The 50,877-nt window shown below is 38.8% G+C and carries 41 protein-coding genes and 1 pseudogene; 19 read left to right on the forward strand and 23 right to left on the reverse strand.

All coding sequences use genetic code 11. The features are described 5' to 3' along the window. The 3 genes from EWM59_RS21780 to EWM59_RS21790 form a co-directional block, all read right to left on the reverse strand. On the reverse strand, positions 1-919 hold a 919-nt coding region (locus EWM59_RS21780; RefSeq protein ID WP_130020228.1), incomplete at its 3' end, for an IS256 family transposase. Between the two features lie 175 nt (positions 920-1,094). Continuing rightward, complete coding sequence (locus EWM59_RS21785; protein ID WP_130023369.1) at positions 1,095-1,679, reverse strand: REP-associated tyrosine transposase; 585 nt, start codon at positions 1,677-1,679, stop codon at positions 1,095-1,097. 318 nt (positions 1,680-1,997) lie between these two features. Then, complete coding sequence (locus EWM59_RS21790) at positions 1,998-2,561, reverse strand: carboxylesterase family protein (protein ID WP_229239410.1); 564 nt, start codon at positions 2,559-2,561, stop codon at positions 1,998-2,000. 468 nt (positions 2,562-3,029) lie between these two features. Here EWM59_RS21790 and EWM59_RS21795 point away from each other — a divergent pair, with 468 nt between their 5' ends. Beyond that, positions 3,030-5,873 carry an outer membrane beta-barrel protein gene (locus EWM59_RS21795; protein ID WP_130023371.1) on the forward strand — a complete coding sequence of 948 codons (2,844 nt, stop codon included), beginning with the start codon at positions 3,030-3,032 and terminating at the stop codon, positions 5,871-5,873. Positions 5,874-6,158: 285 nt separating this feature from the next. Here EWM59_RS21795 and EWM59_RS21800 read toward each other — a convergent pair whose 3' ends face one another. Beyond that, on the reverse strand, positions 6,159-7,139 hold the full coding sequence (locus tag EWM59_RS21800) for a glycosyltransferase (RefSeq protein ID WP_130023372.1): 981 nt from the start codon (positions 7,137-7,139) through the stop codon (positions 6,159-6,161). A gap of 272 nt (positions 7,140-7,411) precedes the next feature. Here EWM59_RS21800 and EWM59_RS21805 point away from each other — a divergent pair, with 272 nt between their 5' ends. From EWM59_RS21805 to EWM59_RS21815, 3 genes are read left to right on the forward strand one after another with little or no spacing between them, the layout of a single operon-like run. Continuing rightward, positions 7,412-8,581: an SGNH/GDSL hydrolase family protein gene (locus EWM59_RS21805; RefSeq protein ID WP_165372262.1), complete on the forward strand. Its 1,170-nt coding sequence runs from the start codon at positions 7,412-7,414 to the stop codon at positions 8,579-8,581. Positions 8,582-8,596: 15 nt separating this feature from the next. Further along, positions 8,597-9,460 (forward strand): chromate resistance protein ChrB domain-containing protein, encoded by an 864-nt coding sequence (locus EWM59_RS21810; protein ID WP_130023374.1) that lies wholly within the window; start codon positions 8,597-8,599, stop codon positions 9,458-9,460. Positions 9,461-9,516: 56 nt separating this feature from the next. Next, positions 9,517-10,023, forward strand: a complete 507-nt coding sequence (locus tag EWM59_RS21815) for a hypothetical protein (protein ID WP_130023375.1) — start codon at positions 9,517-9,519, stop codon at positions 10,021-10,023. Positions 10,024-10,108: 85 nt separating this feature from the next. On the opposite strand, the gene EWM59_RS21820 is transcribed toward EWM59_RS21815, so the two are convergent. Next, a complete protein-coding gene (locus tag EWM59_RS21820; RefSeq protein WP_130023376.1) occupies positions 10,109-10,474 on the reverse strand; it encodes a hypothetical protein in 366 nt (121 codons plus the stop codon). Positions 10,475-11,179: 705 nt separating this feature from the next. Between EWM59_RS21820 and EWM59_RS21825 the strand changes: the two genes are divergently transcribed. From EWM59_RS21825 to EWM59_RS21835, 3 genes are all read left to right on the forward strand, one after another. After that, entirely contained in the window at positions 11,180-12,547 is a 1,368-nt protein-coding gene (locus EWM59_RS21825) for an FGGY-family carbohydrate kinase (RefSeq protein ID WP_130023377.1), read from the forward strand. A 79-nt stretch (positions 12,548-12,626) separates the two neighbouring features. Further along, complete coding sequence (locus tag EWM59_RS21830; protein ID WP_130023378.1) at positions 12,627-13,643, forward strand: zinc-binding alcohol dehydrogenase family protein; 1,017 nt, start codon at positions 12,627-12,629, stop codon at positions 13,641-13,643. A 257-nt stretch (positions 13,644-13,900) separates the two neighbouring features. Beyond that, positions 13,901-14,866, forward strand: coding sequence for a fatty acid desaturase family protein (locus EWM59_RS21835; protein WP_229239411.1), 966 nt, complete (start codon positions 13,901-13,903; stop codon positions 14,864-14,866). A 202-nt stretch (positions 14,867-15,068) separates the two neighbouring features. On the opposite strand, the gene EWM59_RS21840 is transcribed toward EWM59_RS21835, so the two are convergent. The 6 genes from EWM59_RS21840 to EWM59_RS21865 all read right to left on the reverse strand — a co-directional run bounded on the left by EWM59_RS21840 (position 15,069) and on the right by EWM59_RS21865 (position 21,061). After that, positions 15,069-15,743 (reverse strand): response regulator transcription factor, encoded by a 675-nt coding sequence (locus tag EWM59_RS21840; protein WP_130023380.1) that lies wholly within the window; start codon positions 15,741-15,743, stop codon positions 15,069-15,071. Positions 15,744-15,923: 180 nt separating this feature from the next. Further along, positions 15,924-16,727, reverse strand: coding sequence for a sensor histidine kinase (locus EWM59_RS21845; protein WP_130023381.1), 804 nt, complete (start codon positions 16,725-16,727; stop codon positions 15,924-15,926). Beyond that, positions 16,706-17,353, reverse strand: coding sequence for a hypothetical protein (locus EWM59_RS21850; RefSeq protein WP_130023382.1), 648 nt, complete (start codon positions 17,351-17,353; stop codon positions 16,706-16,708). The genes EWM59_RS21845 and EWM59_RS21850 overlap by 22 nt, the downstream gene beginning before the upstream one ends. Positions 17,354-17,711: 358 nt before the next feature. Next, positions 17,712-18,152, reverse strand: a complete 441-nt coding sequence (locus tag EWM59_RS21855) for a hypothetical protein (RefSeq protein ID WP_130023383.1) — start codon at positions 18,150-18,152, stop codon at positions 17,712-17,714. Between the two features lie 676 nt (positions 18,153-18,828). After that, entirely contained in the window at positions 18,829-19,458 is a 630-nt protein-coding gene (gene pyrE, locus EWM59_RS21860) for an orotate phosphoribosyltransferase (protein WP_130023384.1), read from the reverse strand. A gap of 316 nt (positions 19,459-19,774) precedes the next feature. Further along, positions 19,775-21,061, reverse strand: a complete 1,287-nt coding sequence (locus EWM59_RS21865) for a hemolysin family protein (protein WP_130023385.1) — start codon at positions 21,059-21,061, stop codon at positions 19,775-19,777. Between the two features lie 172 nt (positions 21,062-21,233). Between EWM59_RS21865 and EWM59_RS21870 the strand changes: the two genes are divergently transcribed. The 4 genes from EWM59_RS21870 to pxpB all read left to right on the forward strand — a co-directional run bounded on the left by EWM59_RS21870 (position 21,234) and on the right by pxpB (position 26,669). After that, entirely contained in the window at positions 21,234-21,920 is a 687-nt protein-coding gene (locus tag EWM59_RS21870; RefSeq protein WP_130023386.1) for an NUDIX hydrolase, read from the forward strand. Between the two features lie 29 nt (positions 21,921-21,949). Then, on the forward strand, positions 21,950-23,650 hold the full coding sequence (locus EWM59_RS21875) for a T9SS type A sorting domain-containing protein (protein ID WP_130023387.1): 1,701 nt from the start codon (positions 21,950-21,952) through the stop codon (positions 23,648-23,650). A gap of 222 nt (positions 23,651-23,872) precedes the next feature. After that, a complete protein-coding gene (locus EWM59_RS21880; protein ID WP_130023388.1) occupies positions 23,873-25,885 on the forward strand; it encodes a thioredoxin domain-containing protein in 2,013 nt (670 codons plus the stop codon). Between the two features lie 109 nt (positions 25,886-25,994). Next, positions 25,995-26,669, forward strand: a complete 675-nt coding sequence (gene pxpB, locus EWM59_RS21885) for a 5-oxoprolinase subunit PxpB (RefSeq protein ID WP_207220046.1) — start codon at positions 25,995-25,997, stop codon at positions 26,667-26,669. A gap of 31 nt (positions 26,670-26,700) precedes the next feature. Here pxpB and EWM59_RS21890 read toward each other — a convergent pair whose 3' ends face one another. The 3 genes from EWM59_RS21890 to EWM59_RS21900 all read right to left on the reverse strand — a co-directional run bounded on the left by EWM59_RS21890 (position 26,701) and on the right by EWM59_RS21900 (position 32,670). Continuing rightward, on the reverse strand, positions 26,701-28,344 hold the full coding sequence (locus EWM59_RS21890) for a tail fiber domain-containing protein (protein WP_165372263.1): 1,644 nt from the start codon (positions 28,342-28,344) through the stop codon (positions 26,701-26,703). A gap of 289 nt (positions 28,345-28,633) precedes the next feature. Next, on the reverse strand, positions 28,634-32,233 hold the full coding sequence (locus EWM59_RS21895; protein ID WP_130023390.1) for a DUF4132 domain-containing protein: 3,600 nt from the start codon (positions 32,231-32,233) through the stop codon (positions 28,634-28,636). Between the two features lie 2 nt (positions 32,234-32,235). Then, positions 32,236-32,670, reverse strand: a complete 435-nt coding sequence (locus EWM59_RS21900) for a hypothetical protein (RefSeq protein ID WP_130023391.1) — start codon at positions 32,668-32,670, stop codon at positions 32,236-32,238. Positions 32,671-32,779: 109 nt separating this feature from the next. Here EWM59_RS21900 and EWM59_RS21905 point away from each other — a divergent pair, with 109 nt between their 5' ends. From EWM59_RS21905 to EWM59_RS21925, 5 genes are all read left to right on the forward strand, one after another. Next, entirely contained in the window at positions 32,780-33,157 is a 378-nt protein-coding gene (locus tag EWM59_RS21905) for a hypothetical protein (protein WP_130023392.1), read from the forward strand. Between the two features lie 89 nt (positions 33,158-33,246). Beyond that, positions 33,247-34,353, forward strand: coding sequence for an alcohol dehydrogenase catalytic domain-containing protein (locus EWM59_RS21910; RefSeq protein WP_207220047.1), 1,107 nt, complete (start codon positions 33,247-33,249; stop codon positions 34,351-34,353). A 282-nt stretch (positions 34,354-34,635) separates the two neighbouring features. Then, on the forward strand, positions 34,636-35,433 hold the full coding sequence (locus EWM59_RS21915; RefSeq protein ID WP_130023393.1) for an alpha/beta hydrolase: 798 nt from the start codon (positions 34,636-34,638) through the stop codon (positions 35,431-35,433). 162 nt (positions 35,434-35,595) lie between these two features. Next, a complete protein-coding gene (locus EWM59_RS21920; protein ID WP_130023394.1) occupies positions 35,596-36,543 on the forward strand; it encodes a 5-oxoprolinase subunit C family protein in 948 nt (315 codons plus the stop codon). Positions 36,544-36,572: 29 nt separating this feature from the next. Next, positions 36,573-37,328, forward strand: coding sequence for a LamB/YcsF family protein (locus tag EWM59_RS21925; RefSeq protein WP_130023395.1), 756 nt, complete (start codon positions 36,573-36,575; stop codon positions 37,326-37,328). Between the two features lie 155 nt (positions 37,329-37,483). Here EWM59_RS21925 and EWM59_RS21930 read toward each other — a convergent pair whose 3' ends face one another. After that, a complete protein-coding gene (locus EWM59_RS21930) occupies positions 37,484-38,719 on the reverse strand; it encodes a M56 family metallopeptidase (RefSeq protein WP_130023396.1) in 1,236 nt (411 codons plus the stop codon). Beyond that, on the reverse strand, positions 38,716-39,078 hold the full coding sequence (locus EWM59_RS21935) for a BlaI/MecI/CopY family transcriptional regulator (RefSeq protein ID WP_130023397.1): 363 nt from the start codon (positions 39,076-39,078) through the stop codon (positions 38,716-38,718). The genes EWM59_RS21930 and EWM59_RS21935 overlap by 4 nt, the downstream gene beginning before the upstream one ends. A gap of 245 nt (positions 39,079-39,323) precedes the next feature. Between EWM59_RS21935 and EWM59_RS21940 the strand changes: the two genes are divergently transcribed. From EWM59_RS21940 to EWM59_RS21950, 3 genes are all read left to right on the forward strand, one after another. Beyond that, a complete protein-coding gene (locus EWM59_RS21940) occupies positions 39,324-40,640 on the forward strand; it encodes an MFS transporter (RefSeq protein WP_130023398.1) in 1,317 nt (438 codons plus the stop codon). A gap of 391 nt (positions 40,641-41,031) precedes the next feature. Further along, on the forward strand, positions 41,032-42,147 hold the full coding sequence (locus EWM59_RS21945; RefSeq protein ID WP_130023399.1) for a glycosyltransferase family 4 protein: 1,116 nt from the start codon (positions 41,032-41,034) through the stop codon (positions 42,145-42,147). A gap of 111 nt (positions 42,148-42,258) precedes the next feature. Continuing rightward, a complete protein-coding gene (locus tag EWM59_RS21950; RefSeq protein WP_130023400.1) occupies positions 42,259-43,446 on the forward strand; it encodes a glycosyltransferase in 1,188 nt (395 codons plus the stop codon). Between the two features lie 52 nt (positions 43,447-43,498). Here EWM59_RS21950 and EWM59_RS21955 read toward each other — a convergent pair whose 3' ends face one another. From EWM59_RS21955 to EWM59_RS21990, 7 genes and pseudogenes are all read right to left on the reverse strand, one after another. Continuing rightward, the gene (locus tag EWM59_RS21955) at positions 43,499-44,161 is read right to left on the reverse strand and encodes an endonuclease III domain-containing protein (RefSeq protein ID WP_130023401.1); all 663 of its coding nucleotides are present in this window, start codon (positions 44,159-44,161) and stop codon (positions 43,499-43,501) included. Positions 44,162-44,392: 231 nt separating this feature from the next. Continuing rightward, on the reverse strand, positions 44,393-44,767 hold the full coding sequence (locus tag EWM59_RS27780; RefSeq protein WP_165372264.1) for a DUF5618 family protein: 375 nt from the start codon (positions 44,765-44,767) through the stop codon (positions 44,393-44,395). A gap of 96 nt (positions 44,768-44,863) precedes the next feature. Next, positions 44,864-45,841: an NAD-dependent epimerase/dehydratase family protein gene (locus EWM59_RS21965; protein WP_130023402.1), complete on the reverse strand. Its 978-nt coding sequence runs from the start codon at positions 45,839-45,841 to the stop codon at positions 44,864-44,866. Between the two features lie 83 nt (positions 45,842-45,924). Beyond that, a complete protein-coding gene (locus tag EWM59_RS21970; protein ID WP_130023403.1) occupies positions 45,925-46,911 on the reverse strand; it encodes a hypothetical protein in 987 nt (328 codons plus the stop codon). A 306-nt stretch (positions 46,912-47,217) separates the two neighbouring features. Then, positions 47,218-48,627 (reverse strand): MBOAT family O-acyltransferase, encoded by a 1,410-nt coding sequence (locus EWM59_RS21975; RefSeq protein WP_130023404.1) that lies wholly within the window; start codon positions 48,625-48,627, stop codon positions 47,218-47,220. Between the two features lie 348 nt (positions 48,628-48,975). Continuing rightward, positions 48,976-49,465: pseudogene (locus EWM59_RS28825) on the reverse strand (transposase); the annotation flags it as partial. Positions 49,466-49,683: 218 nt separating this feature from the next. Beyond that, entirely contained in the window at positions 49,684-50,796 is a 1,113-nt protein-coding gene (locus tag EWM59_RS21990) for an IS4 family transposase (protein ID WP_130019099.1), read from the reverse strand. Positions 50,797-50,877: the final 81 nt, after the last annotated feature.

Below are 50,877 nucleotides of genomic sequence, written 5' to 3' on the forward strand. Positions count from 1 at the left end.
TACGCCATTTCTCTTCAAGAACAAGCAAGTTCTCTTCACCAATAATACTATTGGGAGCTTGATAGACTGACTTTAAATCAACAATAAATTCTTTAATGTATTTTTCTGGAATAAAGCGTAAAGAACCTCTAATTTGGTGAACAACACACAATTGTATTTGGGTCTTAGGAAACACATTTTCAATAGCTTCCGGAAAACCTTTTAGACCATCCACACAGGAAATAAAAATATCCTCTACACCTCTATTTTTGAAATCCTGAAGTACGCTTAACCAGAATTTTGCCCCTTCACTTTCTGTCAGATAAATACCTAATACTTCTTTCTGACCTCTTAAATTCAATCCAATAACGCTATAAAGCACACGAGTATTAACCTTACCATCGGTTCTTACTTTATAGTACATCGCATCCAACCAGGCAACTACATAGATGCGTGATAATGGACGTACCTGCCATTCTCTTAACATGGGTAATACCTTGTCAGTAATACTGGTAAGTTCACTGGCAGACAAGGAATAGCCATATATTTCCTGAAGATGTTTGCCTATTTCTGAATAACTCATACCACGGCTATACATCGAAATAATTTGACCCTCTAATTGCTCTGTTAAAACAACTTGCCGCTTGGATACTATACTTGGTTCAAAACTTACAGAACGGTCTCTTGGGGTTTGCAGTTCAAATTCCCCAACATTACTTTTTACCCTTTTACTTGAAGTACCGTTTCGCCTGTTTGACTTGCCTAATGATCGCTCTTCTAATAAATGAGCTTCCATCTCACCCTGTAAGGATTGCTCTAAAAAATGCTTGAGCATGGGAGCAAAAATGCTATTCTCACCTGTTAAGGGCTTGCCTGAATATAAACCCTTGATGGCTTCTTCTTGAAAAGCCTTAAAATCGAAGTCTTGATTGGTTGCCATAAAAAAACTTTGTCTATTGTAAAATTAGAAAAATTCTAAGTTTAGTTTTGACACAGTTTAAAAAATAGTCTCCTGACTGAATGTACATTCAGCCAAACCATTACTGTCTTTTTATAGAAAATGTTCACCTAAATCAGTATTTCACCTGTTGTAAAATTAGCATTTCAGAAAATAACTACCAATAAGTAGTTTTCCGACTACCATCTATAAACCTGGCATCAAAATATTCAATACCAATCAATCCACCTTTATCAACAAAATTACTGGCTGAAGAGTAAAGATAATCTTCCGGCTTTGCTACAATACCTGCTCTAACAGGATTTAAGTGAATATAATCTGCTTTCTGAAAGAAAAATTTATCGCTAAAAATTTCTATTGCATGATTTTCATGAGTCCAGAATTGTAAAGTTTTCATGTTAGACTTGCTACGTGCGGCAAACTCAAAGCGCTTTAATAGCCAGTCCCTTCGGCTCTCTGGCTCTGTTTCAATTGCTTTTAAGATTTTGGCTGCCGTAAACTTCTTAATGTCCCTCACTAAATCTGATAGTTTACCCTCTTTTGATGCAGCTATCAAATGAATATGATTCGACATAATCACATACGCATACAGCCATAAACCTTTCTCTTTCTGCGAATACCTGAAGCTATCTAAAACAATATCTCTATACACCTGTCTTGTAAATATATCCACCCAGTCAACTACCTGAAATGTCATGTAGTGTATAGCTGATTGATTAATAATTTGGTAGCCTTGACTCATATTTGTATCATGTTACTGTTTGAAAAAAAATGTTTGGCTGAGTGTATATTCAGCCAAGCTATTAATGCTTTTTTATTTAGAAAAAATTGTAGTGTTTGGCTAAATTTTAATCCGTAACGGAGTTATTAGTCAGTGTGGCAGCCGGGGGCGCCCAGCCGTTCTTAGAACGGCGTTTATGAAATATTGTATTCAGATAAAAGCATTTGGTTTTTGTTAAATATAATCATTTGTTTGATGAAATGTCGTTCTAAGAACGACTGACACACTGACTGAATATACATTCAGCCAAACTTAGGAATTTTTGCTTTAATAATAAATCTACTTCCGCTTCCACAACATCATCCACTCATAAATCTCATCTTTTTCATACAAATACTGTATGCCATGCCCTTCGTTTTCGAGGCGTGTAAATTTGATATTGCCCTCGCATGCGTCTAAAGCTTTTACAACCCTTTCTGTTTCGCTGATAGGAATAATGTTATCTGCCGTACCGTGGAAAGTCCAGATTGGTAGTTTTTTTAGGGTAGGGCATAAACGGTTCATATCATCGTCGTTGACACCTCCGCAAAGCGGAACGATAGCTGCTAATTTATCGGCATGTTCTATTCCTGCAATAAAAGTACCATAGCCGCCCAAGCTGATGCCTGTCAGGTACACACGGTCGGCATCTATTCTGTACTTAGTCGTAAGTTCGGCATAAAGCGAATCAAACCAGTTTTCGGTACTCCAGTATTTGCCACCAGGGCATTGTGGCGAAGCCACAATAAAATTAAACTCTTTGCCTTTATCAATCACATAAGGCAAGCCATATCCCTTTAGCTTGTTCAGGTCGTTGCCCCGGTGTGAACTTCCATGTAAGTATATAACCAGCGGGTATGGCATAGTTTTTTTGTCATAGTCCTTAGGTAAGGACAGCAAATAATTATATCGGGCCTTAGGTTTATCAGTAGTTTGTGCATAAGTACAGCTTAAGCAAAACAATGAAAAAAGCAGACAAACAGGCGTGTGTGGGTTGAAATACCGATTCAGAAAGTACATCCAGGTTTTTGATTTAAGTAGTTGATCATAAGTTGATTGCTATTTGAGTGTTGGGTTAAGTCAGCTATAACTTTTGTTTGAATAATTCAGAGGCAATTTAAGGCATATTCCCCTTGAGTTTTATCGGTAAGCAAAATATAATTTCAGGCTGTTAAAAAAATAATAGCCAACGAATGCAATAAAAATGTGTAGATAAACAACCAGTTTGATGTGTTTTATCTACACAACACGTATATTGGTCGTCTGATATTGAGGTATGGCTAAACTTTAATCCACTTTTATGTTCTAATAGATGTCAACTATTTACTAACAATGAAGAAGTATCTATTCAGCGTATCACTCACACTTTTAGTTTCTGCTAAAATTTTTGCTCAAGGAGTAGAAGTAACAGGAACGGTACAAGAGGCAAAAACCAAAATAGCAGTGGTTGGTGCCAGCGTATTACTCATTAATCAGCAAGACAGCACGCAACGTAAAGGTGTACAGGCCGATACCGTAGGGTTCTTTAAATTTGCGGCTGTACAACCCGGCAATTATCTCCTGCGTGTTACTTCTATTGGCTACGACGACCACGAAACTAAAGTAACCATTGGCACTACTGCCAAAAACCTCGGTACCATTATTATGGGCGAAAATGCCCGTCAACTCAGTGAGGTAGTAGTACGTGAAAAACAGATACGTGTAGAGCAAAAAGGCGACACGGTTCAGTACAATGCCAGTGCCTATAAAACAAACCCTGATGCTTCTGCCGAAGACCTTGTAAAGAAAATGCCCGGTGTAACCATTGAAAACGGTGTTGTGAAAGCACAGGGAGAAGATGTAAAAAAAGTAACTGTTGACGGCCAGGAGTTTTTTGGCGATGATGCCACATTAGCACTAAAAAACCTGCCTGCCGAAATTATAGACAAAGTACAGGTTTTTGACCGATTGAGCGAACAAGCCCAGTTTACAGGATTTGACGACGGCAACTCGGTCAAAACTATCAACATTACCACTGTGCAGGGTAAAAACAACGGACAGTTTGGGAAAGTATATGCAGGCTATGGCGAAAACGACCGCTATCAGTCGGGTGTAAGCATGAACTTCTTTAAAAAAGACCAACGCCTCACTGTAATTGGACTATCGAACAATATCAATCAGCAAAACTTCTCTAATCAGGATATTCTCGGGGTATTAGGGTCATCAGGTGGTGGTGGTGGATTTGGTGGTCCTGGCGGCGGCGGAGGTGGAGGTCGTCCCGGTGGTGGCGGTGGTAACTTTGGTGGCGGCGGTGGCCGTCCGGGTGGTGGCGGAGGTGGTAGCAGTGCCGGAGATTTTCTGGTAGGTCAGCAACCGGGTATCGCACATACCACCTCAATCGGTTTAAATTATAGCGATAACCTGGGCAAAAAAGTAAAATTGAATACCAGCTATTTTTTCAATTCGGCTAACAATGGAAATGTCAGTACATCGCATCGTGAGTATTTAGGAACTGTGCCACAGACGTATGATGCCGTAAGTACATCAGACAACGATAACATGAACCATCGGGTAAATATGCGTCTCGAATACAATATCAACAAAGATAACTCTATCATATTTACCCCTCGTATCAGCTGGCAGGACAACAATGCACTTTCAACCTTAGATGCTAAAACTATTCTGAATGGTGCTTTACAGAATACTACACAAACCTCTCGCAATTCAAATAATAAAGGATTCAATTTATCAGGCGAATTGCTTTACAGACATCGTTTTGCCAAAGAGGGTCGTACGTTCTCTATTAGTTTACAAGACAATCTGAGCGACCGTACTGGCTTAATCAATCAGTATTCAACTAACCGTTATTTTTCACCGAACGATACCACTCAGATTATCAATCAGCAGACCAGATCGCTGACAAATAGCAACAGAATGTCGGCCAATGTAACTTATACAGAGCCTCTAAGCAAAACATCACAGTTGCAGTTCGACCATAATATCTCTTATACTTTAAGTTCGTCTGATAGAAGAGTGAATGATTTTGACGAAAAAACAGATAGCTATTCATTGCTGAACCAGTCACTGAGCAGCGTGTTTGATAACGATTACCTGACTAACCGTACAGGTGTCAGCTATCGTCTTCGTAACCAACAATCATTCTTTACGGTTGGGGCTTCTTATCAGAATGCGCAATTAGCAAGCGCACAAACCTACCCGTTGGCTCAGGATGTAAAGTACTCGTTCAATAGTATTTTGCCAAATGCTATGTTCAATTATCGTTTCGAAAACAAAGCTAATTTACGGGTATTCTATCGTACCAATACCAATGCTCCCTCGGTTAATCAATTACAGGACGTAATTGACAACAGCAACCCTACACAACTTTCGACAGGTAATCCTGATTTGAAACAGGATTATACCCACAACGTCTCTATACGTTTCGGTTCAACCCAGTCTAAAACAGCGCAGAGCATCAATGTATTTGGTAATTTCAGTTATTCAAACAATGCCATTGTACAATCGACTTTCATAGCCGACCAGGATTATGAATTAGCTAATGGCATTATCTTGTTCAAAGGTTCACAATTGAACAAACCTGTGAATATGGATGGTATGCTGAGTCTGCGGTCTTTTGTAAGCTACGGTTTACCCGTAACAAAAATCAAATCAAATGTGAACTTTAATGCAGGGTTCTCTTATGCCAAAAACCCTAACCTTATTAATAATGCCAGAAGTTTTACCAATAATTATGGAATTAATGGTGGGGTAGTGGTGAGTAGCAGTGCCAGCGAGAAACTCGATTTTACACTTTCGTTTTCGCCAAGCTACAATATTGTACGTAATAGCTTACAAACCAATCTGAACAGCAATTTCTTCTCTCAGAACAGTAATTTTAAACTGAACTGGTTATTTGGTAAAGGTTTCGTGTTTCAGACAGAAGTGGTTAACCAGTCATACTCAGGTCTGGGAGCAGGTTATAACAGAAGCTTTACCCTTTGGAATGCAGGTTTAGGCTACAAATTCCTGAAAAAACAAGCGGGTGAATTACGTTTCAATGTATTTGATATCCTGAAACAAAACAACAGCATCAGTCGTAATGTGTCAACAGCCTACGTAGAAGACGTGAGAAACATGGTATTAGGCCGTTATTATATGCTGACCTTTACCTACAACCTGCGTAATTTCAGATTATAAGATTATTAAGATTGAGGATATATGGCAACGAGGTTGTCTCAAAAGTCTTTTGTGCCAAATATTATTTGGAAAAATCCTCACCCCAACCCCTTCGCGCGGCGTCCGCTCCTGGAAAAGGAGAGGGGCTTAAAGTCTCCCTCTCCTGCTGGAGAGGGAGATTTAGAGCGGACGTCGCACGGGGTGAGGAGAAAATTCCACCAAATAATATTTCGTACGATTTTCTTTTGAGACGTCCTCGTTTTTGTTGTCTATTATATCGGAATTAGCTCATCCCTATCTACTCCATTACTCATAAAGCGGCAAAAACTTGGGAGGTATTTCTTTTAGTGTAGGAGGATTTGCATTGATATTCTGCTTGTTGAGTATCATTTCATAGTATTTCAGATAGTCTCTGGTGGTTTGCTGAATCGTAAAATTATCCGCCACATATTCAGAACATTTCTTGTTGCTGAACTGCTCAATATCCTTTATCTGGGCTACCAGTTCAGACTTTCTGTCTGACAGGAAACCTACTTCTTTGGTAACCAGTTCGGGCAACGAACCATAGGGCGTACCAAAAACCGGACAGCCCATATACAGGCTTTCAATAATAGCAATACCAAAAGGCTCATGCCATAATACCGGAAATAACAGCCCTTTAGAAGCATTCAACAATTGATTTTTTTCTTCTCCTCCTGTCATTCCATAGAAACTGATACTCGGATAAAGGGTAAACCGGAATCCCATTTTAATATTAAGCCTGTTTCCACCCAATACAGCTAATTTATTATGGCTTCTTCTCGCTATTTCAATAGCTCCTTTTACATTCTTTACACGCCAGGCGGCTTTTGCCAGAAAATGCAGATGCGTTCGCTTCTGCGTAAAAGAGGGCTTGCCGTAGTCTTCTAACTTTAAACCATTATAGACATACGCCTCTGACTGATACCTTGCCGCATGGTCTTTTGAAACAAATACGGTATTTATATCAAAGGGTTCAAAATCGTTTCTGTTCCCCTGATTCATTACCAGATAAGGCTTTGATAAAGGCTCTTTGGGTTTCTCGTTCAGATGCAGAATGTCAATGTCTTCAGGAATCTGTTTTTCAATCGGAATATTGGGGTCGTAAGTAATTACCCGGGCAAAATCGCTTTTAGTGCCTTCAGGCGTAAGAAAAGTGATTTTATGACCCATTTTGGTCAGTTCCTCACCCAACCACCATAAAATACGTTCAATACCACCATATTTAGTCACAGGCAATGCAGTGTTACTCGAAATAAGAATGTTCATTCAATCAAAGTTTTGGATTTTCTGCAAAGGTAAGGTTTCTGTAACTAAGTATGCAAAAAAACAAATCAACTATGTGTGAATAATTGAAAAAGAGGTTCATATGTTTTTACCTTACAATAAAAAGTTTATTGAGATTGTGATACTTCATTTTCACAATTTGTTTTTTTTTGAGCATATTGCACTTTATTTTGACGGGCATATTTTTGTCCTTGTCTGACAAACAAATCATTTCCGGCAATTGCTGATTGAATCGTACAACGAAACTCATGTCTATGGCTTCACATTTCCTTAAAAAATTAAAGTTTGTTTTCATTCAGGTAATAGTATTGGTTATCATTCTGGAATTGTTCTCGTTTGTTGCTATCCGATGGTTTCATTTCGGATTACCGCCGAAGGTGTATTCTACGCAGTTTCTGCCTTTTTTTGTCGATAACGATAAAACATTCGGGGTTTGGCATTATGCCGATACCACTACCCGCCATATTGGTCCTTGCTGGAATGTGGAATACCAGTTTAATAGCTATGGCGCACGGGACGATGAGCGCCAAAAGGTTTCTGACAAAAAACGGATTGTGTTTTTAGGCGATTCATTTATTGAAGGCTATGGCATTGATAAAGAAAAAAGGGTATCTGACCTGATGGAGAAAAATATGAATATGGAGTGTCTGAACTTTGGAGTTTCGGGGTCATTTGGTACTACACAGATGCGCCTGTTGTATGAGTCAAAAGCCAAAGAGTTCTCGCACAATGCCGTGGTGCTTTCATTTTTCCCGTTCAACGATTTCCTTGATGATAATTATGAATTTGGTAAGTCTTTTTTTTATACGCAACGGCGTTACCGACCTTATTTAGTTAAAGACTCTACCAAAGACTACCAACTGGTTTATCATGTAGATGCGTTAGAAAAATCGCAGGCATATCCTGATAGTATTCCTAAACGAACAGCCAAAGATTTATTGAATGATATTTATTACAGCAATAGGGGGATAGTAGGTAAAACAGGTGCGTTAATCAATAATTTTACTTACACAGGGGCTATGGCTGAATTTATCGTTAATCGTATGAAATTCACGCAGTCAGGTACTGAGCAGACCTACAAAAGCGATGTGTTCAGCCAGAAAAATACCGATGCTATGGATTTGTTCTGTCATAATGTGAATAAAATTAAAGAGATGGCCGGAAATAAACCTGTCATTGTGCTGCTGATTCCGCATCCGCTTGATTTGATGGAATACAAGAAAACCGGAAAAAGTTTACTGCGTGATGATTTGAACAAATTTGGTAAGTCGGCCAATATTCATGTAGTTGATTTATTAGACGCCTTTGCCAAATTAGAAAATCCGGGCGAATATTTTCTGCCCTGCGACGGGCATTGGTCAGAGAAAGGCAACGAATTTGTAGCAGAGGTATTGCAAAAGAAAATACAGGAGCTAAATTTGTAGGAAAAAACTTGCTCCATGAAATGGATAACCCGGGAAAAACCTAAAATAGACCGATTGGCTTGCCCCTGGCTTATCCGCAAATTTGTTGATGCAAACGCAGAATTTATTTATGCACCCGCAAGTGAGGTTTTACAAAAAGCCATTGAACTGAACGCTACGCCGTTCGATATTCCGGGTGTAGAGTTTACGCACTACAACGACCAATGTACTTTTGATTATATCATAAAAAAATATCAGATTAAAGATGCTGCTGTGGCTATTATGGCAGATATTGTGAGAGGAGCAGATACCGACCGATATGATATGGCAGGCGAATCGGCAGGATTAATGGCTATTTCTGCCGGGTTATCTTACAATATACCCAACGACTATCAGCTATTAGCACAAGGCTTTATTATTTATGATGCCCTCTATAGCTGGGCCACTCACCTCTACAAGCAAAAGCATTTGCAGAACAGCCCGTTTGAACACCTGCTGCATGAGGTGTATCAGAAGTTTCTGAAAGAAGCCGGGAAGAAAAAAATACCAGTCTGGGTAAAAGAACTTAAGCATATGATTCAGGACCAGATTGATATGCAGTTTACGTTTGATTTAAAGAAAATCTCTGACGAACTGGCACTCAATCCTTCCTATTTATCAAGAGAGTTTCCTAAGTATTTTGATGATTTGAATTTTGGCGAATACATCAGGAAAAAACGCATTGAAAAAGCAATTAACCTGATGCAGGAGTCAGACTATTCGCTTACGGAAATAGCTTACCTCACCGGATTCTCTGACCAGAGCCATTTTACACGCACGTTTAAACTTATAACGGGCAAAAATCCACTCTCTTTCAAAAATTCTTTCCAAAAAAGTAAAGCAGATACAAAAAGTAAATAGTATCCTATTTAAACTCTTACTCCGACCGTAGTTTTGCGCCTCACAAAATCAAAACTATGTCATTGAGAAATTATTTATTGGCAGCTTTTATTTGCTTAAACACACTTGCCCATGCCCAGACTCCAGCCCCTGTAACTTATCCAAGAGTAACGGGCTATGTAGGTTTATTGCACCCAATCATCACATTCAGTAAGCAAAATACCGTCAATTTTAAAGATAGCTACGTGGTAGGCTTCCCGTTAGGAATTAACCTATGGAAAACCCCTAAAGTTGGTTTTTCTTTAGAAATAGTACCGCAGATACTTGCTGAAAAAGGCACAAGCCGCATGAGTAACCTTTTGATTCATCCGGGAGTAGTAGTGGCATTAGGCAAAGGTTACACGTTTGCAGGCAGAGCAGCCTTTGAAACCTCCGGTCGGTATGGTGTTACGCCTGTACTCAACAAAGTTGTAAAGAAAAACAAGCATAGCAATTATTACATAGCTGTTCCACTACCGCTTAGAGTAGGCAATAGCCGTCCTTTATCATTTACCATAGGTTTTCAGTTTGGATTAAGTTTTTAAATATATTAGCATAGGCCTTAACATAAATAAGAAAAGGTAGCCCGAGTGGACTACCTTTTTTATATTGAACTCAATCATTTCACTATTATTTCAAAACCAACTCCTCTTGTTCAATATCCTGTGCTCGCTTGGTGGCCTCTCTGTGACCGTTTGAAGTAAGCAGATTTTTTTGTTTATAATTTCTATGCCTGTTACCTAAAGCCACATCAAAAACGGTTGTGGTAGGCTGTGGGGCATTGACATGCGCCTTGTAATTGCGGTGATTCTCCAACGGATTGGTTGAGTAATCGTTTGAAATCGCAATCTGAGCTTGTTGCGTCGGCTGACTTTTTTTAGCTAAAAGTAAATTCTGCTGTTTGTAGTTAGCCGGAGGCGATTTTTTGCTTTGCGCAAATGAAGTGGTAGCTATCGCAAAAGCAGATAACGCCACTACTGTGGTTATAAGTTTCATTGTTTTTTCGAATAATTGTTGTTGTACTACCTATAAAACGCCTTTGTAAAGCGAAAAGTTTTATGGATTATAAATATTAATTTTTTTTTAAGGTTGTACTGCCAAATGCAGGGTTATAAGATATTATGCTCCCATTGTTAGGGAAACTAATACTGCCCTTGCACAAAATATACTTATAAACCTAAAAGTATATTTTGAGTACTTATAACTATGATTTATGAGATAAAATTAGGGCAAAAAAGAATATGAGTCAATAGTAATTGAGAATTTTTTAAAATCTACCAATAGCTACGGCGAGGCATTGGCACATATAGGTAAAAAGCAAGAAGCTATTGATATATACTGGAAATCAGTTGAATTGAATCCTGAAAATAAAGGCGGTAAACAGGCTTTGAAAGAGTTGTTGAAATAGAATTTGTTTAGCATTATGATAGGAACCTAATCTAAGAAAGGCGGATGCAAAGTCGAATCATTTTAGTGTTAAAGCGGACTTAAGTCCGCACATGCAAGCAAAAAACCTTTGTTAAATTAGACGGCGAATGTAATTCGCCGTCATTAGCAGCCGCCAAGTCAGAAACTTTAGGCACATTCATAGACAAAAAACAATATTTGTAAGCCCATAATTTCAGAAAAGAATTATGCTAACAGAAATACCATTAATTAAAACTGTTTACTAATTTTGAGCCGAAAACACAAGAACACTCAATGACTCAAAAGAAAACTTCTACGCCTGTTTGTGCAGTTTTTGATATTGGTAAAACAAATAAAAAATTATTGGTTTTTGACCAGAATTATCAGGTTTTAAAAGAGATACAAGAACAATTAGAAGAAAGATTAGACGATGACGGCTATCCTTCTGACGACCTGCTTCAACTCACAAACTGGATTAAGAATAGTTTTCAGACCCTTGCTGAGGAAACAGATTTTGAAATCAAAGGACTGAATTTTTCGGCCTATGGTGCAAGTCTGGTGCATTTGGGTGCTAATGGTAAACCTGTTGCAGCTTTGTATAATTACCTGAAAAATTTCCCTAAGCCACTTTACAAAGAATTTATTGAAAAATACGGCAAGGATATTTTCAGAGAAACTGCTTCGCCCGATTTAGGCATGCTCAATTCCGGTTTACAGTTGTATTGGCTCAAAAAAGAAAAGCCTGCTGTTTTTCATCAGATACGCCACTCCTTACATTTGCCCCAATACTGTAGTTTTCTGTTCAGCAATCAGCCCGTATCTGAAATCACAAGTGTCGGTTGTCATACTCTACTCTGGGATTTTGATAAAAACGATTACCACCATTGGGTAGAAGCAGAGCATCTGCATGCTATTCAGCAGAAACCTATGTTCAGCAACAGTGTGTTTACCGATACTGCCACAGCACGAGCCATAGGCATAGGTATACATGATAGTTCTTCGGCTTTGGTGCCTTATCTGAAATCGTTCGACGAAAAATTCATTCTGCTTTCAACCGGTACCTGGGCTATCAGCCTGAACCCATTCAGCGATGAGCCGCTTACCGCCAGCCAGTTGGCCAAAGATTGTTTGTGTTTTCTTAACTTTGAGGGAAAACCTGTAAAAGCCTCAAGAATATTTGCCGGAAATGAACATGAGCGACAAACCAAACACCTGGCCGATTATTTTAATGTAAAAGTAGATTACTTCAAGCAGGTAAAATTCGACCGTGACCTGATTATGTTTCTGCGCAACAAATACAAACAGGCAACCCCCGATACGGCAGATGTACTCTTAGACTGTCCGTTTGTAGAGCGCAATATTAACCTGTTTAAATCTTACGAAGAAGCCTATCACCAGTTTATGCTCGATTTGGTAGCACAACAGATTGCCTCACTGAAACTGGCTATCGGGCGTACGAATGTGAAGAAGATTTTTGTAGATGGCGGATTCTCAAAGAATGAAATTTTTATGCACCTGATGGCCGACGCCTTTTTTAACAAACAGGTTTTTGCTTCCGAAATCGCCCAGGCATCTGCTTTGGGTGCCGCATTAGTCATTCACGAGCACTGGAATAGCGAGCCAATTCCTGAGCAGATTATTAGCTTGAAAAGGTATTATTGATATAATTTTATTGAGTACCGCAGAGGTATGCTTTTATAATATACCCATACCCAACTCAAAAATAACTTTAGCCATTACAATGAAAGCACTTTCTCTACAGGAAACCGGAAAATTTGCCTATCACACTATTGCAGAACCAACCCCATTAGCAGCCGATGAAGCATTGGTAAAAATCCATCGGATTGGTATATGTGGTACTGATTACCATGCCTATCGGGGTCGTCAGCCGTTTTTTACTTATCCTCGTATTCTGGGGCATGAATTAGGTGTTGAGGTAGTAGCAATCGGAAATGAGGTAAACCACCTGAAAACAGGCGACAGATGCTCGGTAGAACCTTACCTGAATTGTGGAAAATGCCAACCCTGCCGCAATGGCAAAACCAATTGTTGCGAAACTTTGCAGGTTTTAGGCGTGCATACCGATGGCGGCATGACCGAATACATGAAATTACCCGCTGATAAACTATATCCTTCTGCGCTGCTAAACTATGAACAACTGGCTCTGGTAGAAACCCTGGGCATTGGTTGCCATGCGGTAAACAGGGCAGGCATTACGGCCGCCGATAAAGTGTTAGTAGTGGGGGCAGGACCAATTGGACTGGCGTGTTTGCAGTTTGCCAAAATAAAAGGCGCAAAGGTAGTGATGCTTGATATGAATGAGGCCCGTTTATCATTTGCGAAAAATACCATGCAAGCCGATGCCACCGTAACAGTCGGATTGAATAATGCTGAGGAAATCAGAGCGCATTTTGATGGCGATTTACCTACGGCTATCTTTGATGCCACGGGGAATCCGGGTTCGATGATGGCTACTTTTGAACTGGCAGCTTTTGGCGGAAAGATTATTTTTGTGGGCTTATTTCAGGGGGAAGTTACATTCTTCGACCCACTTTTTCATCGTCGGGAACTGACTATCCTTGCCAGCCGTAATGCCTTGCCTGAAGATTTCCGTGCCATCATAGCCTTGATGGAGGCAGGTAAAATAGATACCAATGCCTGGATAACCCACCGCATTGCTTTTGAAGAGGTGGCCGATAGTTTTGGAAGACTGCTTCAGTCAGGCAATCAATTATTGAAGGCTATAATCACGGTTTGAAACAATTTTTCGGAATAAAAAGTGCTGCTTTGATAATAAATTTTAAAGGTTATCGTATTAAAATTATATTTCTACAAGAAAAAATTGTAGATTGTAAAAAAATTAAGCCCTTTACCTATCGATACCCTTTAATGAAACCTTCAAAATATGCAAGAGTGAAATTCCTTAATAAGGACAAATCTCTCTTTTTTTCTGTCCTGCGCGATAATGTCGATTCTTATTTTCATGAGAATCAGATATCCAAAACCGGCGGTCGGATGATATTGGTCAAAGCACTTGCCTTACTCACCTTATATATCGGCTCTTATGTGCTGATTTTATCAGGACAGTTTTCGCAATGGCAGATGTTAGCCTTAACCGCTGTTATGGGAATAGGTGTGGCAGGCGTGGGTATGTCTGTGATGCACGACGCCATTCATGGCTCATTTTCTGAACATGGCTGGGTAAACAAACTGTTCGGAGCGTCGCTTTATTTATTAGGTGGCAACGTCTATAACTGGGAAATTCAGCATAACCGTTTGCACCATACCTATACCAATATACACGATGTTGATGAGGATATTACGGGTAAATTTCTGCTAAGACTCTCTTGCGGCGACAAGCGCAAGGCTTACCATCGTTTTCAGCATATATATGCCTTCTTTCTATACAGCCTCATGACTATCTCGTTTTTGTGGAAAGATTTCAAAGAAATTTCGCTCTATAACCAGATGTCAAAAACCGGATTGGTCAAATCATTCCCACGAAAAGAGATTATATGGCTCATTGTCGGAAAGATAGGTTATATACTGATTGCCATTGTTTTGCCCGTTTATATGCTTAATCTTAGTTTCGGGCAGTGGCTGATTGGTTTTCTGACCATGCACTGTGTGGCAGGTATTATTTTAAGTACTATATTTCAGTTGGCGCACATAGTAGAAGGTGCCTGCCAACCCTCGCCCGACGAAAAAGGCAATATAGAAAACGCCTGGGCTATACATCAGTTACATACTACGGCAAACTTTTCGAGCAGAAACTATGCCCTTTCGTGGTATATAGGCGGGCTTGACTACCAGATTGAACATCATCTTTTTCCGCATATTTCTCATATTCATTACAGGGCAATTTCTTCTATTGTCCGTAACACTGCGCAAGAATTCAATATTCCGTATAACGACAAAGCTTCTTTTACCAGAGGGCTTGATTCACATATCAGAATGTTGAAGCATCTGGGGACGAATTGAGAGAATTGTCGAGTTTCGAACGGGTCGCCGTTGCGATGCAGATTGTCGAATGAGGTGCGAGATGCCTTGTCGATGTTGAATATAGAGGAGAATTGTCGATTTTCGGATGGGTCGCTGTTGCGATGCAAATTGTCGAATTGAATCTCATTTTTTCAATTCGACAATCTGAAATTGAAAATCGACAATAAAATAATATTCGCCATTACAACAAAGCCGAAGGGTCAAGCAGGTTGTTTTTGATGGCAAATACGACCAGCCCTGCTGTATTTCTTACGCCTGTTTTTTCTAACAGGTTGTTGCGGTGGCCGTCAACAGTGCGTGTACTGATGAATAATTTCTCTGCAATTTCCTGTGCTGTGTATTGTCTGCAAATCAGGTCTAATACCTCTAACTCACGTTGGGTGAGGGTAGAAGGAATATTATCCTGAATCAATAACCGGGGTTTCTTGCCAAGCATTCGGTTTTTCATGGCTTTGAGAAATACTTCGTTAAAATAAAATCCTTTTTCAATCACGGCTAAAATAGCTTTTTCAACCTCAGAGGGTTCAACGTTTTTAAAGAGGTAGGCATTGATGCCCAGCTCCATCAGATGCGCCACAAAGCGCTCATCGCTGTGCACCGACAAAATAATAATCTTGATGTCGGGATAATCTGCATGCAGTATTTTAGTGGTTTCAACGCCGTTCAGTTCCGGCATTGACAGGTCTAACAACACAATGTCAGGTTTTGTCTCACTGGTTGCTATTGCTTCAAGGAGGGTTCTGCCGTTGTCAGCTTCAATGGTTATTTGTGTATCGGCAAGACCATTAATAATACCAATCATGCCTTTACGAAACAGAATCTGGTCGTCTGCAATAGCTACATTAATTTTTTTCATAACTAAGGTTAATCAACAGGGGTCATTGAAAATTTTAATGAGTATAATCAACAGCAGCGTCAGGTTAGTGTATGATGTTTGTGCAGATGTACGAAGACACGCCTCATCTACATTCAGGGTATAACAAAGAATAGACACTCATCTGATGAATGTTTATTATAAGTTTACAAGTGTTGGTAGTTAATGATTGAGCGGGATTTCAATCCTCACTTTTAATCCAGCATTAGGTTGCGTTTCAAATTGCGCCGAGCCATTCAGCACTTGCGTACGTATTTCGATATTTTTCAGTCCCAGGCTTTTCTTCTTGTATGCCTGTACTAAATCAAAACCCTTTCCATTGTCGGCATAATTAATTTTCAGTACCGACAGTTCTTTTCTGACTTCAATTTCAATAAGTGTCGCTTCTGAATGTTTCACGGCATTATTAAGTAATTCCTGTAACAACCGATAAACCGCTAAATTGATAATATTGCCAAAACTTGGCAGATTTCTATCAATTTTCAAGTCAATATTTATGTCTGATACACTTAAAACTTTCTCACATAATCCTTCCAAGGCAAAAGCCAGTCCTACTTCATCTAAACCCTGGGGCAGTAAATCGTTAGAAATGCGCCTTACGTTATCAATGGTACTATCAATCAGTTGTTTATATTGTGTACTGGCTGCTTCAATTTCTGGTACCTTGGTTGGCGGTATTTTCCCGGCCAGTAATCGCATCAATCCCAGCGATGCCCCCACTTCATCGTGCAAATCACGGGCAACCCTTATTCTTTCATCTTCAATGGCCTCTAAAGTACTGTAGAATAAATCCTGCTGATGCTTGGTTTCAGCGGCCTGTACAGTAATTCTATGCTCAAGCATGCGTCGCTGATACATGACCATAAAGATAATAATACCACTGGCCAATAAAAAAAGCATAATAGTGCCACCGATAATCATCATATACATATCAACAGAAGCACCTACTGACGAGGACTGTGCCATAAACCAATTCCGATAAAAATATACATTAAGCCTAAGATACAGGCATGAATTGCCCATGAAAGCATGCTTAATTGTATATCCTGAGTTAAGATTAAATTGCCGAGAACAAACAAAAAGAGACTGCCTGCAAAGTAAAACAGAAATCCGGCATTAATCCAAAACAAAGGTGATTTTTCTATCGAAATGATGTCCAGAGATTTAATGGTTTTGTAATACGCCACAATAGCATAAAATACGACAAATAAACATTCTAACCCACGGGGGTAAGCGTTTTGCTCATAAATAGATTGAATATAAAAGGCGTTGATGACAGCAAATACTGCAAACACACCAAAAAAAACGTAAATGATTATTTTATTGAAAAAATCGCCAAGGTATTCTTTATAAAACCATGATATCAGACCAAACTCAACCACCGTATAAATATGCAGAAAAGGCATATTGTTATTGGTAAAAAAGACGGAAAATGTAGCAACCAGTTGCGAAAAAAGAGCAAAGGCCAGGTAATAGCCGATAGGTTTCAGTTCTTTTTTCAGATACTTCCACCGATAAACAGCAATAGCCAGCGGAAAAAGTAAAACAAAAGATACATAGGTTACTAAAAAATTTCCAACCGTTTTAAGCATTTGGCATAGGGTATTAGGTATGGTATAGCTCCACAAATATAACAATTCGTAGAGCTAAATTAACAACATCCGCAGCAAAGGTCGTTTTGAGTTAACGGAGACAGCAGTAGGCATTCATCAGTACTGATAAAGTGTAATTACTATCAATGAAACCAAAAATGCGCTCACTACACATTTTGGGGCAATACCTCTTTTACCGGGGTTAAGATTAATTGAGGTATAGGCAATAAAAAAACTGTCCAAGTTAAATTTCATTAACTGAATGTGCAGCGTACCGAGTATCGCATACTGCCATTTTTAACGAAACAGAATTAACTTAAACAGTCTTAAATAGTAACACTTTATTGTTTAGCAATTGTCAACTGTTTAAATCACTATCAGGGTCACAGAACGGAGGGCAGACCTTAGAGAAATCATTTACATACTGGTCTTGTAAAGTATCAGGGTCATAGTTGATAAGGTCTTTGATTTTCAGACGCGTAATGGCGCTTACATTCTCAGGCCCTATGGCATTTACCATCAATAAATGCGGTTGGTAAACTCCCGTGTCCAATAATTCGAGTCCAATGTACATCCTTACCCAGTTTGCATCTTCAGAAAGACTCCAAAGGTCCTGTAAGTCTTGTCTTCTGATAGCAAAGGCTTTCATTTCGCTTGGTTGAATTTTTGCCTTTTGCAGGTCAAAATCAAGCCAGTTGTTTATCCACTCTTTAGCGGTCGATAATGGAATTTTGTAAGGATCTGGAGTAGGAGCCGGGCCACTTACGGGTGCATTTGAATTTTTTACATCTAAGTTCATTTTGTTTGATGGTTAAGCAAAATTAGGTGCTTTTATAACCGCCTATATGCGTAAAAATACCTGTTTTTGCGAAGGTGAAAAATTACTTAATTAACCATTCAAAAAGCAAGCCAAACAGAAATCCGGGTTATAGGTAAAAGTAAGTGTTGTAAAAAACAGGTATTTTTACGCATTTGCAGTTTTATTTTTATTCTCAACTTTGAGCATTGATTTTTAGCACGAAAAAGAGCTATAATTTTTATAAAGTTGATACACCTAACCACTTATCAATGTTATAAAAACGAATGTAGTGAAGCTATACTATTTATTATTATAATAACGTTTGCTTGACTATCAGATAAGAAAATTCACCCGACAAAAGATTTTAGTAAGAATAAAATAGGGTTTGGCCTAAACAACACCAGCAAATGCTTACTTATTTTAGTAACACATTTCTCTCTCTTTTTTCTTATTTACCTTAGTATTGATTCCCTTCATTCCATTTATAAAAATTCTCATCATCGGTTAGCCCGATTACCAATCTGAATACGTTTAACTGCCTGTTATCTAATGCTATCTCTTTTCCCGACAAAATAATAGCTGGTTACTTTTCTGAAACAGATGTTTACTACCACATAAAAGCAAAAGGTGGAGCCTGAGACAGATTCCACCTTTTACTTTTATAAATTATCCTGTATCAGACACCCCAGGTTTCTGGTTTTCTACGCCATTTTTTGAGCGATTCCAATGATTCGGCAGAGATATAATTCTGTTTGATGGCCTCATCAATCAAAGCATTATAATTACTGAGGGTTACTAAGGGTACATTTTTGTCAGCAAAGTTTTTATCGGCTATTTTAAAACCATAAGTAAAAATAGCAACCATTCCTACTACCTCTATACCCGCCTCTCTCAGCGCATCAACCGCTTTCAACGAACTGCCCCCTGTTGAAATCAAGTCTTCAATAACTACTACTTTCTGGCCTTTTTCTATACGTCCCTCAATCTGGTTGCCCATGCCATGCTCTTTTGGTTTCGGACGCACATAAGCAAAAGGCAAACCTAAGGCTTCGGCCACTAATGTACCTTGCGGAATACCCGCCGTAGCTACTCCGGCAATCAGTTCGGCATCAGGAAAATGTTTTTTGATAGCCTTTGCCAGCGATTTCTTGATAAATGTTCTTGCTTCAGGATATGACAGCGTTACCCGATTATCGCAGTAAATAGGGGAGTTCCAACCTGAGCTCCATTTAAAAGGTTGTTCAGGGCTCAGTTTTACAGCTTTCGTCGATAACAGATAAGAAGCAATTTTGTGGGAAGTATTCATTGAAAATAAAATATGTTACAAAGCAGAGGTTTTTTTTTGTCTGAACTGTGATTATTGTCTGAACTGTGATTTAATTAGTGATTTTGTCTGAACTTTGATTTAACTGATTTGAGTGATTTTGATGTTTTTGTCTGAACTGTGATTATTGTTTAAACTTTGATTTAACTGATTGCACTGATGTAATTCTCTGAATCCTTAATTAATCAAAGACGATTTAAGGATAGGTTTATTAAGTAATCATTTTAATCATTAAATCAGTTAAATCACAGTTCAGACAAAGTCACTAAATCACAGTTCAGACAAAGCCGCTAAACTATCATTCTTCCTTCGGGATTTTCATGACTAAAATCTTATCAATACGGTTTTTGTCCATATCCATAATCTCAAATTCATAATCTTCCCATTCGAATTTATCACCTGTATCAGGTATTTCTTTCAGAATATTCAGGGCAAAACCGCCAAGGGTATCAAAACCCGTGTATTCTTTCCGGTTATTGATGCTTATTTCAAAATGATTCAGGAAATCATCAAAAGGCAACGAGGCATCTACTAAAAAACTTCCGTCTTCGCGCTCATGAATATCATATTCAAATTCATCATCTACCGAAATATCACCTACCAGCGCATCAAGAATATCATTAAGGGTAATGATACCTAAAACACTACCGTATTCATCAACAATGATGCCCATGTGGATACGCTCCTCACGGAATTTCTCCAATGCCTGATAGGCATGGTTATTTTCAGGAATAAACAAGGGTTCTTTGAGCTTTGATTCCAGATGCTTGAATTCGGTATCTAAATCTTTTCCTAACAGGTCTTTGATATAGAGCAAACCTATGATATTGTCGATACCGTCTTTACAGACCGGATAAACCGAATGTTTGTATTCAATGACTTTCGTTCTGTTTTCTTCCGGCGAATCATCAATGTCAAGAATCGTGATTTCGTTGCGGCTGGTCATCAGGGTAGTTATTTTTCTATCTCCGAGATGAAAAACGTTCTGTACAATTTCCTGTTCAATTTCGTCAATAGCTCCGCCTGTGGCACCTTCCTGAATAATCGACTTGATTTCTTCTTCCGTTACAGAGTTTTCAGATTGCTGAATGCCTAAAATCTTGAAAATCAAATCGCTGCAAATCGTAAGAAGCCAGATAAACGGAGAGGTGATTTTTGAAAGGATATTCATCGGAGCGGCCATTACTTTGGCAATCGCTTCCGGGTTTGCCATTCCTATGCGTTTCGGCACGAGTTCGCCTAAGACTAATTGCACAAAACCAATGATTAACACCACAAGACCTACCGCTATTTCGTCGGCATATTTATCAGACAGACCCCATCCCATCAAGATACTTTTCAGGTTCTCGGTCAGGGTGTCGCCTGAAAAAATACCCGTTAAGATACTGATGAGTGTAATACCAATTTGAACAGTAGATAAGAAACGGTTGGGTGAATTTGCAAGGTCGAGCGCAGACTGCGCTCTTTTATCGCCATTTTTACTGAGTATTTCGAGTTTTGTTTTGCGGGAGGATACCAGGGCAATCTCCGACATGGAGAAGATACCGTTAAGTATCACTAAAAAAAGGATAATTAAAATTTCCATTTAAATGGTTTCGGCTTTACAGTTTGCAAGCCAGATGGTGATTAAAGTGCAAAATAATAGGTTTTACAGATATTGTAAACGAAATGCGTATTATAATTTTTTTATGACTTCTTTTACTTCCAAAAAAATTACGAACTTTGTTGCCTGAATCAAATCTGCCAAAACAAAACAAATGGTTATCTTCATTGACGACAAACCTGTAAAAATTATTAGTAAAAAGAAGTTTCATCACCTGCACGGCAGTGATTTTGATACCATTTTAGATGCTCGTCTGGAGCAATTGAGTGAAAAAAAACTGAAAGGACACGTAATTGTTCTGAATACCTCTGCCGCTACCATCGAAAAGTTTTTCCGGCTTTTAACAACCGCTAAGGGTTTTGATTATCAGTCGGTAGTGTTTGTGGTTGACGACAAAGATGCCATAGAAGAACAGATAAAAGGCTATTACCGGGTAGTGAAGGCGGCTGGAGGGGTAGTGTTTAATCAGGAAAATAAAATATTGATGATGCACCGTCTGGGCAAATGGGATTTACCCAAAGGCAAACGTGACGACGACGAGAAGTCGAAAGAGACGGCTGTGAGAGAAGTAGCAGAAGAATGTAATATAACCGTGGTGTTAGGCGAAAAGGTTTGTACAACCTGGCATACCTATGCCATGGGAGGCAGTAAAATACTGAAACGCACCAAATGGTACAGAATGAACTGTATTGATGATTCGGAAATGCGACCGCAGTTGGAAGAAGATATTGAAGAACTACAATGGATGGACGAAAAACAAATTCAGCAGGCATTACTCAATTCATACAGTTCTATCCGTTATGTTTTTGAGGAGTTGAAGAGACAGGAGCAGGCGTTTTGATTGAAGCGATTATACTTATTTATTTTTTGATGATTTTTAAGAAGAATAGTGATACTAAAACCCCACCCAACCCTCCCCAACAGTGGGGAGGGCTAAAAGGTCTCTCACCTCATCGGTGGGAAGCAAATTCCAATACTGTAGGATTCAGTACATGGGGTATTCTCGCCCTTTTTTTATTCTTTTCTCCTTACTACATTAAAGCCCAATCCTGCAATTCATCTACTTTCCAGCTAAACCCAACTACTCAAAACAGGGCTATTGACTGGCAGAAGTTTCCTGAATTTAGTCTGCCGTTTTCGGTGGTGTATGGTGGTCCACGGTTTGGCGATACGCAAAGGCTTCCGTTGAAACATGGTTTTAGTCATTTGGCTACTTTTGAAGGGGCAGACGATAATCTGCCTAAAAACCAGCGGGCAATTGTGTGGTATGGCGTCGGTTATACAGGCACCAACCAGCCCTGGGAATCTATCAAAAGCCCCTGGAATAATAACTTAGATGGGTATAGAGCCAAATGGCAGCATGAACTTGCCACTATGCCCGAAGTAGATTTGCTGGTACCCGATATTGAGCGGCAAATCAAATCTAACGATTCTATTCTGATACTCAAAAATCATCCTACTACCCCGGTTGCTTACAGAAGTTTAGCTAATAATTCTTTTATCACCCAATACAAAAAAGACTTACAAAACCTCTATGCCGAGGCATTTGGTTTTACCAAAGGCAATAAATCGGCTCAGATAGGGGGGTATTCCGATGCACCGATCCTGAATACTTATATCAATATTCCGGGTAATTCATGGCAGAAATGGACAACTGATGCCAGTCTGCTCAACTTTCTGTTGTATGATTTTACAAGCAATAAAATTGGGGGTGAAGTTTATAGCCGACAGGATTTTTTTAGTCCGGCGGCCTATTATTACTACGATTATCCCAATCCCTTAGCGGCTGATTATTTAGCTTATTTGCTGTTTCAGATTGAGGTAAATAAGGCATGGGCACCTACTAAGCCTATTATTCCGTTTGTGTGGTTGCGCTATAGTTATGTAACCGATGCAGCCAGAAAATTTATCAAGCCCTTTATGGCTGAAGCTACGGCTATTTTTCCGTTTTTTTCAGGAGCCAATGGCTTATGGCTTTGGGATGACCCTACATTGTTTAACAACAACGAAAACTTTGCAGCCTACGAGCATTTTATTCATGGGCTATATCGGTTATCGAGATACAAAGATATGTTTACGGGAGTCTATCAACTCGTGATTCCGCAACCGGCACATAGTTACGTTGATAACCGCAAACCCATCTGGCGGGGTGTAGCCAAAGGAACCGATTTTCTGGTAGCTGCGCATAATCCTTATGCCAAAGACGAAAACGAGGTAGTGGTAGTAGAAGCTACCTATAACAACTGGAAAGTAAATGTATTACTGAAAGGATATGAGGTATTTCTCTGCAAGTTTGATATGACTTTGCTCGGCAATGAACCCTCGCAATCGCTTGTCTCATTTAAGATATATCCTAACCCATCTCAGCACGATCTAACCGTTGGCATAAACAGCCTCATTCAACAAAAAGCTAATATTGAGATTGTGGATATGACAGGTAAAATAGTATATCAGGAAGAAGCAAATCTGCAACAGGGAGAAAACACAAAATCCATAAAAATCAGCCAACTATCCGGCGGAACATATATCATCAAAACCTTAAATGCTTCTAAGAAATTTATAAAGGAGTGACTTCTGTATCACGATTTTTTAAATCGTTTTATGGCAAAATTTGCGGTAATTCAAATAATGCAAATACTATTTTAATTCTGCAAAAAACTAAAATTCTGCCGAATTTTGACGATTTGAAAAATCGTCATACATAAATCATAATCAGCCAAAAAATCTAATTCCAAAACCGAACAACTTCACTTATTCCGATGTTTCTAATAGCAAAACCATTCCTCTGAAAATATGCCCAATCAACTCATTCACGAAACAAGTCCTTATTTATTGCAACATGCACACAACCCGGTTGACTGGTATCCGTGGGGAGAAGCAGCATTGCAAAAAGCCAAAACCGAAAATAAACCTATACTGGTAAGTATCGGCTATTCGGCTTGCCATTGGTGCCATGTAATGGAGCGGGAATCGTTTGAGAATAAACAGATAGCCGGGTTGATGAATGAGCATCTGGTTTGTATTAAAGTGGACAGAGAAGAACGTCCCGACGTTGACGCCATTTATATGGAGTCGTTGCAGGCAATGGGGGTACGAGGCGGCTGGCCTCTGAATGTGTTTCTGATGCCCGATGCACAGCCTTTTTATGGCGGTACTTATTTTCCGCCACAAAACTGGGCAAACCTGGTAGTAAGTATCAAACGGGCTTTTGACGAAAATTACGGCAAATTACAAGAGTCGGCTCAGGGATTTACGCAGAATATGCTGTTCAAGGAGTCAGAGAAATATGGTTTGCAGGCAGAGGAAGAACTGACCTTTACAGAAGAAGAATTGGTAACCATTTTTAATCGAATCAGGGCAGACTTCGATTATGAAAAAGGCGGTATGAATCGTGCGCCAAAATTCCCGATGCCCAGTATCTGGAAATTTCTGCTTCGTTATTATGCCGTTACACAAGATGAACGTGCTTTACAGCACATCAGCCTGACACTTGACAGGCTCTGTTTAGGTGGTATTTACGATATATTAGGCGGAGGCTGGACTCGCTACTCAACCGATGAAGACTGGAAAGTGCCACATTTCGAAAAAATGCTGTACGACAACGGCCAACTGGTATCGCTTTATGCCGAGGCGTATGCCCTTACCAAAGACCATCTCTATAAAGAAAAAGTAACCCAGACCATCAAATGGCTCGCCAGAGAAATGACAAGCCCTGAAAACGGATTTTATTCTGCTTTAGATGCTGATAGTGAGGGAGAAGAAGGGAAGTTCTATATCTGGTCGAAAAAAGAAATAGATTATCTGTTAGCCGAAAAATCGAATGAGTTTTGTGAGGCCTTTGCTATAAGCGAAGCAGGCAACTGGGAGCATGGCAACAATATTCTGCACTTAGAAGAACGCCTGTGGGCCATAGACAATACGCAATGGAATAAGCTATTTGCCCAATTATTGGCACAAAGAGAAACACGCATCCGACCGGGACTTGATGATAAGATTTTGTGTTCGTGGAACGGTTTGATGCTCAAAGGACTAATAGATGCTTACAGATACATTAATGAACCTGAGTTTTTAAGACTGGCATTGGCAAATGCCCGTTTTCTGCAAGAAAAAATGACTTTAAAGGTATTGACAGAAGATGGTAAAGAGGCCAGAGGATTATGGCATAACTATAAAAACGGCAAGGCTACGCTCATTGCTTATCTCGAAGATTACGCCAGTGTAATAGATGCCTATACCGCATTGTATCAGGTTACTTTCGATGAACAATGGCTGAAAGAAGCCGAAATGCTGACCGACTATACCATCGCCAATTTTTATGATGCCGAAGACGAGTTTTTCTATTTTACCGATAGTGAGGGCGAGCAACTGATAGCCCGTAAAAAAGAAATATTCGACAACGTGATTCCGGCATCAAATTCCATCATGGCGGCTAATCTGTACCAGTTAGGACTGATACTCGACCGTCAGGATTTTGTAGCGATAAGCAAAAAGATGTTGGGTAAAATGAAAAAACTGGTCCTTACCGAAACCCAATGGCTCACCAACTGGGCTACTTTAGCTACCCAGATGGCAAAACCCATGGCTGAAGTAGCTATTGTAGGCAAGGATTTACAGCAGGTAAGAGCCATATTAGACGAAACCTATGCACCCAACAAAGTGTATATAGGCACACAGGAATCATCAGACCTGCCATTATTACAAAACCGGAACGCCAAAAGTACCGAAACCATGATTTATGTCTGCTTCGACAAAATCTGTCAGTTACCCACCGCAGACATCAGCAAAGCATTAGAATTGATGAAATAAACCTTATTTTAGCCCTTATATTGGCTTTAATTCCAACAAATGAGAAACGGATTTTACTCCCTTTCCCCACTGTTGGGGAAAGGGTCGGGGATAGGGGTTTTAACGTCTCTTGACACCATCTTATAAAATATTCTCTCTCAGTGATTCTTCAATTACCCTCGATTTCGGTGCGGTGATTGAAGTGGATATTAATTCGCTTGTGGCTCAACTCTTTGATTATTGTCAGACAAATCCCTTTACAGGCTACCAGGAGGCTGTTCCGGCTTATGCTTCTCTGACGGTTTTTTATGATGTGGTACAAGTAAGAAGCGCCTATCCTCATGCCGGAACGGCTTATAAACTGATAGAAAACTATCTGATAGATGCGCTGAAAAACTTGGCTTCAACAGAAGCAAAAGAATCCAATCTGATTGAGATTCCTGTGATATATGATGGCGAAGACCTGAGTTTTGTGGCAGAGTATAACCAGTTAAGCATAGACGAAGTGATACAGATACATACGCAGGCTACCTATCGGGTATATATGATGGGTTTTTTGCCCGGCTTTGCTTATTTAGGTGGCATGGACGAACGCATAGCCACTCCCCGAAAATCAACTCCACGCACCAGAGTACCCGCAGGCAGCGTAGGCATAGCAGGCAAACAGACAGGCATCTACCCCCTCGAAAGTCCAGGCGGCTGGCAACTCATCGGCAGAACTTCATTGCCTTTATTTAATATGGATTCCCCAAACTCTACGCTTTTAAAGGCAGGAGATTTGGTGAGGTTTGTGAGGGTGGGGTAAAAGCGTAAGTAATGACTTTTTGAGAGCATATTTATTTATCACTTTTATGAACTGATTTATCTTCCTGCATTTTTATAAAAGCCTCAACTTTTGCCAGTCTATCTTTCAATAAATCATTTTCCTCTTTTAGTGTTTTAACACTTTCAATGAGATGAGGAATCAGACCTGCGTAATCGACTGATAAATATCCTTTATCACCTTTGTTTATCAACTCAGGAAAAACCTTTTCAATTTCCTGCGCAATTACACCCGTTTGCAGGCTTTGTCCTTTCTTGGGGTCTTTCCAGTAGTAATGATAACCTTTCAGTGTTGAAAGTAAATTTAATGAATTAGTAAGAGGTGAAACTTCTTTTTTAAGTCGGGCATCAGAATAAGTGTCATAAGCAACCGCAGTTACTCTTCCGCTGAATTCAGCACTTGTCGTACTATTTGCTTTGAGCATAAGTACATCCCCATCTCCTTGCGTGGCAAACATCATCACTTTAGTACTACTGGGACGGGCATAGATATACCAGTATTCTGAGGTCAGATGACTACTGAATTTAATTGATGGCCCTAACGTTGAAGATTCTCTGATTTCTAAATTGGCATCATGGCTAACATACTCAGTTGGTGAAACTATTTTCAGTTTACCCTCAAAATATCCGGCATAACTGGTAGTACTGGCATTGGTAGTTTTTCCATAAATCCCATAGCCGTTGGTAGCACCGGTTTCGCCTTTAATACCCCCTAAACCTGCTGTGGAAACACCATAAATGCCGTAACCATTGGTTGAAGCTCCATAAATCCCATAATTATTTGTTGAAATACCTGAGACTCCATAACTATCTGACGATTCACCTTTTATACCTATCCCTGAGTTAGACACCCCATTCATACCAAATCCACTTGAGCTACTACCATACACTCCCGTATTAGCCGAAGAAATTCCGGCTGTTCCTATGCCATTGGTAGAGTTGCCATATACGCCGTATGCTCCACCTGCTCCCGACACACCAAAACCATTGGTATTGTCTGTACCTAAACCATACACACCCACCAGACCAGAGAAACCATAAATGCCATGTGTACCTCCTGCTCCGAAAACGCCAGCCCCGTTAGTGCTTACACCTGAGGTACCTGCATTAGAGGTTGATGCTCCATATACGCCCGAACCACTCGTTGAAAGCCCATATACGCCTGAAGCGGTGTTGCTAACACCTGAAACTCCGGAATTGCTGTTGGAAGTGCCATGAACACCATCTCCGGTAAATGAATTACCCCAGACTCCGTAAGTATTCCCTATGCTTAAAATCCCTGCTGTATTATTGCCATTGCCAACAGTCAATAAGTAATCAGCGTTTACCGAATCTGTACCAATCTTTATCTGATTACCCGAATTTTTCAGGAAATTATCTGCTACCCAACCGCTACCATTATTTCGTAAGGTTTGTTCTGAAGAACCTACCGGTAAAACATTGGTACCTAATAAGTTCAACCATGAACTACCATTGGAGTATTGATACGCATTATTGGTTGAATTATAAATCATGGTACCTATGGCTACACTATTAGCAGCAGGACGATTAACCGTAGTATATCTCGGGAAGGCAATACCCGTAGGTGCAACTATTCCACTTTGCGCAAAAATGGAAAGACTGCTTAACAATAAGGCTGTAAGAAGTAAAGGTTTCATTTTCATTTTTGTAGCTATTTAGAGTACGGAGCAAATACGAAGTTACAAAATGAATGGAATAAAAAATACAAGTTTTATGAAGGTTTTAATTGGGGTATTTGACAACTCATCGGCCGTACTTCGTTGCCAGTATTTAACAGAGGTTCTCTAAATCCGATGCTTTAATATTATGGGGATTTAGTGAGGTTTGTGAGTGAAAAATAGTAGTCCATATATTTTAAAACCTTCTCTCATAGGCTAATGAAAGAAGGTTTTGCAAATGCGTTTCATGTCATTGAAAGTTTCAAGCCTAAATACCTAAAACGTCAATAGTAATATTGGCGTCGTTTTGTAAAAATAAAGCCTTTGCCAGAATGATATATAAAGTATCATCGTCTTCAATAGGTAGTCTTAAACGTTTATTTTTCTTTAATTCACCTACATTAGGGATAAGATTGATATGTTTCTGGCTATCTTTTATCTGTGCAAATCCACTCCCCAGATTGATTCGATAAATATGTTTTGAACCATTAATGATCCAGTAGTTTTTATCAAATCCACTTGAATTGATATTTAAAACCGGAATGAGTTTTTCAATAATCTGCTTTCTGATTTTGGCCGAGGCATTATCTGAAAATAAACCATGATGATAAGAATCATTATAATTATGATAGGTCTGTTTATTATCTGATAACTCAGGATTATTGCTGACGCTTGTAGTAGCAATAAATAAATCAATGTCTCTGCAAATTTCCGATAATGTTACCAGCGGAATTTCCGACAATAGAATCTTCTCATAAGTTTTCAGATTGTAGGCAATTTTTGTAGAATTATCTCTGGTGAAATAAAGATTTTTAGTCGGAACCGCAAAGCTATTTCTATCATAATCACACGGAATATGAGCGGTCAGATTAAGAGGTTTGATATAAACTCTTGGCCAGCTTTTATCTTCATGCTCGTAAGTAAATATCCAACCTGCGGCATTGGCAATAGCCATCAATTTTCTTACTTCCAGAAAATGATGCGCAAAACGGGAACTCTCGGTTTGTGAGAGTTCAGTATCCGAAAAAGGATAATGCTCTCTGAAAGCTTGCCTTTCAGGTTGTTTAATGTTATTAGTCCAGATATAGTTTTGCCATCTGGCAACATTCTCCTCTGTATTGACTACTGGATGCCACAGGCCTACCTCATCGGTATCATTAAGCGCATATACTTTTCCATCTGAATCAAGTAACTCATGATTAATCAGAATAAAGTCTGTTCCTTTACTCTTGTTAGTCCAGATAAGATTTTCGATATGAGATGATATAAACGGATGCCCGAGCAAATATGACTTCCATTCTGCACCTGTCCATACCCTGTCATAAAGCCAGTAGGTTCGTATGCGCTTTTTCAGGTCATTAAAAACGGCAGTGATTTGCTTCACTTCCAGATTGATTTCATCAAGCGTTTTTTTGTTTATATCATAAGGCGCATTTTTTAGTTTTTCATTTTGCTTATTGAGCCATTGTTTATTGATTTTCTGATTTTCAAGAGTAAGTTTAAGCAAACAATTTCCGCCATCAAGTATTCTTTCACCATTTTCAAAGCCAAAACCCGGAATCGTCTTATCTGCCAGTAATTGTTCAGGAGTAGTAGAGGTTGCTTTAAACTTATCTATGCTTTTCTCTAAAGCTCTGGCAAAATTATTATACTTGGTTTTATTGTGCATAATAACCAATAGCCCAAAAGCTTCATCTTTCCCTGAACTAACCAACGCTTCTAATCCCAGATTACCTGTCGCTGTAGATTTAGGTCCAATGCCCGGAATCTTGGCATAGGCTGACTGAATGACCATTTTTACGATACTTAACGATAAATCGTTTGGAGACAATTGTGTGCAAGACCAAAGCAGCCCACTCAATGGACCTCTAAAATTGGCATCATACCAGAAATCCTCTTTTAATGAACCTGCCATTAATATTTGCAGCTCTTTAAAGTATTTTTCAGCACCCAGCGTTTCAATGACTTCCTTTAGTTCTGCCAACCATTTAGTATTCGGTTTTTTTGAGCCTGAGCACTGCACAATCACATTCATTACCTCATACCATTGCTCCTTACTGTTCAGTTCATCAACATATTTGTTTTTAAACCAAACCCAGTTAGGGTCATCAAGAAAACGGTTCTTAATTTTCTGACCTGTTTTTTCTGATAATTTATTTGCTTTAAAGTGCGCAAACGGAATAGCTTCTAATTGATTGGGGTCATAGTTTAATTTTTCAAATTCCAATGAATCCATCAGATGCTCTACCTGATTTTCAGCCATGCCTTTGGCAAAATTATCTAAGTAGAATTCAATAAAAAACTTGGTTTCAGGATAACTCATAAAAGCAAGCGCATAGAAATAAGACCAGTTATCAGCATAAACGGGTATCATAATTAATCTATAAGCACTACCTGCTGATTTTAATAAAGAATTGATTAGTGTCTGTACTGACCCGTAGTAAATATTGTGCTCAGTATAATTATAGCTTATTTTGGCAATATAACTATCCGGATAAGACAGTTTCGTAGGTATATTGACAACCGAAATAGGCATGAGTAATTGCAAATCACTTAATAGGGCTTGCATTTGAGCACCTCTCAGTAATTCTTCCAAACCATAATTGTAACGATCACTATAAGCTGATTTAAAATAGTAATTACTTATTTTACTTTCATACATCAGTTTCCACTCAGGATTTTCTACTTTTCCGGCTAACTCTTTTAAGGCAATAAGTCCTGTAGCGTTTGGCTTTTGGGTTTTATTATAAGCATAATTATAGAGTATATTTTCATATACGCTTATTACTTCGTCTTCGTAATTAAGAGAACCTTTTAAGCGGTTAAATACCTCCGTATAAAAATTATCAAAAATAAATACAGAGTTATATTGTTCTGATAGACCATATTTTGTCTTCAATTTTTGTAATAGCCAATCGGCATCACAATCTGAATTTTGAGCAAGCCTCTGTAAAACAGGCTTCCAATAGACCTGATGGTCATATAAAAAATGGTTCATCAACAGATAAATGGCAGTTTCTGCCATTCGGGTCTCCTGGCCTTTTACCTGCTGAATAAAAGAAAGACCCTCCTTGAATTTTTCTAAGGTAAGGCTTCTTTTAGTAGCAGGTGCTTGAAGACTGAAAATATCTCTTAGTAAAACAAAATCGTCGAAGTGTAAATGAAAACCATACAGCGCATTGCATTGAGCGATACTTTCCCGGAACGATTGCTCTATTAATGAACCATACTTCTCTTCGGTAATTACCCTGACATCAGAACGCCACAGCTTATAGTCAAAAGGTGAATTATACAGAAGAAAGAGCATATAAGCCTTTTCTTTAAATTGTTGAGCATTTACATAAGCCAGTATTTTTTCAAAATATAATTCTCTGTTCTGATTTTTTAAACCACGAAAGTCAAGAGGTAGAAAGCTTATATTTTCGTTGATTTTAAGATGAATAGCATGGTAATAAAAGAAAATTTTACGACCAGCAATTAAAGGGATATATAATTCAGGATGTTCAAAAAATAAAGGAGGATGGGAGTCACTATACAAAGTATTGGCTGATAAACTGTTCGGAGCTTGATAAAGCGCAAATAACCTTTCTAAAAAACTATTATCAGGGTTTTGATAAATAATATAAGGAAATGCAATCCTTAAGTAAAAGTAAATTTCTGAGGTATTATAGTTATTATAAGAGTGATTACTCGCATTCTCCGGTAGGGCATAAATTTCTTTAACAGGGCTCAGAAACTCCTTTTCAAAAGTACTGATTTCAATATTGCTTGCTTTGAACCAGTCAAAAAGAAGGTCAAAAGATTGGTCAGCGGTAAATTCCGGTTGTTCAGGTTTTTCGTTTCTAAAAATTTGTTCAAGAATGTTCATTTTTATAGAGTTGTGAAGGTGATTTGATTGAGTAGTTGGTTGTTAAAAAAGGTAATAATAGAATTTGAATGAATAGGGAAAGGCTGATGAATATCATCAATAACGGTATCATCGACAATGACAAGGATATCTTTATTCCTGATGGCGGCCATTAGTTGATAAGTGACAAACTCTGGGTCGTCAAACATTTTCCATTCAGGAAGTTTTTCTTTAATGAGCGCCCGAATACTTTCTACTTCATCAGCAGGAATATCTTTGAGGTTTCGGTAACCGATTTCATCAAGAAGTAATTGAATTTCAAAAATCTCTTTTCGGCCATCGGTATAAGTCTCGAATAGCTCAAAGATTAGGTAGATAAGGGAAGGAAATTCATATTTCCATAATCCTTTCAGGTGGCGTTTAGATTTTACTCTGGGTTTAATTAAAACCTGATCCATCACAGCGTTTTTTTATGATTAGTGCAGTATATTTGAACCAAATTTAGGATAATTTACAAACATATAAAAATCTGATTCAGAACATTTTTTGAAATAAGCGAAGCTTCAATTGAAAACGCAATTAATCATAAAAACCTCCTCATTTAAGTCATTTTTACAGCTTTTTGATAGAAATGAAATTGTAAAAGATTTTGTATTTGGCGATACAGGCTACAAAAGTGAGGGTTATGTTGATGAAAAAATATTTAATGGTTTACATCGGGTAGAAGATATTCTTAATTCTGATTACGATTCCGATGGCCCAACTATATTTAGTGCGGTGATAGACAAAATGGAGGTTGAATTGCTCAATGATTATCCGGTACAACAATACAAAGTATGTGGAGAAGATTTCAGGCTGAGAGGCTTAATAAATAAGGTCATAGAATTGAACACTTATGCACCGGATACTTATAGTTATTCAGCAATAGAGCCACTATATTTCTGAAAATAAATTTTAAGTTCCTCAGATTTCTCTATCACACCAACACAAAAATTCCTCTATCTTTGAACCCATTCAACCTCTCTAAATAACCTATGATACAAGCACGAGCGGCTATTGCTGACGGACAAGGAAGCTTTTCTATCCAGACTATTGAAGTGGATAATAAACCTGTTTGGGACGAAGTACTGATACAGGTAATGGCCGCAGGTATCTGCCATACCGACTGGGATTCTCAATCGTGGAGCAAGCCGCTCATTATGGGGCATGAAGGCGCAGGCGTAGTGGTAAAAGTCGGCCCGGAAGTAAAAAGCCTGCAAGTGGGCGATAAAGTGATTCTGAACTGGGCTATACCCTGCTACCAATGTTTTCAGTGTCAGGAGGGTAATCAGCATATCTGTGAAGTGAATTCTCCTGTTACCGCAGGCAACAAAGTTTCAGGCGGTCATGCCCGTTTAGAGGCTTCTACCTTAAATCATACACCCATTGAACGCTCTTTTAGTCTGGGTACAATGGCTGAATATACTTTGGTACGTGAAGCAGCCTGTGTGAAAATCAATGTCGATATTCCGTTTGCTTCGGCAGCTATTATCAGTTGTGGGGTCATGACGGGATATGGATCGGTGGTGAATGCCGCCAGAGTAAAAGCAGGTTCATCGGTGGTAGTGCTGGGCACGGGTGGGGTAGGACTCAACGTAATTCAAGGCGCAAGAATAGCCGGAGCGGCCAGAATCATTGGCATAGACATTAATCCGTCACGACTGGAAATGGCTATGGAATATGGCGCTACGCATACCATTTTAGCGTCAAAAGACGATACAGGGCTATTGGAAGCCGCAAAAAAAGTAAAAGAACTCACCCAACGTGGCGCAGATTATGCCTTTGAATGTACTGCTATTCCGGCATTAGGTGCTGCTCCGCTGGCAATGGTGCGCAACGCAGGTATGGCAGTGCAGGTAAGCGGCATTGAGCAGGAAATCAGTATAGATATGAACCTCTTTGAGTGGGATAAAGTCTATATCAATCCGCTCTACGGCAAGGCACGCCCACAAATAGATTTTCCGATTTTACAGGAACTTTATCAAAAAGGCGACCTGATATTAGACCAGATGGTAACCCGTACTTATAGCCTTGACGACCTAAACCAGGCTTTTTCAGACATGCACCACGGCCTCAATGCTAAGGGTGTGATAGTGTTTTAGTTTAAAAACCAGATGAACTCTTATAGGTATGAAAGTTAAAATAACAACTAAAAATTAAAATCCTTAAAACATCATTTCCTGTTTGAGTACGATTAAAAACTATGTAGTAGTCAATGATATTTAGAAATGATATTACAAGTTTTTAATTGTACGAGTTTAAATGATGCCTGCTTTTTTGGATACTTTTTTTCAGGTAAAAAAAGTATCAGCCCACCAATTATGAAAAGGTAAGTAGTAGTTCTATAGTGAATAAACACTTACCTAAATTAGTTATAGAAATAAATGTCAAAATTCTTTACCATAGAAATATCTGACCCGACTTACGAAAGAGACCATCTCCGATACGTAACGGTCAAAAGCAAAGCCTTAAAAAAAAGAACTGATATTAGCCTTTTTGTACCCGAAGGTCCTATCAAAGGCATTGTCATACTGTTACATGGTGTTTATGGTTCACATTGGGCATGGTCGCTCACAGGAGGCGTTCATCAAACCACTCAGGCATTGATAGACCAGAAAAAGATAGCACCCATGCTGCTGATAATGCCGTCTGATGGGCTGTTTGGCGATGGTAGCGGGTATTTGCCTCATCATTCAGAAAACTACGAAGACTGGATTGTATCAGACCTGAAAGACCTGATTTACGAAATTCAGCCCGACCTGAATCCTGATTTGCCTTTGTTCATTACAGGCTTGTCGATGGGAGGCTATGGAGCCATGCGGTTAGGCGCAAAATATCCTCACGTATTCAAATCTTTTTCGGGGTTATCATCCATTACGGAATTTTCTCAACTGAAACAGTTTTTAGAAAATAATGACGATACCCAGCTGAAATACAATGTATTAGCAGAAGAAAGCACGCTGCAATGGATACTCGCCAATAAAGGCCTTTTGCCATTATTCCGTTTTGATTGTGGCAAAGCCGATTTGTTAATTGAGGATAACAGAAGATTGCATCAGGCATTAATAGTAAACAATATCCCTCATATTTATGAAGAATTTGATGGCGCCCACGAATGGCCTTACTGGCAGGAGCATATTGTGGATACTTTGTTGTTTTTTAATGGGTTTTTGTCTGTCTGAACTCTGATTGAACTGATTTATGGATTTCGCTGATTTTAAATAAAGACTAAGTCAAATTAATCAGTTCAATCAGGTAAATCAGTTCAATCAAAGTTCAGACAAATTAATCAGTTCAATCAGCTAAATCACAGTTCAGACAAATAACCGCTCAATTCCTATCCCATGCGTTTCATAAAATCCGGCATACTAAGCACCTACCAGGATTCAGGTAGAAATGGCTATCGTTACCTCGGTATTAATCCGAATGTGGCGATGGATAGAATGGCTGTCAGGTTGTTGAATATCCTTTTACAGAATGAAGAAGACGAAGCAGCGATTGAAATTCATTTTCCGTGTCCTGAAATAGTGATGGAGAAAGATAGCATTATAGCCATTGGAGGAGCTGATTTTGCTCCTTATCTCATTGATGAAAATCGCCAGATACAGGAAATCAATAACTGGCAATGCACCTGGGTTCCGGCCGGAAGCACCCTGAAATTTAAAAAACGTATCTACGGACAAAGAGCATATATAGCTATCAAAGGCGGGTTCTCTGCCAAAGAATGGTTAGGTAGCAAAAGTACCAATCATCTGCTTGATTTTAATACCATCAATCCCGGCCATGAGGTGGAAACAAGAGCCTTTCCCAGACCTGATTTTCTTCCTTATCTCGGTATTTCTCTGGTGCCTCCTTATTCAGATTCACCAGTTATCAGACTCATCAGGGGCAATGAATATGAGTTTCTTACCACAGAAAGTAAGAATATCTTAGAAAATCATACTTTTACAATCAGCCAGCAGTCTAACCGGATGGGTTTCAGATTGGCAGGAGAGGCTTTGCATGTAGAAAATAAAATAGAACTTATTTCTTCGGCAGTAGATTTCGGAACGATTCAGCTATTACCCGACGGTCAGTTAATTGTACTGATGGCCGACCACCAGACCACCGGAGGTTATCCCCGTATCGGAAATGTAATTACCGCAGACTTACCACTTTTGGCGCAATGTGGCGTGAAAGAGCCTATTCGTTTGCGGTTTATTTCTTTAGCCGAAGCAGAAGAATTGTTAATTTTGAGAGAGAAAGAAATAAACAAATTAAAAGCCACTATCAGGCTTTTGTCGGTTATATAATTAAACGTTTTATCTACTTTACTATCAAGATGCCAAGTATAGACCTGAATTGTGATATGGGGGAGTCTTTCGGAACCTGGACAATGGGTAACGATGAAGCCCTGATGCAATATATTTCGTCGGCAAATATTGCCTGTGGTTTTCATGCAGGCGATGCGGGTATTATGCGAAAAACGGCGCAATTAGCCATACAAAATGGAGTAGCTATTGGTGCGCATCCCGGTTTTGCTGATATTCAAGGCTTTGGTAGACGGAATATGCAACTCAATGCAGACGAGGTATATGATATTTGTATTTATCAGATAGGGGCTATGCTTAATGTGGTAAAGGCTTTAGGGGCAACCTTGCACCATGTAAAACCTCATGGTGCTTTGTATAATATGGCGGCAAAAGACGCAAAACTGGCACAAGCCATTGCGCAGGCAACCAAAGACAGTCAGGCAGATTTGATTTTATATGGACTATCAGGCAGTTTACTGATTACTGAAGCAGAAAAAATCGGGTTAAGTACAGCCTCAGAAGTTTTTGCCGACCGCACCTATCAGAACGATGGCAGTCTTACTCCAAGAACCCAACCTAACGCCCTGATAGAAGATACCGAAACAGCCGTCAGTCAGGTTATCAGAATGATAAAAGAACAGACTGTAGTTTCTACCGATGGAAATATAGTAGCTATCAAAGCAGATACCGTTTGTGTGCATGGCGATGGAACCCATGCCGTGGCTTTTGCCAAAGCATTAAACGAGAGAATCGAGGCAGAGGGGTTATTAGTAAAGTCAATTTAGGATTCAGAATACTATGAATTAAATTGAGAGATACTAAAAGGAGGATTCTGGAACAGAAATTAATCTATTCCAGAATCATTACCTTCAAACATACTCCTCCCTCCAACATTCTGAGTAAAATTTCAGAAATAGGCAATCTACCATCAATTAATTGATTATTGTTTTGCTGGTGCCGGTGGTGGCGGAGGTGGGAGCTTTTCTACTGCTTCTTTGGAAGAGCCTTTAACTTTTTGAGACATCTGATTCCATTGTTCTTCAGTCGGTAAAGTTAATTTTAAAGAAGATTCTTTGAACTTTAGGCCCTCTTCTACATCGTCTACTGTCTTAAATTGACTCTGATTCAAAGCATCGGGCTTTACTAAGTCCAGCATCATTTTCGATTTAAGCGCAACGATTTCCTTTTCATCCATTTTGGTAAGCTGATTGTCAGCGGCAGCATCTAAAATTAGTACATGTTCTTTCAGCTTTGATTTCATCGGTTCGATGGTTATTTCCTTAGGTTTGGGTGCTACATCAGTTATCTGCTCATTCATACAACTGAATACAAACGCCAGTACAAAAACAATTGGAATAAAAAGTAAGAACCTTGAATGCTGAAATTGATTTGATTTGTTTTGATTCATTTTACTGATTCTTGTTTTAAGTGAATAAAAATTGAAATTTGTTACGAGGTTAAAAGGGTTATTACCGGAAAAGTGTAAAAGCAGGTATTGATACGTTTTTTTATCGATTCCGTTATTGATGACAATAGCATCGGTTAAAAATTCAAGATTCTGTCTCATTGAATTTTTTAATAACCAGGCAAAGGGATTTATCCAGTTAATGATTCTGACTATCTCTGCCAGAAGAATATCTACACTATGATTTTGTTGCACATGAATAGATTCATGCAAAAGTATTTTCCCGATTTCAGGATTAGTAAAGGCACTTTCAGCAATGAAAACAGATTTGCTAAAAGAGAAGGGCAAAATATCCTGAGAAACTACATACACCTGTTGCCCGTTTATTTCTCTTAAACTGGCGCTTCTTTTCAGTTTCAGATAAGAGAAATACTGAATTCCCAGATTAATTCCTAAGAATATGACACCAATGGCATAAATAGTTAATAAAATACTACTCAATGGCAACCATTGTGTAAGCGGATTGAAAGAGGGCAGGTTAGTTGAAGGTACATATTTGCCAAAACCAGCCTTACCCATCTGATTCTGAAATAGGGTATCAAGCCAGTCGAAATGACCGACGGCTACCCCAAAAGCAATTACTATACTGCCTAAGAAGAAGAACCGATTGGATACAAAAAAAGTGAGTTTCTCTAAAAACAGTTTATAGAAACCCCATATAACCATAATAGTCAGGCTGAACTTCAGTAATATAAGCAGGAGAGTTATCATTTTTTTTCGGATTCAATCATGGTTATAATTTCCTTTAACTGGGCGGGTGTCAGTTTTTTGTTTTCTACAAAAAAATTGACCATTTGCTGGTAACTATTATCAAAATAGTCTTCTACAAATTTGTGAAGAAAAGAGTTCTTATACGCCTCTTCTGTAACAAGCGGTTCATATAAACTTACATTCCCAATCTTACGACTGCTGAGAAAACCTTTTTTCTCCAGATTCTTAATGGTAGAAGCCAGTGTAGTGTAGGGTGTTTCTTCTTCACCCAATACCTCTAATATGGCCCTGATATGGGTTTCTCCCAATTGCCATATGGCCTTCATGGCTTGTTCTTCTTGTGCTGTCAGTTTTTGCATCTATCTACGAATTATTAATCAAATCTACGAATATTTCGTAGATGTTGCAAGTGTTTCGTAAGAAATATTTTTCAGGCTAATATTAACAGATTTCTCAGGCTAATAATATGCCTGATTTGGGTTGTTGACAACGTTTTTGTTTTCTGTTAGCATCGTATCCTAATTTTTAATAAATTGCTTCGTCGGTTTTCGATGTTATTGATTTTTGACTAACTGTTACTCAAAACTAACTACCTACCTTAGAAATGTTTCAAAAAAATCAGAAGAAAGTCCTCAATGCCTGGACTATGTACGATTGGGCCAACTCTGTACACAACCTGGTTATTATTACGGTTGTTTTTCCGATGTACTTTCTGGCAACTACTACCGAAAAAGATGCAGCAGGAAAAGTAATTAATGATGTGGTAAACTTCTTTGGTTTTCAGGTGCAGAACTCGGTACTATATTCTTACACCATTTCTACTGCTACCTTACTACTCGTTTTACTGAATCCGATATTGACTCCACTGGCCGATTCCAGCGGACGCCGTAAGTTTTTTATGAAGGTTTTCTGCTATTTAGGGGCTGCCAGTTGTGCTTATTTTTATTTTTTTACCAAAGATAATGTCTCATGGGTAGTGGTAGCCTTCGGTCTTTCGGTAATGGGGTGGGGTGGAAGCATTGTCTTTTATAACTCTTTTCTGCCCGAAATTGCCACCGAAGACCGCTTTGATAACCTGAGTGCGAGAGGTTTTATGATGGGCTATATCGGAAGCGTACTACTACTGGTTTTTAATCTAATAATGATTATGAAACCGGAATTTGTGGGGCTTACCCAGGAAGACAGCGATTCGGGTTTTACTGCCCGTATTTCGTTTCTGACAGTAGGAATATGGTGGGCATTATTTGCACAGATTCCGTTTTATTACTTACCCAAAGACCAGGTGAAACCCTTGGCCGGAAATTGGCTCACCAGCAGTTTGCACGAGTTAGGCAAGGTAATAAAAGAGGTAGGAAAAAATAAATTGCTTACCCGGTTTTTAGCTGCATTTTTTTTCTTTGATATGGGGGTAATGACCGTGATTTATGTAGCCACGCTCTTTGCCGATAAAGAACTGCATATTGAAAAAACCGGACTGATTGTAACCCTTCTGCTGATACAGTTAATTGCTATTCCCGGTTCTTTTCTTGCCTCGTGGCTATCAAGCAAATTTGGTAATACCAAGGCCTTGTTAATGGAGATTTTTGTGTGGGCACTTATGCCATTGGCTGCTTATTATACCACTACGCCTAATCAGTTTTATGTAATTGCTGCTGTAGTAGGTCTGGTTATGGGGGGTATTCAGTCTTTATCACGTTCTACTTATGCAAAACTGATTCCTGAAAATACAGAAGATACTGCATCTTACTTTGGATTTTATGACATTGTTGAAAAAATAGCCATTGCGTTAGGTACTTTTCTGTTTGGTTTTGTAGAATCGCTTACTGGCAATATGCGTAATTCGGTATTAGTGATTCTCGTCTTTTTTATCATCGGTTTCCTATTACTGATGCGTATTCCGTCTAAGAATATTTATAAGTAGAAGACGTGAGGGGTGATGAATTGAGGTCAGATACCCGGTCATTAATTTATTAACTCTGCCAATAATAGCAGATATATCCCTCTTTTTTATTAGTTTTGTGAAGATGTCCCAATAAACAGCTATGCAGACGTTGGTAAAAAGCCATAATTGAGGTATAGTCCATTCCCTGTTTATCCGGTAGCATCTCACAAAAACATCAACAAATATCCGGTATGTTATAGGGTTCGTTTTATTTACGATAGCCTGAAAAGATAAAAATGTGGTAGTATTCTATAGCATGCCCTTTTTAATAGAAAACCTATTTTTGTTAAGATACTAAAATAATGTGTAGGTAATTTTACGTAATGTTTTCCTGAAAGCCGATACGCCCTACATACATGACCTTTTTTTTATGAGAGTCCTTTTCGATCATCAATCATTTTCCGGTGCAAGATTTGGGGGTGTAGCAAGGTATTTTTATGACCTGATGCACAATCTGAAATACCATCAGGAAGTAGAGGTGAAATTATCTTTGCTTTTCTCTAATAACGAATACCTGAAAAATGCCGACGTGAAAAAGGTTTTTCCGTTTAGCTATTTTTTAGGATACGGCCCTACGAATGCCTTGTTTTCGCACCTGAACCGTGCCAATAGTGCCTTTCAGATAACCAGACATAATTACGACCTGTTTCATCCGACCTATTTCAACGATTATTTCATGACTTTTCTGGGTAAAACGCCTTATGTGATTACCCATCATGATACAATTCCGGAGAAATTTTCGACCCAGTATGCCGAACTCGATGGTTTTGATAAAGCCTATAAAAAACGGGTATTAGACAAAGCCGCAAGAATCATTGCCGTATCGGAAAATACCAAGAACGACCTGATAGATATTTTTCAGGTTGCTCCCGAAAAAGTAGCCGTTATTCATCATTCTACGCATTTTGCTACTTACAAACCTGCCGAAGACTTTGATATTATAACTCCTGAGCGATATTTGTTATATGTAGGCAATCGGGATAATTATAAAAACTTTGATGTATTTCTGAGAGCCATTGCACCGATACTGTATAAACAGCCTGATTTGCACCTGATATGTGCCGGAAGTCATGGGTTTACCGATGTCGAACAGAAACTGTTTCAGGAAACAGGCGTGAGCCAACAGGTTCAGCATCAGGAAATACAGAATGATGATGCCCTCTACCGGATTTATCAGAAAGCCGTAGCTTTTGTGTATCCTTCCTTATACGAGGGTTTCGGCATACCTATCTTAGAGGCCTTTGCCTGTGGGTGTCCGGTGGCATTGAGCGACCGCTCATGTTTCCCTGAAGTAGCCCGCAACGCCGCACTGTACTTTAATCCGGACGATACCGAGAATATTGCCTTTGAAGTAGAAAAACTGATTGACAATGCAGAGCTAAGGCTGAATTTAGTGAAAAAAGGCTATCAGAGACTGAAAGATTTTTCTCCTGAAAATACAGCTAAAAAGACCCTTGAAGTCTATAAAAGCGTGCTGGGGAAGTAAGGATAAGGCAATAAAACTTGCCTCAATAAATCAATTGCTATCAACCACAATCTGAATCAATAAACAGTTCTTGTCAGCCGTTTATGGATTCACCGGATTTTCAAAAGACCAATGATGCGAATTATTATCTGCGATATATATGTAAAATTAGTAGGACATAATTTAGGACACATTCAGAATATCTTACGATTTTTAGAACAAAACCCCACCGAAACTGAATATGTGTTTTTGCTGAATCCGGAAGCAAAAGCCATTCCGTCTATACGCACTTCGGCTAAAAACGTACAAATCACTTTCTTTACCGACGAAGAATTTGCCCCCCATCTGTCGGGCATGAGCCTCATCAAATCAACACATTTTCTATGGAAGACAATCATGAAATATGTCAGCGACTGGAAAGCTGACCGATTGATTTTAATGATGGTGGATATGTTTCAGCATACGATTGGCAGTAGTCGCCCGCCCTGCGAAATTACAGGTATCATGTTTAACCCTTATCCGAGAGTAATTCCGGCAGAGGGAACATTCCGTTCAAAACAACAAACGGCCGTTACCAAAGCCCGTAAAATGTTTACTTCGTGGTGGATGCTGCGTAACAAAAAACTGAAGAAAGTCTTCATTTTTAACGACCGGCAAACGGTGAAGACTATGAATGAGACACTCGGTACAAAAATATTTACGTATCTGCCAGACCCTGTCTATGATTATCCGTCAAGAGCCGGATTGGATATCAGAGCACAATATGGCATTGATGCCGATAAAAAAATATTGCTGGCATTTGGTATGATTGACAGCAAAAAGAATGTAGTAAATCTGCTAAAGGGCTTGCAGGAATTATCGGCAGAAGAGGCCACCCGAAGTTGCTTGTTAGTGGTAGGTAAAATCAGAGACGAGTATCAGGCACCATTGGCAGAAGCATTAGCAGAAGCTAAACAACTTCGTCCTGAATTACAGGTAGTGTTAGAGAGCCGCTTTGTGGACGATGATGAAATGGAATCGTTTGTGGGGCAAAGCGATGTGATTTCGCTGGCTTATATCAATTTCTATTCATCAAGCGGCGTAATTGGTCTTGCCTCCCGACATAACAAGCCCATTATTGCTACTAAATACGGCGTAGTAGGAGACCACACCCGTGAATACCAGTTAGGCTTGACAGTTGACGGACACAAACCCGAAGAAATCAAAGAGGCTTTTCAGTATTTTCTGCATACCCAAAAAATAGAATATCCTTTAAAAGCAAAACAATTTGTAGAAGACCATACCAGCGAGGCATTTATCAGAACGCTGTTAGAGCTATAATTTTATCGGTAACATGCACTTGCTTATGAAAGACTTACATGAGTTTTCAGGTTCATCTATGTTTTGTTACACCAATCTGCTCACAGAATTCTAATACCGGACAAGTAGAACACTTTGGTAAATTACCTGTACAGATATGTTTGCCAAATGGCATCAATAAGCGATTTATATCAATCCATTGTGCAACAGGTACTTTTACTTCCAATACCTTCAGGGTTTTTTCAGGCTGATTCGCTTCTACAAATCCCCAGCGATTCACTACCCGATGCACATGAATATCTACACTGATGGCCGATTGTCCGGCCGCTACACCCAATGCCAGATTGGCACATTTCGGGCCTACACCCTTCATTTCTATAAGTTTTTCAAAATCGGCAGGTAAATCTCCGTCGTATTTTTCAAGGGCAGTCTTAGCAATTCCGAGCATGGTATAAGCCTTCTGCTCAGGGTAAGAACTACCATAGAGTAATCCGGCCAGTTTCTCAGGGCTTAATTTTAGTATATCTTCCGGCGTACGGGCTACTTCGAACAGCTTCAACGATACCGGAATCGTGGTTTCGTCGAACGTGCGGATAGAAATAATACAGGAAATTAATTGTTCAAATAAAGAAGTATAACCCCGTTCGGCCAGTTCGAACATGGCCGCTTTCGGAAATGGCTTAATCGCTTCCTCAATCCGGGCAAGCATCAACGTAAGGTCAAAGTTGGGCTTCATCGTATCTTTTTGTTTGAATTATCCGTACAATATTAAAAATGCGTGCCAATTCAAATTTCAGCGATTTTCGATTTCGTAGGGGTTCAAAATCTTGAACCCCTGTATAGATATATCCTACCACGAATTGAATGAATATATGACAACAAAAAAAGTGACTGAACTACAGTTCAGCCACTTTTTTTCTGCCGAATATTATTAACGCAAAAATTAATCAATTAAAAAAAAGATTTTTTAACCTAATCGGGTATCGACCCAATTGATAATATTTTCTGCTTCTTCTAATCCTAATTTAGCCAATTTGGCACTTGGCGTACCATCATAACTCATATCTAAGTGTAATAGTTGATAAGCAGTAGCAAAAGAAGACGTTATTTTTTTATCCATTTTTGCCAATCTTGACTGATACCATTCTACCGATTTACGTCCTTTTTTTTCTTCGCGTAATAGTTCATCAAGGGCAACTAATATAGCCAAATAAGCAGTATGCCCTGCCATTCGTACATATTTTTTGTCTTGGTATAAGCCGTCCTCTTTTCTTACTTTTTCCTTTAAAATATCCTTTGCATTATCGATATAACGCATGGCTTCTGTTATTGCAGTTGACATTTCAAATAATTAATATGTTAAAATACTACAAAGAATTTAAAGAAATAAAAGGGTATGAAATTTAAATACAATCAACGACTTGAACTACTAATATTTTCACACCAATTCGGCTACTTCTTTATTGGCTTGTTCCGAAATCCATTGGTAGGTTTTGGTGATACCCTCTCTCAATGATTGTGACGGAGCCCAGCCTAATTTCTCCTGAATCAGGGCATTGTCTGAATTACGACCACGTACCCCTTGCGGACCAGGAATATTTTTAATAGTAATTTTTTTGCCTGAAATTTCGGCAATCATTTTCGCAAAATCGTTGATTGAAATCATTTCTTCTGAACCGATATTTACAGGACCAGAGAAATCAGATTCCATCAAACGACGAACACCTTCTACGCATTCATCTACATACAAAAACGAACGTGTTTGTTTGCCATCGCCCCAGATTTCGATCGTACCACCGTCTTCTGCTTCAATTACTTTACGACAGATAGCCGCAGGTGCTTTTTCTTTACCACCTTTCCAGGTACCTTGCGGGCCAAAGATATTATGAAAACGAGCTACTTTTACAGTAATGCCTAAATTACGTTGGTAAGTAAGATACAGACGTTCGCTGAATAATTTTTCCCAGCCATATTCGCTGTCAGGAGCCGCAGGATACGCTGATTCTTCTGAACATTTAGGGTTTTCAGGGTCAAGCTGATTGTACTCAGGGTACATACAAGCCGACGAAGAATAGAAGATTTTTTTCACACCTGCCTGTTGTGCGGCATGTAGCATGTGCAGGTTACAAAGTGCCGAATTGTGCATCACAGCCGCATCGTTTTCACCTGTAAAAATATATCCTGCGCCACCCATATCAGCAGCTAATTGATATACTTCATCAAAACCACCTTCTAAAACATTTTTACAAACTACCGGGTCAGTCAAATCACCGATTACAAAATCATCGGCATTCCCGTTTCCATATTCGTTATATTTTAAATCTACACCTCTCACCCAATAACCTTCACTCTTTAAGCGATTAACCAAATGGCCTCCGATAAAACCACCTGCTCCACATACCAGTGCTCTTTTCATAGAAATAATTTATGCTATTAAGTTATCAAATAAACATCTAAATAAAATACAAATTTAGTGAACGTAGCCGTATAAAAAAAATATTATAGTTTCTGATTTACTGCATTAATCCAAATCTGTTTCCCCTCGCAATTCCAGTGCGTGTCTCCTGCATCATACAGCATCTTTCCTGATGTGTTTAATGGGGTGTAAATATCGAAGAAAGGCATGTGTAAAGCAGGGTGTTTCTGAATTCGTTCAATTAGGTGGTTATATTCACCTAAATCGGTACCTAAAACAGAACTCTTGTTCGGAGCAATCGTCAGATATACTTCATCGAAACCGTTATTTCTGTAAAAATCGTAGGTTAGGTTCACATTCTTTACTAATAACTCAATTTCTTTATCAGAAATTTTATCAAACGTAGAAGTAATGCCACTCGGGCGGGCGTCTAATTCATAGAAAATGTTCTTTTTGTCTTTCGATACCACCACGTTTCCATCGGTTCTGTCAAACAAACGGTCGTTCAGTATGGCTTTCCATTCCTTGATAGTCAGGAAAAAGCCTGATGAAAACAACACTGATTCATGTCGCTCCGAATCGTACCAGAAGTCAGACTTGGCCTCTTTCATCAGGCTCTTCATGGCTTGTTGGGTAGTAGGTTCGCCAATGGTCAGGTTTTTATAGGGTGTAGCAAAACGTTCTCTGAAATGGCGTTCAACCGTCTCAATTACCAGTACATTCTTCTTAGTTTTGTCTAATTTAACAAAAGGCTGATGCCCGATAAAGAATCGATGAAAACTACCGCTTACAAAATCTCCGGCTTCAATACGACCCTCTTCCGTAAAACTATCCCCAATCAGATACAATGCTGTATTGGGTTTGGTAACAGGCATTTTACCCGGTTCACAAACCTGTTTTAAAACCCTGAATTGGGGCAGATTTGAAAAACGATACAAATCACCAAAGCGGTAATCATCTTCTATGATACCCTTTTCATACAGCCATTTTGATATATGCGGCGAAAATCCCAACAACCATAAGACTGAAAAGATGATGAGGGTGGTATATTTTATTATTTTTTTATTCATTGGGGTGGACTGAAATGGTATTATTTACCAAACTTCAAATTTAGTCCCGTAGGAACGATATATCGGCGGCCGCCGCGCGGTAGGAAAATAAGAATTTGTTCGTTAGAGTCCTGTAGAGACGATATATTAATATACCGTCTCTACAGGACTTAGGATTCTTATCGTGCGTTGTTTTTACCTACCTATATATTATCCCTACGGGGACGCCCAGTCGGGATATTAATTGAATTTTTATTGTTTCATTCAAATTTGTAACTCTATAAATTTTTTACTGATTTACCTGTATTGCTATCTCAATTATTCTCCCTAAAACTGAAAATAAATAAACTGATTTGATTCAAATACGCCGAAGAAATAACACACAGTCATCAGCACAATAAACAGGATATAAAACTTCGTGGTATTGTTTGTATCAATTACTTTATAAAAACGTTCTTTCAGCAATAAACCTGCAATCAATAGCCAACAAAATGCCATTTCTACATTGTTCAAAGGCGAATCTATGGTTTGTCCATAACTGCCGAATGAAAATATTTTCTGTAGAATAATCTTGGCGTTCGTCAAGCCCTTTGCCCTGAAAAATACCCAGGTGAGCATCACCAATATAAACGTAAAAGCCAGATGAAAAGGTTTACTCAGAAAACCGGGAAGTATATTGGTTTTGAGTTTAAAGTACTTATCCCGAATCTGTGCCATAATCAGGTATAAACCATGTAAAGCCCCCCAGATGACAAATGTCCAGGCTGCGCCATGCCATAGCCCACTCATCATAAATACAAAGAACCGATTAAAATACTTCCGTCCTTCGCTCACTCTGTTGCCACCCATCGGAATATACAGGTAATCTCTGAACCAACCTGATAACGAAATATGCCACCTGCGCCAGAACTCCGAAATTGACGTAGAGAAGTAAGGCGTATCAAAGTTTTCCATCAGCTTAAAACCCATTACTCTCGCTGTACCGATGGCAATGTCAGAATAGCCCGAAAAATCACAATAAATCTGAAAAGTAAAGAAAATAGTGCCAATTAATAAGGTAAGTCCGTTGTGGTCTTGTGGATTATCGTAGCAATAATCTACTACTAATGACAGTCGGTCGGCTATGACCACTTTTTTAAACATACCCCAGGCAATACGCATCAGCCCCTCTTTCAGGTTGCCGAAATCGTATTTGAAGAAACTATGAAACTGCCATAAAAGATTCTGGGGTCGCTCAATAGGCCCGGCTACCAATTGTGGGTAAAACATCACGTAAAGCGAATAAATAACAAAATCTTTCTCTGCTTTCTGATTTCCCCGATATACTTCAATGGTATAGCTCATAGCCTGGAAAGTATGAAACGACAAACCTATAGGCAAAGCAAAATCAAGAAAAGCAAATGGGGTAGGCGTATCGAATTTTGATAACAGAATGGCCAGATTGGTATTCAGAAAGTTATAGTATTTGAAATAGGCCAGAAAACCGATATTGGTAATGAGACTCAACACCAGCAGCCACTTTCGTTTTTTGCCCGTAGCATCGGCAATCAGAATACCGGCAAAATAATCAACAACGATGGTTACAAATAAGATAAGAATATAAATAGGCTTGAAAACCGCATAAAAATAACAACTCGCCAGGAGCAACAACCAGATTCTGCCTCGGTGTGGTAAACTGAAATAAGCTAAAGTAACAACAATAAAAAAGAATACGAATTGTAATGAATTAAATAGCATTCAGGCGTTTCGTTAGTTCAGAAATCAAGTTTCAAAGTTCAGAGTAATTATCAAAGTTTCAAAGGTATTTTTATAGAGAATATTTATTATTACAGATTTTTTGAATAAAAGGCCTGTTGATTAAGAGGCACCGGGTTATTGTATTTTAATGCATTCTAATGGTTTATAATTGTCTCATAATAAGGTGTTTCTGGTTTTTAAAATTCAAATAAAATCAAGAAAATGTAGAAAATCTGTGCAAATCCTGTGCAAATCCTGTGCAATTTTTTTTGTATATCTGAAATAAGAAAACAAACTTTTTATGAACACAAATATAGTAATTTCATTGGATACTCGCAGAAAAAAAATGAGGGGTGATAATGGTCGCATTTGCCACTCTCTTAACATGGGCAATACCTTGTCTGTAATACTGGTAAGTTCACTGGCAGACAAGGAATATCCATATATTTCCTGAAGATGTTTGCCTATTTCTGAATAGCCGCACGGGCGGCCCCGTCATACTCCTGCTATACATCGAAATAATTTGACCCTCTAATTGCTCTGTTAAAACAACCTGTCGTTTGGGTACGATACTTGGTTCAAAGCTTACAGAGCGGTCTCCTGGCGTTTGTAGCTCAAATTCTCCAACATTACTTTTTACTCGTTTAATTGAAGTCCCATTTCGCCTGTTTGACTTACCTAATGAACGCTCCTCCAATAAATGAGCTTCCATCTCGCCCTGTAAAGATTGTTCTAAAAAATGCTTGAGCATGGGAGCAAAGATGCCATTCTGGCCTGTTAAGGGCTTGCCTGAGTATAAACCCTTGATGGCTTCTTCTTGAAAAGCCTTGAATCGCAGCGGCGACCCGCTCGAAGTCTTGATTAGTTGCCATAAAAAAACTGTGTCAAGACTAAAATTAGAAAAATTCTAAATTTAGTCTTGACACAGTTTAAAAAATAGTCTCTCCGGTAATTAATGTACGACCTGTTTTCATGCCTCCTTTTTTTTGCAGAATATTGTTTATCTCCATTATTAAGGTGTTGCTAAAACTTATTATCCCTATGTTTCCAACTACTCTACCCGAAGATTTTTGTTAATTCCTTGTGATAGATGAATTGTAAATGAATCCACCTCAAAAAATCATATACAAGCATCTGACAAGTAGCTATAAAATTTTGTTTTTGTCTTTTTAGATTTACTCTGATATAATCTAAACCCTTTCTAAAGAAGCTATTAGCTTTATATCCATGTTTTTTGACTTTAATCATCTTTACTTTTTGATGGAGATATTGACCTGTTTTCAGTGCTATAGCTACAGCAATACTAACAAAAACCAACAATTTACTAAGTTTTTCGTTTCCTTTAATATGAGTAGTTTCTAAATCAAAGCCCCTTTGTTTGAAAGTTTGAAACAGAACTTCGATACACCACCTATGTCGGTAAAGATTTCCTAACTGCTTGGCTGGCAGATTACCTATCAGAAACAAAAAGTCTTTATTATCTAATTTCTTTAGCATAGTATTGCACCAGATTCCATCGACCAAACATGTTTCAAAGTAACGCTCCTGTTGATGGGACAATAAGTCGTTTATTGAACAAACAGCCCCATTCTTAAGTGTTATCAAATGGTTTTTAGGTAATCTCATACAGAAGTTTATCTGCCTGTCTTTTAGATACTTTAGCCATTGAATACCAATAAATTCCCTATCTCCAACTATCAAACCGATTCTATCCAAACCTATCACATCTACAATTGATTGTAATAAGTCACACCTGTCTTTACAATTACTATTACCTGAATTATTATCTAATAACTCCCAATACAATGGAATCCCTATTGAACCATTTTTGGCAACTATCATCAAAATATTGCATTGATAAATGCCGAAGTCCCATTCGGTTCTATCTATTGATAATTGAAGTTTACCTTTAGGTAAAAACATTAATAGTAAGAGACATACTTGCCTGTAATCGAAATCATAATCCTTAAAAAATGCCTGTATTCTACGTTCAACTGATTCTAATGTAGCTTCACTCTCAATGTGCAAGGCTATTTCTTTAAATTGCACCTTCCGGCTTTCGAGCATCCCTATCAGAAAATCACCAATGAATTTTTTCCTTGATAGATTCTTAGCAAGAGGTATTTTATCAAAAATCTTTATAATTTCGTCCCTAATGAGTTTTCTCATTCTAAAAGGTTGGTTTTGTTTGCTTGGTCGCTACAAAATTCAGCCTTTTTGTTTATAAATTAAAAATCTTCGGGTAGAGTA

This window comes from Emticicia agri, assembly GCF_004168285.1.
In the GTDB taxonomy this organism is placed as follows: Bacteria; Bacteroidota; Bacteroidia; order Cytophagales; family Spirosomataceae; genus Emticicia; species Emticicia agri.

Excerpts from the sequence above, each read along its gene's own strand:
- EWM59_RS21975 (WP_130023404.1), bottom strand. The coding sequence starts at position 48,627 with ATGCTATTTAATTCATTACAATTCGTATTCTTTTTTATTGTTGTTACT.
- EWM59_RS21810 (WP_130023374.1), top strand. The coding sequence starts at position 8,597 with ATGAAATGGATAACCCGGGAAAAACCTAAAATAGACCGATTGGCTTGC.
- EWM59_RS21800 (WP_130023372.1), bottom strand. The coding sequence starts at position 7,139 with ATGAACATTCTTATTTCGAGTAACACTGCATTGCCTGTGACTAAATAT.
- EWM59_RS21820 (WP_130023376.1), bottom strand. The coding sequence starts at position 10,474 with ATGAAACTTATAACCACAGTAGTGGCGTTATCTGCTTTTGCGATAGCT.
- EWM59_RS21815 (WP_130023375.1), top strand. The coding sequence starts at position 9,517 with ATGTCATTGAGAAATTATTTATTGGCAGCTTTTATTTGCTTAAACACA.
- EWM59_RS21935 (WP_130023397.1), bottom strand. The coding sequence starts at position 39,078 with ATGCAAAAACTGACAGCACAAGAAGAACAAGCCATGAAGGCCATATGG.
- EWM59_RS21915 (WP_130023393.1), top strand. The coding sequence starts at position 34,636 with ATGTCAAAATTCTTTACCATAGAAATATCTGACCCGACTTACGAAAGA.
- EWM59_RS21830 (WP_130023378.1), top strand. The coding sequence starts at position 12,627 with ATGAAAGCACTTTCTCTACAGGAAACCGGAAAATTTGCCTATCACACT.
- pyrE (WP_130023384.1), bottom strand. The coding sequence starts at position 19,458 with ATGAATACTTCCCACAAAATTGCTTCTTATCTGTTATCGACGAAAGCT.
- EWM59_RS21855 (WP_130023383.1), bottom strand. The coding sequence starts at position 18,152 with ATGAACTTAGATGTAAAAAATTCAAATGCACCCGTAAGTGGCCCGGCT.
- EWM59_RS21910 (WP_207220047.1), top strand. The coding sequence starts at position 33,247 with ATGATACAAGCACGAGCGGCTATTGCTGACGGACAAGGAAGCTTTTCT.
- EWM59_RS21950 (WP_130023400.1), top strand. The coding sequence starts at position 42,259 with ATGATGCGAATTATTATCTGCGATATATATGTAAAATTAGTAGGACAT.
- EWM59_RS21865 (WP_130023385.1), bottom strand. The coding sequence starts at position 21,061 with ATGGAAATTTTAATTATCCTTTTTTTAGTGATACTTAACGGTATCTTC.
- EWM59_RS21880 (WP_130023388.1), top strand. The coding sequence starts at position 23,873 with ATGCCCAATCAACTCATTCACGAAACAAGTCCTTATTTATTGCAACAT.
- EWM59_RS21930 (WP_130023396.1), bottom strand. The coding sequence starts at position 38,719 with ATGATAACTCTCCTGCTTATATTACTGAAGTTCAGCCTGACTATTATG.
- EWM59_RS21970 (WP_130023403.1), bottom strand. The coding sequence starts at position 46,911 with ATGAATAAAAAAATAATAAAATATACCACCCTCATCATCTTTTCAGTC.
- EWM59_RS27780 (WP_165372264.1), bottom strand. The coding sequence starts at position 44,767 with ATGTCAACTGCAATAACAGAAGCCATGCGTTATATCGATAATGCAAAG.
- EWM59_RS21845 (WP_130023381.1), bottom strand. The coding sequence starts at position 16,727 with ATGGCACAGTCCTCGTCAGTAGGTGCTTCTGTTGATATGTATATGATG.
- EWM59_RS21840 (WP_130023380.1), bottom strand. The coding sequence starts at position 15,743 with ATGAAAAAAATTAATGTAGCTATTGCAGACGACCAGATTCTGTTTCGT.
- EWM59_RS21900 (WP_130023391.1), bottom strand. The coding sequence starts at position 32,670 with ATGGATCAGGTTTTAATTAAACCCAGAGTAAAATCTAAACGCCACCTG.
- EWM59_RS21785 (WP_130023369.1), bottom strand. The coding sequence starts at position 1,679 with ATGAGTCAAGGCTACCAAATTATTAATCAATCAGCTATACACTACATG.
- EWM59_RS21940 (WP_130023398.1), top strand. The coding sequence starts at position 39,324 with ATGTTTCAAAAAAATCAGAAGAAAGTCCTCAATGCCTGGACTATGTAC.
- EWM59_RS21835 (WP_229239411.1), top strand. The coding sequence starts at position 13,901 with ATGATATTGGTCAAAGCACTTGCCTTACTCACCTTATATATCGGCTCT.
- EWM59_RS21790 (WP_229239410.1), bottom strand. The coding sequence starts at position 2,561 with ATGCCATACCCGCTGGTTATATACTTACATGGAAGTTCACACCGGGGC.
- EWM59_RS21890 (WP_165372263.1), bottom strand. The coding sequence starts at position 28,344 with ATGAAACCTTTACTTCTTACAGCCTTATTGTTAAGCAGTCTTTCCATT.
- EWM59_RS21945 (WP_130023399.1), top strand. The coding sequence starts at position 41,032 with ATGAGAGTCCTTTTCGATCATCAATCATTTTCCGGTGCAAGATTTGGG.
- EWM59_RS21875 (WP_130023387.1), top strand. The coding sequence starts at position 21,950 with ATGATTTTTAAGAAGAATAGTGATACTAAAACCCCACCCAACCCTCCC.
- EWM59_RS21965 (WP_130023402.1), bottom strand. The coding sequence starts at position 45,841 with ATGAAAAGAGCACTGGTATGTGGAGCAGGTGGTTTTATCGGAGGCCAT.
- EWM59_RS21825 (WP_130023377.1), top strand. The coding sequence starts at position 11,180 with ATGACTCAAAAGAAAACTTCTACGCCTGTTTGTGCAGTTTTTGATATT.
- EWM59_RS21925 (WP_130023395.1), top strand. The coding sequence starts at position 36,573 with ATGCCAAGTATAGACCTGAATTGTGATATGGGGGAGTCTTTCGGAACC.
- EWM59_RS21955 (WP_130023401.1), bottom strand. The coding sequence starts at position 44,161 with ATGAAGCCCAACTTTGACCTTACGTTGATGCTTGCCCGGATTGAGGAA.
- EWM59_RS21850 (WP_130023382.1), bottom strand. The coding sequence starts at position 17,353 with ATGCTTAAAACGGTTGGAAATTTTTTAGTAACCTATGTATCTTTTGTT.
- EWM59_RS21870 (WP_130023386.1), top strand. The coding sequence starts at position 21,234 with ATGGTTATCTTCATTGACGACAAACCTGTAAAAATTATTAGTAAAAAG.
- EWM59_RS21895 (WP_130023390.1), bottom strand. The coding sequence starts at position 32,233 with ATGAACATTCTTGAACAAATTTTTAGAAACGAAAAACCTGAACAACCG.
- EWM59_RS21990 (WP_130019099.1), bottom strand. The coding sequence starts at position 50,796 with ATGAGAAAACTCATTAGGGACGAAATTATAAAGATTTTTGATAAAATA.
- EWM59_RS21805 (WP_165372262.1), top strand. The coding sequence starts at position 7,412 with ATGGCTTCACATTTCCTTAAAAAATTAAAGTTTGTTTTCATTCAGGTA.
- EWM59_RS21795 (WP_130023371.1), top strand. The coding sequence starts at position 3,030 with ATGAAGAAGTATCTATTCAGCGTATCACTCACACTTTTAGTTTCTGCT.
- EWM59_RS21920 (WP_130023394.1), top strand. The coding sequence starts at position 35,596 with ATGCGTTTCATAAAATCCGGCATACTAAGCACCTACCAGGATTCAGGT.